Consider the following 54,563-nt stretch of genomic DNA (forward strand, 5'->3'; position numbering starts at 1 on the left):
CCGGTCCTCCCGGCAAACGAGAAAACTGTCACCCATCTAATCAGTCCATTCTGTTACCTATCTATCCGGTTCGGACAAGCTTCTCTTCTCCCCGTCACTATACGGGGAGAAGGTGCCGGCAGGCGGATGAGGGGCAGCGCGACGTTTGAGATGATCCGCCCATCAGTCGCCCCCGCACCTCCACGCGTTACTGACGATCTGGCGCAATCGCGCTGTGTGTTCGCACAGGGCGATTTGTATGGTCTCAGCAATTAGATCCCAAAGTTGGCGTTGCCCCTCATTGCCCTGCCGGGCATTTCTCCCCGTATAGTGACGGGGAGAAAGACGCTGTCATCGCCGATTTCGCCAATCACCTACGCATTTCGTTTCGAAAGCAACGGATTCTCCATTTTCCTATTGCAGATAAAAAATATCCACGATAAAAGATATCCATGAATTGGAGAGCGCATCATGAAACTGGGCGAGGGCGTTGAGGCAGCCATCCACTGCGCGGCGACGCTTGCCAGTGTGGACGGCAACAGCACCATGCCGGGCGCTGCGCTGGCGGAGTGTTTTGGCTTGTCGCCGAGCTATCTCCTGAAGCATCTCAACCAGCTGACGGCGGCGCGTATTCTGGAATCGGTGCCGGGGCCGGCGGGCGGCTACAGGCTGGCGCGGGCGGCGGAACAGATCACGCTGCTCGATATCGTGCTGGCGGTCGAGGGCCGCGAACCTGCTTTTCGTTGCGGCGAGATCCGCCGCAACGGCCCCGTCAAGATCGATGCTTCCGCCTATGTCAAACCCTGCGGCATCAACGCCGCGATGCTGAAGGCCGAGCGCGCCTATCGGGCGGCGCTCGCCGAAGTGAAGCTGTCCGACATCGTGGCGGAGTACGCGGCCGAAGGCGATCCGCGATCCTATGCCGCGAGCTGCGCTTTCGTCGAGCGTCACCAGCGGCCGCAGAAAACCGCTTCAACCAACCAGAATTAACCCGCCAGACAATGTGAAAGGCAAAGACAATGAAACAGAGACTGCAATTTTTCGCCAAGGCGCCGGCAATCATGAAGGCGGTGTCGGCGCTCAACGAAGCGGTCGAGAAGTGCGGACTTGAGGCAGGCCTGATGCACCTCGTCAAGCTCCGGGCATCGCAAATCAATGGCTGCTCCTATTGCGTCGAGATGCACAGCCGCGAGGCGAGGCGCGACGGCGAAACCGAGACCCGGCTCTATCTTGTCGCCGCCTGGAAGGAGTCGCCGCTGTTTTCCGAACGCGAGCGCGCTGCGCTTGCCTGGACCGAGAAGGTGACGAACATTTCCGACAACGGCGTTCCTGACGATCTCTACGCCAGGACGCTCGAGCATTTCTCCGAGGAAGAACTGGTCAAGCTGACCGTCGTGATCGGCATGATCAACACTTGGAACCGGCTTTGCGTGTCGTTCCACGCCCTTCATCCGATGCCGGCGGCGAAGGCTGCTTGAACGGATGGCGGCGCGCGGATTAAAGACCGCGCGCCTTGTTCACGCCGCGAACCTCAGCCCGCCGTCGCAGGTGAGCACCTGGCCGGTCATGAAGCCGTTGGAGACGAGGAAGGCTATTGCCGCGGCGACATCCTCGGCGCGGCCGATGCGGCCGACCGGTGTCTTGCCGGCGTATTCGGCAAAGACCGCCTGCCGCTGCTCATCGGGCATGAAATCCCACCAGGGCGTGTCGATGACGCCGGGTGCCACGACATTGACGCGCAGCGGCTTCAGCTCGACCGCCAGGATCGGCGCGACGGTCAAGAGCATGCCGTTGATGGCGCCTATGCCGGCGACGCCGGGCGTGGCGAGCTGGGCCGAGACCGCCGAGATGAAGGTGACGGAGCCCGATTTGTTCAGCGTCGGCAAGGCGGCCTGCAGGCAGGACAATTGCGGCCGTATCTTTTCGTCGACGCCGCTGCCGATATCGGCAAGGTCGAGGGCGTGGAACGGGCCAAGGCCCTTGCCGCCGCTCGCCGCCAGAACGAGGTGATCGAACGGGCCGAGGCGCTCGAAGAACAGACGCACCTCATCCGGGTTCGCAGCATCAAAGGCCGCCTTGTCGGCGGCGCCGCCAAGGCTTTTCCAGGCACTGACGAGCTTGTCCTGGTTTCGCCCGGTAATGGTCACCTTCATGCCTGGGCCAAGCAGCTTTCGCGCGGTCGCCAGGCCGATCCCGGACGAGCCGCCGATAATGACTGTGTGTTCGATCCTGTCGGTCATGAATGCTGTTCCTTCGATTGTGAGGAAGCCTGGCCGACAAGGTCGAGGCTCAGGCTTCGCAATTGTTGTCGTGCTGCGGCATTGTAGGCCTGGGCGTCGGCGTGCGATTCCCGCTGACCGTCGAAATAGCGGCCACTGCGGCCTTCGAGCGCGGGCGAGGTGGCGAGATTGACGATGGCGTCGGCGCCGGTCTCGACCGAGTTCCACGGCGTGACGCCCGCCTGCCGAACCATGGTGGTGTCCATATAGCTTGCCGGATGCAGGGCATTGACGGTGACGCCGGTGCCGTCGAGCTGCCCGGCCAGATCGACGGTGAACAGGATCTGCGCCAACTTGCTCTGGCAGTAGGCGCGCACGCCGCTATAGCCTTGGGTCAGCATGACATCGTCGAAGTCGATCGCCTGCTGGCCGGCCGAGGCGACGTTGACGATGCGCGCCGGCGCGCTTGCCTTGAGCAGAGGCAAAAGCTCCGACGTCAGCAGGAAGCCGGCGAGATAATTGACGGCGAAGCGCAGTTCATAGCCGTCGGCGCTGACCTGCCGTTTGGCGCCCTGGCCGCCGGTGCCGACGCCGGCATTGTTGATCAAAACATCGAGCCGGTCGGTGCTTGCGCGTACGGCTTCGGCGAGGCGGCGCACTTCGGCAGGCGAAGCGAGGTCGGCGGCGAGAAATTCTGCCTTGCCGCCCTTTGCCTCGATGGCGGCGACTGTCGCCTTGCCGCGGCCTTGGTCGCGGCCATGCACCAGCACGCGCGCGCCGCCGGCGCCGAGCCTCTCGGCGACCACGCGGCCGACGCCATCGGTCGAGCCGGTGACGAGAATGGTTTTGTCTTTGAGTTCCATGTTCAGAGCCTCCTTGCGCTGCTCTGAACGGAAAGATGGGACAGCGCGCGTGTCGTAAACAGTTCAAACTTTATCCTGGTATCAGTACTGCTATAATATGCAGATGGATGCCATTGCCCATTCCCCCGAAGACCACCGCCGGCGCGAGCTTGGCGCCTTCCTGCGTTCTCGCCGCGAGAGGCTTTCGCCTTCGGACACCGGCATCGCGGCCGGGCAGCGGCGGCGCACGCCGGGACTGAGGCGCGAGGAAGTGGCGATGATCGCCGGCGTCGGCACGACCTGGTACACGTGGCTGGAACAGGGCAGGGACGTGCGGCCTTCGGTCGAGGTGCTGTCGGCGCTCGGCCGGGCGCTGCGGCTCGACGACGCCGAGCAGCGGCATTTGTTCACGCTTGCCGGCCGCCAGCAGCCGGAGCGGCGGCGCATCGTGCAGGCAAAGGTCGAGGGACCTCTGCTGCACATGTTGCAGAGCCTTGTCCTGCAGCCCGCCTATGTCGTCGGCCCGCGCTGGGACGTGCTGGCATGGAATGACGCGGCCGTCGCCATTTTCGGCGACTACGGCCTGTTGGAGGGCGATGCCCGCAACATCATCCACGGCGTTTTCACCGATCCGCACCGGCGGCATCTGCTGGTGGACTGGGAACAACTGGCGCGCGCAACGCTTGCCGCGTTCCGCGCCGAGAGCGCGAAATATACCGGCGATCCGGATTTCGAACGGCTGATCGAACTGATGATGCGCTCAAGTCCGGAGTTTCGCGAGTGGTGGCCGCAGCGCGATGTGGTGCACCGCCTGTCCGGTGTGAAGCATCTGCGGCATCCGGTAGCCGGCGCGATGGCTTTCGAGCATATGAGCCTTTCGATCGATGACGGTTCGGATATGAAGCTGATCGTCTACACGCCGCTTGCCGAGCAGAATTCGGTTGCGAAATTGCGGAAGCTACTCGAGGGGCTTCCGGGCGAACGGCGCATCGCGTGAGGCTGGCCGGCGGCCACCCATCAGCTTCGTCATCCACGGGCGAAGCAAGGAGCGTAGCGACGCAGCGCAGACCCGAGGATCCATTCCGTGACCTTTGCGCGCCGCTACCGCCCAGAATTCTGCTCCGCTGCGCTCCACGGCCAAGGTAACGGAATGGATCCTCGGGTCTGCGCGTCCGCTTCGCTCCCGCTCCGCCCGTGGATGACGAAGCTGGGAGGCTTCGGCCAATCTCCAAGGGCAGTGACAGCCAAACGGCTCGCAAGTTGTTCCAGCCCGTTGGGCTGTTATGACGAACCGCTAACCTTTCGGCTTCAGCCCATCGAGAAACAGCTGCTCGAGGAAACGCGCCGCGTCCTCGAAGCGGCCGTCGCCGCCGCGATCGGCGCCAAGCACGGCGCGGACCTGGACGTCGAAATCGGCATAGTGCTGCGTCGTCGCCCAGATCGAGAAGATCAGGTGCCAGGGGTCGGTGCGGACGATCTTGCCGGCGCGCATCCAGCCCTTGATGACGGCGGCCTTCTCGTCGACAAGCGTCTTTAGCTCGCCCTCCAGCATCGGCTTGATGCGCGGCGCGCCCTGCAGGATCTCGTTGGCGAACAGCCGGCTTTCGCGCGGGAAGTCGCGCGCCATTTCGAGCTTTCTGCGGATGTAGCTTCTGAGCTCCGTCAGCGGATCGCCGATGTCATCCAGCTCGCGCAGCGGCGCCAACCAGGTGTCGAGCAGCCGCTGCATCAACGTCTCGTGAATGTCTTCCTTGCGGCGGAAGTAATAGAGAAGGTTCGGCTTCGACATGCCGGCGGCTTCGGCGATCTGGTCGATGGTCGAGCCGCGAAAACCGTTGGTGGAGAAGACTTCGAGCGCGGCTTCGAGGATGAGCTCGCGCTTTTCCTGCTGGATGCGGGTGCGGCGGGGAGCTGAGCTATCCATCGTCGCCGTCATCCTTGCCGGCCGTCTTGACCCGGACTCTCTGGACCAATTCTCTGGACCAGTTTTTCGTCGGGCTGTGGAGCGCGCTTTTTATGCCGCATTTCCGCTAGTAATCCTTTGACCGCCGACGGGCGGTGCCAACGTTTGTCCAACCGGTCAAAAATTTGCGTAGCACGAAAACGCAGCGAAGACCAAGCGTTGGCCGCATCGAAACAGGTTACAAGGGGAAGTCTTGGTCATGTCCAACCGGCTGAAAGTCACGCCGAACGATCTCAGCGCATTCTGGATGCCGTTCACGGCAAACCGGCAGTTCAAGCAGGCGCCGCGCATGTTCGTGTCCGCCAAGGACATGCACTACACGACCAGCGACGGCCGCAAGGTGCTCGACGGCACCGCCGGCCTGTGGTGCGTGAACGCCGGCCACTGCCGGCCGAAGATCACCGAGGCGATCCAGAACCAGGCGGCCGAGCTCGACTACGCGCCGGCCTTCCAGATGGGCCACCCGATCGTGTTCGAGCTGGCGAACCGCCTGGTCGACCTCGCGCCCAAGGGCATGGACCATGTCTTTTTCACCAATTCCGGTTCGGAATCGGTCGAGACCGCGCTGAAGATGGCGATCGCTTATCACCGTGTCAGGGGCGAGGGCTCGCGCACCCGCCTCATTGGCCGCGAGCGCGGCTATCACGGCGTCAATTTCGGCGGCATCTCGGTCGGCGGCATCGTCACCAATCGCAAGATGTTCGGCACGCTGCTCGGCGGCGTCGACCACCTGCCGCACACGCATCTGCCGGAAAAGAACGCCTTCTCGAAAGGCGTGCCGGAGCATGGCGCGGAACTCGCCAACGAGCTTGAGCGCCTCGTCACGCTGCATGATGCCTCGACGATCGCGGCCGTCATCGTCGAGCCGGTCGCCGGCTCCACCGGCGTCATCCTGCCGCCGAAAGGTTATCTGCAGAAGCTTCGGGAAATCTGCACGAAACACGGTATATTGTTGATTTTCGATGAAGTGATCACCGGTTTCGGCCGCCTCGGCGCGCCGTTCGCGGCGGACTATTTCGGCGTCACGCCGGATATCATGACCACCGCCAAGGGCGTCTCCAACGGCGTCATCCCGATGGGCGCGGTGTTCGTGAAGAAGGAAATCCACGACGCCTTCATGACCGGCCCCGAGCATATGATCGAGTTCTTCCACGGCTACACCTATTCGGGCAATCCGATCGCCTGCGCCGCGGCGCTGGGCACGCTCGATACCTACAAGGAAGAGGGCCTGCTGACGCGCGGCGAGGAGCTGGCGCCTTACTGGGAAGATGCGCTGCATTCGCTGAAGGGCGAGCCGCATGTCATCGACATCCGCAACATCGGCCTGATCGGCGCGATCGAGCTGGCGCCGATTGCCGGCAGCCCGACCAAGCGGGCCTTCTCGGCTTTCGTCAAGGCGTTCGAGCGCGGCGCGCTGATCCGCACCACCGGCGACATCATTGCTCTGTCGCCGCCGCTGATCATCACCAAGGGCCAGATCAACGAACTGATCGACCATGTGCGTGAAGTGCTGAGGTCGATCGACTGATAAGCGGGTCGTGGATATCCTTCCCGTCGAGGGGAGGGTGTCCGTGACGCCGCTGAGTGAGGTCGGCGCCCGACGCGCCGACCTTCGGGACAATGCGATTCAGGCGGGCAGCGCGCCGATGCCTGTCAGGATCACCCGTTTGATGTTTTCCTTGGCTTCCCGCCATTGGCGGTCGGATAGCGACTTGCCGCCGTTGAGCGTCTCGATCTGGTGCCCGAAATCGGCGTAATGCTGGGTCGTGGCCCAGAGCATGTAGAGCAGATGACGCGGGTCCACCGGGTCCATCTTGCCTTCCTCGATCCAGCGCTTGATGATTTCGACACGGCCGTCGGTCCATTCGCGCAACGTCGATTCCATATAGTCCTGAAGCACCGGCGCGCCGTGCATCACTTCGGAGGCCCAGACTTTCGAGCCGTCCGGGTGGCGGCGCGATATCTCCATCTTGGCGTCGATATAGGCGCTGATGCCGTCTATCGGCCCGCGCGCTGCGTCGAAGCAATTGGCCGCCTGCAGCCAGATCTCGAAGATGTTCTGGACGACGGACCGGTAGAGCTCTTCCTTGGTGGCGAAATAATAGTGGAGATTTGCCTTTGGCAGCCCCGCCAAGTCGGCGATCAGTTGCATCGTGGCGCCGCCGAACCCCGCCTCCGCGAACACCTTTTCGGCGGCGAGCAGAATGGCTTTTTCATTCTCCCGCCTTATATCCTGTCGTCGCATGGGACGGGTGGATTCGGTCATGTCTCTCCCAAGATTCTCGTTGACCGCTTGGTCAGGTTGTGTAGTCTGAAAGCTGACCATACGGTCAGGATGCAAACCACTCAAGGGGCGACAAGACCCCTGGTGAAAATGGGAACCGCAAATGGCCGCACCCGGCGAAAATCTGCGAATCAATTCAGACCGCTTGTGGGATTCCATCATGGAGATGGCGAAGATCGGCCCCGGCATTGCCGGCGGCAACAATCGCCAGACCGTGACCGATGAGGACGGCGAAGGTCGCCATCTGTTCAAGCGCTGGTGCGAGGCCGCGGGGCTCGAAATGGGCCTCGACGAGATGGGCACGATGTTTGCCCGCCGCGAAGGCACCGATCCCAGCCTGCCGCCGGTCTATGTCGGCAGCCATCTCGACACGCAGCCGACCGGCGGCAAGTATGACGGCGTGCTCGGCGTGCTGGGCGGGCTCGAAGTCGTGCGCTCGCTCAACGATCTGGGCATCAAGACCAGGCACCCGATCGTCGTCACCAATTGGACCAACGAGGAAGGCGCACGCTTCGCGCCGGCCATGATGGCGTCCGGCGTGTTTGCCGGCGTGCTCGACCAGGCCGACGTCTACCAGCATGTCGACAAGGACGGCAAAAAGTTCGGCGAGGAGCTCGAGCGCATCGGTTGGAAAGGCACCGAGAAGGTTGGCGAGCGCAAGATACACGCCTTCTTCGAATTGCATATCGAGCAGGGGCCGATCCTCGAGGACGAGGGTATCGATATCGGCGTCGTCACCCATGGCCAGGGCCTGAAATGGCTGCAGGTGACGCTGACCGGCAAGGAGGCGCATACCGGCTCGACGCCGATGCCAAAGCGCCGCAATGCCGGGCTCGGCATGGCGCGGGTGATCGAGCTTGTGCACGAGATCGCCATGGACTACCAGCCCGACGCCGTCGGCGCGGTCGGCCATATGCAGGCCTATCCGAACTCGCGCAACATCATCGCCGGCCGCACGGTCTTCACCATCGACATCCGCTCGCCCGAGAAGGAAGTGCTCGACGCCATGGATGGCCGCGTCCGCGAAGGCATCGACACGATCTGCGACGCGCTCGACATCAAGTACGAGATCGAGCAGGTCGGCCATTTCGACCCGGTCACCTTCGACAAGAATTGCGTCAAGGCTGTGCGGGATGCGGCTGATCGCTTGGGCTATTCACACCGCAACATCGTCTCCGGCGCCGGCCACGATGCCTGCTGGATCAACCGCGTCGCGCCGACCGCGATGGTCATGTGCCCCTGCGTCGACGGCCTCAGCCACAACGAGGCCGAGGAAATCACCAGGGAATGGGCGGCGGCGGGTGCCGACGTGCTGTTCCACGCAGTGGTGGAGACGGCGGGGATCGTCGAATGACCGGCTAGACCAACCACCTCGCAACGCCGCTCGCAAAGAAGCGCGAAAGAACAGGGGAACAGATATGACCAAAGTCATCCGCAACGGCACTGTCGTCACCGCCGACCGCACCTGGAAGGCCGACGTGCTGATGCAGCACGGCAAGATCGTCGCCATCGGCTCGAACCTGCATGGGGATCACGAGTTCGACGCCACGGGCTGCTACGTCATGCCGGGCGGCATCGATCCGCATACCCATCTCGAAATGCCTTTCATGGGCACTTATTCGGCCGACGATTTTGAGTCCGGCACGCGTGCGGCTCTCTCGGGCGGCACGACGATGGTGGTCGATTTCTGCCTGCCGGCGCCGCAGCAATCACTGCTCGAAGCCTTGCAGATGTGGGACAACAAGACGTCGAAGGCGTCCTGCGATTATTCCTTCCATATGGCGATCACCTGGTGGGGCAAGCAGGTGTTCGACGAGATGGCTGATGTCGTCGACAGGGGCATCACCTCGTTCAAGCACTTCATGGCCTATAAGGGCGCGCTGATGGTCGACGACGACGAGATGTATTCGTCGTTCCAGCGCTGCGCCGACCTCGGCGCGCTGCCGCTGGTCCATGCCGAGAATGGCGACGTGGTTGCAGCGCTTTCGCAAAAACTTCTTGCCGCCGGCAACAACGGCCCCGAAGGCCATGCCTATTCGCGGCCGCCGGAGGTGGAAGGCGAGGCGACCAACCGAGCCATCATGATCGCCGACATGGCCGGCGTGCCGCTCTATGTCGTGCATGTCTCCTGCGAGCAGAGCCATGAAGCGATCCGCCGCGCCCGCCAGAAGGGCATGCGGGTGTTCGGCGAGCCGCTGATCCAGCATCTGACGCTGGACGAGAGCGAATATTTCAACAAGGACTGGGACCACGCGGCGCGCCGGGTGATGAGCCCGCCCTTCCGCAACAAGCTCCACCAGGATTCGCTTTGGGCCGGCCTGCAGGCCGGATCGCTGCAAGTCGTGGCGACCGACCATTGCGCCTTCACCACCAAGCAGAAGCGCAACGGTATCGGCGATTTCACCAAGATCCCGAACGGCACCGGCGGGCTCGAGGACCGCTTGCCGGTGTTGTGGACAAAGGGTGTCAACACCGGCCGGCTGACGATGAACGAGTTCGTCGCGGTGACTTCGACCAACATCGCCAAGATCCTCAACATGTACCCGAAGAAGGGCGCCATCGTCGAAGGCGCCGACGCCGACATCGTCGTCTGGGATCCGAAGCGCAAGAAGACGATCACTTCGAAGAAGCAGCAATCGGTGATCGACTACAACGTCTTCGAAGGCGTCGAGGTGACCGGCCTGCCGCGCTTCGTCTTCTCGCGCGGCGAATTGTCGATCGAGGAAGCGGACGTCAAGGCCAAGGTCGGCCATGGCGAGTTCGTCGCGCGCGAGCCGAATGCCGCGGTCAACCGGGCGCTGTCGACCTGGAAAGAGATTTCCGCGCCGCGCAAGGTGGAACGCACCGGCATTCCGGCGACGGGGGTCTGAGCGTGCGGGCTCTCCATCTTGCGATCGCGGCAGCAGCGATGCTGGCCGCCGGCCAGGCCCACGCGGCGGGCATCGACCTCAGCAAGCCTTATGGCGACAAATATGGCTGCATCAACAAGAACGGCCAGGAGGTCGCTGCCGACAAGATGTTGCTTTTGACCGACAAGGAGCTGATCACGGCGGCCAGCGCCTGCACCTTCAGCGAAAAGCAGGTGCAGGCGGACGGTTCGCTGGTGGCGACGGCAAAGTGCGAGGCGGAAGGTGAAGAGGGACAATCGCCGACCAAGTTCACCATCAAGCGCAGTACCAAGAATGCGAAGAAGCTGGTGGTGGCCGATGAAGACGGCAATGTGATGGGCGAAGTCGCGCGATGCAAATGACGGCGATCCCGTCAGCGTCAGGCGACCAGCGCATCCAATTCCGGCAGCAGGACGACGCTTTCCTGTTCGTTGGGATCGGTGCGCGCGATGACCGCCGAAGACGGGGCGCCGCTCAGATTGGCCGGCAGATGCGGCACGCCGGCCGGAATGTAGAAGAGGTCGCCTGCCTTGACGACGATGTGATGCTCGAGCCGGTCGCCGTACCAGGTATGGACCTCGCCCGAGAGCACGTAGATTGCCGTCTCATGGTTCTCATGCATGTGCGCCTTGGCGCGGGCGCCGGGCGGCATGGTGAGAAGATGCATGCAAATGCCGGAGGAGCCGACGGTCTCGGCGGCGATGCCGGCGAAATAGCTCAAGCCCTGCTTGCCTTGATAGGTGCTTTCAGGGCGGACAAGATGACATGTGGGTTTAGGCGACATCGGCAAAGCTCCGGGCGTCGATCGGATGGGACAGGACGAGTGGAAAGCAACGCTATCATAAAATCAACCGGATTGCGGACGTCGCGGCAGCGGCTGCGAAAGGCAGGCTGCAGCCAATGACCGAACAGCCGCCAGCCGTCGTCTCGGCAAGCAAGCTCGGCCTCACCTTCCAGACCAATGACGGTCCGGTGCAGGCACTGTCCAATGTCGACCTGAGCATCGGCAAGGGTGAATTCGTTTCCTTCATCGGCCCGTCCGGCTGCGGCAAGACGACCTTGCTGCGCGTCATCGCCGACCTGGAGAAGGTGACCTCCGGGGCGATCTCCGTCAACGGCATGACGCCGGAGCAGGCGCGCGCGAAACGCGCCTATGGCTATGTCTTCCAGGCGGCGGCGCTGTTCCCGTGGCGCACGATCGAGCGCAACGTGGCGTTGCCGCTGGAGGTCATCGGCCTCAGCCAGGCCGAGCAGGCAGAGCGCATCAAGCGCACGATGGAACTCGTCAACCTCTCCGGGTTCGAGAAGAAATATCCCTGGCAGCTCTCGGGCGGCATGCAGCAGCGCGCCTCGATCGCGCGCGCTTTAGCCTTCGATGCCGACCTGCTCTTGATGGATGAGCCGTTCGGCGCGCTGGACGAGATCGTGCGCGACCATCTGAACGAACAGCTGCTGGAATTGTGGGAGCGGACCAACAAGACGATCTGCTTCGTCACCCATTCGATCCCCGAGGCGGTGTATCTGTCGACGCGCATCGTGGTGATGTCGCCGCGTCCTGGCCGCGTCACCGACATCATCGAATCGACGCTGCCGAGGAAGCGGCCGCTCGACATCCGCGAAACGCCGGAATTCCTGGCGATCGCCGCGCGCGTGCGCGACGGCCTGAGGGCTGGGCACAGCTATGATGATTGAGGCCGTGAACCAGCGAGCGGCTTATTGTGACTTCGTCATCCTAGGGCGGAGCGACGCGAAGCGGAGCGCAGACCCTGGGATCCATGCCGTGACCTCGGCCGAAGGGTCAAAACGGCGCAGAATGCCCGCTAAACGCCGCAAGGCGCAGGGAGCCCTGTTTTGCACCGTTGCGGAGCGGAGAAGTAACGGCATGGATCCTAGGGTCTGCGCCGCGTCGCTTCGCTCCTTGCTCCGCCCTAGGATGACGAAGAATGGGATACGTCGCGCTTTGCCGTCGAGAAGACGAGGAGGGCGCCGCTAGATGGACTCCTTCCGTTCCAAACTCGTCCCCGTCACTTCCATCCTCTTGGGCGTGGTGGTGCTCTGGTATGTCTTCGCCGTCATCCTCAACGCGCCGTTCCAGCGCGACCTCGACCGCCGCGCCAACGAAACCCCCGGCACGGTCGAGTTCGTCGGCAAGACGCTGTCGCAGCCGAAGCCGACGCTGCCGGCGCCGCACCAGGTGGCGGTGAATTTCTTCGAAAACACCTTCCTGCGGTCCGTCACCTCGAACCGCAGCCTCGTCTACAACGCCTGGGTGACGCTGTCCTCGACGCTGCTCGGCTTTGCCTTCGGCACCGCGCTAGGCATCGTCATCGCGGTGGGCATCGTGCACGTGGCGACGCTCGACCGCAGCCTGATGCCCTGGATCATCGCCTCGCAGACGATACCGATCCTGGCGGTGGCGCCGATGATCATCGTGGTGCTGGCGGCGATAGGCGTCACCGGCCTGATCCCCAAGGCGCTGATCTCGACCTACCTGTCGTTCTTCCCGGTCGCCGTCGGCATGGTGAAGGGCCTGCGCTCGCCCGAGCTCACGCATCTCGACCTGATGCACACCTACAACGCCAGCGCCTCGCAGACCTTCTGGAAGCTCAGGGTGCCGGCCTCGGTGCCGTTCCTGTTCACCTCGATGAAGGTGGCGGTGGCGGCGAGCCTGGTCGGCGCCATCGTCGGCGAGCTGCCGACAGGCGCGGTCGCCGGTATCGGCGCAAAGCTCCTGGCCGGCGCGTACTACAGCCAGACGATCGAGATCTGGTCGGCGCTGGTCGCGGGTTCGATCGTGGCGGCGCTGCTGGTAATGGTGGTGGGTATTGCCGGACGGGTGGTCGACCGCGCCATGGGCGGGAGGCCGGCATGAACTGGCTGAAACCGTCCTGGCAATCGGTGCTGGCGATTGCGCTTTGCCTCATCGCGTTAGCGCTCGGCGCAATGACGAAGCCGGAAGCAGCCGCGCTGGCGCAGCCGGCCGCAGCTTTGACCTATCCCTATATGGGCGCGAAGGGGCTGATGATCGGGCTGTTGCTCATTGCGGCACTGGTTTCGATCGTAAAGCTGACGCCGGTCGTGGAGGCCATCGTGCTTTTCGTCGGCGCTCATGCCGCCGCCTGGCTCTTGATCAAGGACATCGCCGGCTTCGAGGGCACGGCGCTGGCGCCATATTTCCTGCTGCTTGCCGCGGCCTGGCTGCTTGCCTGGCGCTGCGTCGCCCTGCTGTCGTCGCTGCGCCCCACACAGAGCTGGGCGAAGACGGCGCTGCGCCTGATCATTCCGGCGATCTTCGGCGCCTGGATCCTGATCATCTGGGAAGCAGTGACGCGCGGCGCCGGCATTCCCTTCATCCTTTTGCCACCGCCCAGCGCCATCGGCGTGCGCATCGCCAACTCGCTGCCGATCCTGGGATCGGATGTGCGGCAGACGATCTTCAAGGCGGTGCTGATCGGCTACATCGTCGGCAATCTCGCCGGCTTTGTCGTCGCCATCCTCGCCGACCGCGTGCCGTTCCTGCGGCGCGGGCTGCTGCCGATCGGCAATATGGTTTCGGCGCTGCCGATCATCGGCGTCGCGCCGATCATGGTCATGTGGTTCGGCTTCGACTGGCCGTCCAAGGCCGCGGTCGTCATCATCATGACGTTCTTCCCGATGCTGGTGAACACGGTCGCCGGACTGGCCGCATCCGGGCATATGGAGCGCGACCTGATGCGCACCTATGCGTCGGGATATTGGCCGACACTTTTGAAACTCAGGCTGCCGGCGGCAATGCCGTTCATCTTCAATGCGCTGAAGATCAATTCGACGCTGGCGCTGATCGGCGCCATCGTCGCGGAGTTCTTCGGAACGCCGGTGGTCGGCATGGGATTCCGCATCTCGACGGAAGTCGGGCGGATGAACATCGACATGGTTTGGGCCGAAATCGCAGTTGCAGCACTTGCGGGTTCGGTCTTTTATGGCGTGGTCGCTCTCATCGAGAGAGCCGTCACGTTTTGGCATCCCTCTGTCCGAGGTGGATAGGGGCGGTGGGTTTGGGTACTAACTTCAGAGGGTAATAACATGAAAAGACTGCTGATTTCTGCTCTGGCCGGCGCCATGTCGCTGGCCGCCTTCCAGGCGATGGCCGCCGACAAGGTGACACTGCAATTGAAATGGGTCACGCAGGCCCAGTTCGCCGGCTACTATGTCGCCAAGGCCAAGGGCTTCTATGATGCCGAGGGCCTCGACGTCGACATCAAGCCGGGTGGCCCGGACATCGCGCCCGAGCAGGTGATCGCCGGCGGCGGCGCCGACGTCATCGTCGACTGGATGGGCGGGGCGCTCGCAGCCCGCGACAAGGGCGTGATGCTCGTCAACATCGCCCAGCCGTTCAAGAAGGCCGGCATGGAACTGGTCTGCCCCAAGGACGGCCCGATCAAGACGGAAGCCGACTTCAAGGGCCACACGCTCGGCGTCTGGTTCTTCGGCAATGAGTATCCGTTCTACGCCTGGATGAACAAGATCGGCCTCAAGACCGATGGCGGCCCGGACGGCGTCACCGTGCTCAAGCAGAGCTTCGACGTGCAGCCGCTGATCCAGAAGCAGGCCGACTGCATCTCGGTGATGACCTACAACGAATACGGCCAGGTGCTGGACGCCGGCTACAAGCCGGAAGACCTCACCGTGTTCAACTACTCGGCGATGGGCAACGATCTGTTGGAAGACGGGCTCTACGCGCTCGAGGACAAGCTCAAGGATCCGGCCTTCGAGGACAAGATGGTTCGCTTCGTGCGCGCCTCGATGAAGGGTTGGAAATACGCCACCGAGAACACTGACGAGGCGGCTGGGATCGTCGTGGACGCCGGCGGCCAGGACGAGAACCACCAGAAGTTCATGATGAAGGAAGTCGCCAAGCTGGTCGATAATGCCGACGGCAAGCTGATCCCGGCGGCTTACGAGCGCACCGCCAAGGCTCTGCTCGACCAGAAGATCATCAGCAAGGAGCCGAGCGGCGCCTACACGACCGCGATCACCGACAAGGCGATCAAATAAGGTCGAGCCTCGACGGCTGGTATTAAAAGGGGCGGGCGACCGCCCCTTTTTCGTGCTTGCGGTAAAATATGCGTGTGCCGGGATACATCCTGCGGTTCAGCCGTTGATTAGCGCATCCGCGCGTCGGGGGCCGTGGAGGATGCTGCAATCAACGGAGGTTCTTCATGCGCATCCTATCCGTGCCGATGCTTTCGGCTCTGGCCGTTTCGACCGCTTTCCTCATCGCATCGCCGGCCATGGCCGAGACGATGAAGTTCAAGGCGACGCTCGACGGCAGCCAGCAGAGCCCGCCCGTCACCACCAAGGGCAAGGGAACTGCCACGTTCACGTTCAACACCACCAGCAAGAAGCTCACCTGGAACGTAAAATATTCCGGCCTCAGCGGGCCGGCGGCAGCCGGTCACATCCATGGCCCGGCCGCGATGGGCGCGAACGCGGACCCGGTCATCCCGTTCAAGAAGCTGAAGAGCCCGATCAAGGGATCGGCGACGCTGACCGATGCGCAGGCCACCGACCTCGAGGCCGGCAAATACTACGTCAACATCCACACCAAGGCGAATCCGGACGGCGAGATCCGCGGGCAGATCGAGAAGGCGGCGGCGACGATGTAGCAGGTCTTTCCTGCCGGCGGAACGAGGCGGGCAACCGCCTCTTTCCGTGGATCACGACTTGTCGCGGATCTGTGTCAGCGTGCGGGTCGGCGTGATTGCTTCGGGATCGAGCCTGATCTCGACGATCGCCGGCTTGCCGCTGGCGCGCGCGCGCTCGAAGGCCGGCGCGAAGTCGGCGGTCTTTTCCACCGTTTCGCCATGGCCGCCATAGGCGCGGGCCAGCGCGGCGAAGTCGGGATTTTTCAGATCGGTGGCGACAACGCGGCTCGGATATTCCCGCTCCTGATGCATGCGGATGGTGCCGTAGATGCCGTTGTTGACGACGATCACGATGATCGGCAGATCATATTGGACGGCGGTCGCGAACTCCTGGCCGTTCATCAGGAAGCAGCCATCGCCGGCGAAGGCAACGACAGTGCGATCCGGAAACAGCGCCTTGGCTGCGACCGCGGCCGGCGTGCCGTAGCCCATAGAGCCGGAGGTCGGTGCGCCTTGCGTGGCAAAGCGGCGGAAGCGGTGGAAGCGATGCACCCAGGTGGCGTAGTTGCCCGCGCCGTTGGTGAGGATAGCGTCCTCCGGCAGCGCCTTTTCCAGATAGTTCATGATCGGACCCATCTGGACGACGCCGGGGCCGGTCTCAGGCGGCGTCGACCATTCGAGATAGGCGGCGTGCAGTTTTGCCGTCTCCGCCGCCCAACCTGGCGCGGCTGAACCTTTCCGTCTAGCGAAGGCCCGCACGAAGGCGGCTGGTGAGGCGTTGATCGCCAGTGCCGGCCGGTAGACGCGGCCGAGCTCGCCGGCATCGGCGTGTACATGCACAAGTGCCTGGTCGGGGTAGGGGCTTTTCAACAGCGTGTAGTCGGAGGACGGCATCTCGCCCATTCGCCCGCCGATCAGCAACACGAGATCTGCCTGTTTGATCGCGGCAGCCAGCTTCGGATTGATGCCGATTCCGACATCGCCGGCATAGTTTGGATGCAAATGGTCGAACAGCATCTGGCGGCGGAAGGAGCAGCCGACCGGCAGTGACCACGCCTCGGCGATACGGGTGACTTCTTGAACCGCCTGGAAATCCCAGCGCGTGCCGCCCAGGATCGCAATTGGCCGTTTGGCGGCGTTGAGCAGGGCTTCAAGGCGGTCGAGCTCGGCTTCACCTGGGCTTGTCTCAACCAGCGTGTGAGCCAGCGCCGTTGGCGCCTCGACCTTGCTGGTCAGCATGTCTTCCGGCAGCGAGATGACGACCGGGCCTGGACGCCCGGAGGTCGCGACTGCAAAGGCGCGGGTGACGAATTCCGGGATGCGCGAGGCATCGTCGATCTCGACCACCCATTTGGCGATGTCGCCGAAGAAGCGCTTGTAGTCGACCTCCTGAAAGGCCTCGCGCTCCTTGGCGTGGCTGGCGACCTGGCCGATGAACAGGATCAGCGGCACCGAATCCTGCATGGCGATGTGAATTCCGGCAGAGGCGTTGGTGGCGCCGGGGCCGCGGGTGACGAAGCAGATGCCCGGCTTGCCGGTCAAACGCCCCTGGCAGTCGGCCATCATCGCCGCACCGCCTTCCTGGCGGCAGACGATGGTGCGGATCGAGGAATCATGCAGCGCGTCGAGCACCGCGAGATAGGATTCGCCTGGAACGCAGAAGATGCGGTCGGTGCCGTTTGCTTCGAGCGCCTCGACGATCAGTTGTCCGCCGGTCTTCATTTTGCTGCTCTCTCCAGTTCGGCAAGGATTTCCTCGGTGTGCTCGCCAAGACGCGGCGAGGGACGCTCATAGACGAGCGGCGTGCCCGACATCACCATCGGCGCGCGCACGGAAGGCAGGCGATTGCCATGGCCATCGTCGAGGTCGAGGCGCATGCCGCGGGCGATCGTCTGCGGATCGGCGAACATCTGGCCGATCGTGTTGATGGGGCTCGCCGGCACTCCGGCGGCCTCGAGCTTCGCCAGCAGCGGGTCGCGGTCGAGCGTAGCGAGGGTCTCGACGATCCGTTCGCGCAGCTTCACGCGGTTGGCGACGCGGGCCGGGTTGGTGGCGAAATCCGGATCGGCGGGCAGATCGGTCAGGCCGACCGCGGCGCAGAACTTGCCGAACTGGCCGTCATTGCCGATGGCAAGGATGATATGGCCGTCCCTGACCGGCAGGACCTCGTAAGGGGCGATGTTCATATGCGCGTTGCCCATCTGCACCGGTGACTTGCCGGAGACCAGATAGTTGAGGTTCTGGTTGCCGAGCGCCGAGATCTGGCTGTCGTAGAGCGCCATGTCGATGTGCTGGCCCTCGCCGGTCTTTTCGGCGTGGCGCAGCGCTGCCTGGATGGCGATGACGGAATAGAGGCCCGTGAACAGGTCCGAGATGGCGACGCCGGCCTTCTGCGGCTCGCGGCCCGGCTCGCCGGTGATCGACATCATGCCGGCCATGGCCTGGATGATGAAATCGTAGCCGGCACGTGGCGCATACGGTCCGTCCTGGCCGAAGCCGGTGATCGAGCAATAGACGAGCCGCGGATTGATCGCGCTCAGGCTGTCATAGTCGAGGCCGTATTTCTTCAGGCCGCCGAGCTTGAAGTTCTCGATCAGCACATCGGCGGTGGCGACCAGCTTGCGCAGCGTGTCGGCGCCCTCGGGCCTGGAGAAGTCGACGGCGATCGAGCGCTTGCCGCGGTTGCAGGAATGGTAGTAGGCGGCCGAGAGGTTCTCGCCGTCATGGCTCATGACGAAGGGCGGACCCCATTTGCGGGTGTCGTCGCCGCCATCCGGGCTCTCGACCTTGATGACATCGGCACCGAGATCGGCCAGCAACTGCCCGGCCCAGGGGCCGGCCAGGATGCGGGCCAGCTCGATAACGCGGATGCCTTTCAGCGGGGGGTCGGCCATGGATCACCGTGTTCTAACGAAACGCAGCCTCTAGCAACCTGCACCCGCCGTGTCACGAGCCATACGCTGGGCCAAGCCGGATCAGGGTTTCAGCACGCTGTCGGCCCAGGCGGCGAAGTCGTTCATGACGGTGTCGCGATTGACCTCGTTCAGGCTTTCGTGGCGGGTTTCCGGGTAAACCTTTGAAACCAGATTCGAAAAGCCCATCGCCCGCATGCGCTTTGCCAGGTAATGGATGGCCTTGCCGTAGTCCGACGCGGGGTCCTTCTCGCCACCGATGAGGTTGATGGGAAGGTCGCGGCGCACGTCAGTGAAGCTGGAATCCTTGCCGGCGTGCTGCGCCATGTTGACCACATCGCGCCACATCGAGACCGAGGCATCCCAGCCACAGAGCGGATCGGCGAGGTATTTGTCGACCTCGGCCGGGTCGCGCGACAGCCAGTCGAACAAGGTCCGGTGGTTGGGCACGGCCTTGCCCCATGCCTGGAAGGTGAGTTTGGGCAGAAGGCGCGACGGCACGTCGGAGCCCAGCCGCATCCGCTCCCAGCCGAGGATGAGCAGTGCGAGCTGGCCGAGCAGGCCTTGCGAGAAATTGCCGTTCCAGATGGCGGCGGCATGGACGCGCCCGGAATGGCGCAGGACAAAGTTCAGCGCGATCGAGGCGCCCAGCGAATGTCCGAAAGCGATCACCGGCAGTCCCGGATGCTCGGCCGCGATCAGGTCATGAACGGCGTCGACATCGGTGATCACCTTGGCGATGCCGTCGCTGTCGGCGAATTTACCGAGCGGCGCGTCGGCTGCCATCGTCGCGCCATGGCCGCGATGGTCATGGGCATAGACGTGGAATCCGCGCCCGCTCAGGAAATCGGCAAAGCGGGCGTAGCGCGCCGCATGCTCGGCCAGGCCGTGGTTGATCTGGACCACGGCGCTCGGATTTCCCGCGGCTTCCTTCACATAAAGGTTGAGCTCGGCCCCGGTCGGTGAGGCCAGGCTGGTCTTTCTGTCGAATGGCATGTCTCGCTCCCTACGCGACTGATGGGCGAGGGTTTCGGCGGCGTCAAGAGAGCACTGAATTGACAGCATGCTGTCAATCAGTTATATGACAGTATGCTGTCAATTTGGAATCTTGGAGAAAAGCTATGAAGACGTCGTCCATCGATGGCCCGCAGGGCCGGCTTGCGATCTACAGGCTGTGCGGAGGCGACGCGTTGCCGATCCTATTCCTGCACGGCGATTGCAGCCGTGCATCGGCGTGGCAGCAGGTGATGCAAGCCACGGCCGATGGCCGGCAGGCAGTTGCTTTCGACTCTCGCGGTCACGGCGCCTCGGCGCCAGCCCGGGATGGAGACTATGGCTATGACGGGCGTGCCGCCGACGTCGAAGCGGTCACCGATGCGCTCAGCGTAAAAAGGTTTCTCATTGTTGCCCATAGCGGCGCGGCGGGCACGTCGCTCGCCTACGCCGCCAGCCATGCGGGCCGTGTCGCCGGCATCCTGCTGGTTGATCCGGCGACCGATCCGCGTGCTTTGCCTAAGGATGTCCGCGAGGGGTTCATCCGTGATCTGGCCGGCCCCAAAGCATCAGATGTGTTGAAGGCGTACTACACGTCGATTGCCGGCTCCAATCCTGCCGTCCGCGAGCGCGTCCTCGCTGATGCGTCGGTCGTCGATCCGGCGGCGGTGGCGGGTGTCGGCAAGGCATTGGCCGAATGGAACCCGGAACCCGCGCTCGATGCCTATCAAGGGCCGATGCTGGTGCTGCCGACCGGGTCCAACAACAATCCGTCCGCGCTTTATCACCTGCGTGCCGGTATTCCGCATCAAGTCGTGGCAGGCGCCGGCCATTGGGTCATGCTTGACAAGCCCGAGGTGGTGGCGGAAGCCGTCAACACATTCATCGCGACGATCGAGACGGGCCACGAATGACGACGAGGACCGAAGCCGCGGACACGCTTACCGAGCTCGTGCTTGCGGTGTTCAGGCTGAATGGCCGCTTCCTCGAAGCTGCCGATCGGCTGGCTGCCCCGGCGGGACTGACCGCGGCGCGCTGGCAGGTGCTGGGGGCCGTTCTTGGAGAACCGAAATCCGTCGCGGAGATCGGACGCGACATGGGTCTTGCTCGCCAGAGCGTGCAGCGCCTCGCCGACATACTGGCCGAGGAGGGGCTTGCCGCCTATGCCGACAATCCGGCGCATCGCCGCGCCAAGCTTTTGTCGGCAACCAACGCCGGCTGGACGGCAATCCGCCACATCGCCACCCGCCAACATGAATGGGCGAACTCCGTATCCGAGGGCCTCGACCCTCAGGAGCTCAAGGCTGCGCTGGCGCTGTTGCGGGTGCTGGCGCTGCGGGTGGAGCAGGCTGAGAGCTGACAAACGTCCAGGTCAAAGCCTTCATCTGGGGATTATTTTCGCGTGACGAAAAAGATCGCAATTCTGACACGCCGGCTGTTCTAGTGTGCCGAAACCAATACGGTTCAATAATTGCCGGGAGAGCAGGATGCGGGTTTGGGCATTGTGGGGTTCGATGTTGCTGGCTCTGGCCAGCGCCGGCGCGGCTCATGCCGACGTGAAGATGAGCGGCACTTTCGTTGCCGACGGCGCCTGTCCCGCGACGCAAGCCATCAAGAGCGGCAAGAACCCCGGCAACATCTCGACCGAAGCCGGGCAGAGCTATGAGCTTCTCGCCGGCAACAAGGATGAGCCCACCCATTATCTCATCCAGGTGCCGGGTGCCGATCCTGAACGGCGCTGGGTGAAGATCGGCTGCGGCCATGTCACGGGCGGCAGCGCGGCGACGACTCCGGCGCCGGCCAGCGAGACCAAGCCGTCGTCGTCGGCCTCTGGAAAACCCGAATATGTCTTTGCGCTGAGCTGGCAGCCCGCTTTCTGCGAGACCAAGGCAAGCAAGCCCGAATGCAAGGCACAGAACCCGAGCGAGTTCGATGCTTCGCACTTTACGCTGCACGGGCTGTGGCCGCAGCCGAACGGCAATTTCTATTGCCAGGTGCCGGCGGGCGACAAGGCCAATGACAATCCGGCGCATTGGGGAGATCTGCCGCCGGTCGATCTCGACGCCAAGACGCGCGCCGAGCTCGACCAGGTGATGCCGGGCACCGCCTCCAAGCTGGAGCGCCACGAATGGATCAAGCACGGCACCTGCTACGGCAAGAGCCAGCAGGAGTATTTCTCCGACGCGCTCAATTTGATGCGCGCGGTGAACGCCTCGGCGGTGCGCGATCTCTTCAACAAGAACATCGGCAAGCAACTGACCTCGGACGAGATCCGCGGCGCCTTCAACCAGGCCTTCGGCGCCGGCGCCGGGGACCGCGTGCGTGTCTCCTGCCTGATCGATCCGTCGAGCGGCAGGCGCCTGATCGGCGAGATCACGCTTGGCCTGTCAGGTCCGATCGGCCCGGACAGCAAGCTCGCCGATCTCCTGATGGCGTCGGCGCCGACAGGCAAGGCCGGTTGCCCGAAGGGCACGGTCGACGCGATAGGATTCCAGTAGGGCGCCACCTCAGGCTTGGCCGCCGAACCGGACGGTACTCCCGGTTTGGTGAAAGATCGCGATGTGCCGAAAGCGATTGCCGTTCGGCGCTTCATCGCCTACATAGCGCGCAACCCCATCCAACCTGACACCTCAGTTCCAGGGAAAGCACGCGTGGCTCGCCAGTTCATCTATCACATGTCCGGCCTGTCGAAGGCCTATGGCACCAAGAAGGTGCTCGATAACGTTCACCTGTCCTTCTATCCGGACGCCAAGATCGGCATCCTCGGCCCCAACGGCTCAGGCAAGTCGACGATCCTGCGCATCATGGCCGGGCTCGACAAGGAGTTCCAGGGCGAGGCTTGGCTGGCCGAGGGCGCGACCGTCGGCTACTTGGCGCAGGAGCCGCACCTCGACAACTCGAAGACCGTGCGTGAAAACGTCATGGACGGCGTCGCCAGGAAGACCGCCATCATCGAGCGCTACAACGAGCTGATGATGAACTATTCCGACGAGACGGCCGACGAGTCGGCCAAGCTCCAGGACGAGATGGACCGGCTCAACCTTTGGGACCTCGAGCAGCAGGTCGAGATGGCGATGGACGCGCTGCAATGCCCGCCGCCTGACTCCGAAGTGACCAACCTGTCGGGCGGTGAGCGGCGCCGCGTGGCGCTCTGCCGCCTGCTGCTCGAACAGCCCGACCTTCTTTTGCTCGACGAGCCGACCAACCATCTCGACGCCGAGACCACGCAGTGGCTGGAAAAGCACCTGCGCGACTATCCTGGCTCGGTGCTGATCATCACCCACGACCGCTACTTCCTCGACAACGTCACCGGCTGGATCCTCGAACTCGACCGCGGCCGCGGCATCCCCTACGAGGGCAACTACACCAGATATCTCGACGCCAAGGCCAAGCGGCTGATCCAGGAAGGCCGCGAGGACGACGCCCGCCAGAAGTCGATCTGGCGCGAGCGCGAATGGATCCAGTCCTCGCCCAAGGCGCGCCAGACCAAGTCGAAGGCGCGTATCAAGGCCTACGAGGAACTGGTCGAGGCGTCGCAGAACCGCAAGCCGACCGACACGCAGATCGTCATCCCATCGAGCGAGCGTCTCGGCAATGTCGTAATCGAGGTCGAGAACCTCAACAAGGGCTTTGGCGACGAGCTTCTGATCGAGAACCTGTCGTTCAGGCTGCCGCCGGGCGGCATCGTCGGCGTTATCGGCCCGAATGGCGCCGGCAAGACGACGCTGTTCAAGACGTTCACCGGCCAGGAAAAGCCGGATTCGGGCACGGTCCGCATCGGTGAGACGGTCAAGCTCGGCTATGTCGACCAGAGCCGCGATGCTCTGGATGGGAGCAAGACCGTGTGGGAAGAAATCTCCGGCGGCGCCGAAATCATCAAGCTCGGCAAGCACGAGATCAACAGCCGCGCCTACTGCTCGTCCTTCAATTTCCGCGGCGGCGACCAGCAGCAGAAGGTCGGCAACCTCTCGGGCGGCCAGCGCAACCGCGTGCATCTGGCCAAGATGCTGAAGGGCGGCGGCAATGTTCTGCTGCTCGACGAACCGACCAACGACCTCGACACCGAAACGCTGGGCGCGCTGGAAGACGCGCTTGAAGCCTATGCCGGCTGCGCCGTCATCATCAGCCACGACCGCATGTTCCTCGACCGCATGGCGACCCACATGCTCGCCTTCGAGGGCGATGCGCATGTCGAGTGGTTCGAAGGCAATTTCGAGGAATACGAGAAGGACAAGCTGCGCCGCCTCGGCGCTGAAGCGGCGGCCCCGCACCGCATGACGCACAAGCGGCTGACGCGGTAAGCGGCTGGATCCGTTGCGGGTAGCCGGTGTTTGACCTAAATTGATCGGATGGAGCGTTCCGTATGATCACCGTGAAGCTGCCTGGGAAAGCCGAGAAGCTGCTGGCCGTCATGGCCAAGGCCAGCGGCCGCACGACCGATCAGGTCGTGACTGAAGCCGTCCTCGAAGCGATTGAGGATTGGCAGGACGCAAAGATAGCGAACGAACGCCTGAAAGATGACGATGGCGTTCGTATCCCGCTGGAAGAGGTGATGCGGAAGCTTGAGCTTCGTGAGGCGGAGGAACGTCACACGAAGCCCGCCGCTGAATGAACTGGCGCGTCGAGTTCACGCCACGCGCATCGAAAGACATCGAACGGCTGTCGACAAAAGACCAACGACGCATCCTCGAGTTCCTGCATCAAAGAGTTTCGTCGCATCCCAATCCGAAAACCCTTGCCAAGCGGCTCGTCGCGACTGAGGAAGGCGCTTGGCGCTTTCGCATTGGCGATTACAGGATCATCGTTCAATTCCAGGACAGCCGGCTTGTCGTTTTGGTCGTGGAAGTCGGCAATCGTCGCGAGGTCTACCGATGAACACAAACGCTGCTGCGGCACCGAATGGCTGACTGGTCCGCTGCCCAATATCTGAAGTTCGAAGATGAACGCACGCGGCCCGCGCGCGATCTGGTCCAGCAGGTGCCGGTCGATTTTCCGCGCCGCGTCGTCGATATCGGCTGCGGCCCGGGCAACTCGACCGAACTTCTGGTCGAGCGCTGGCCGGATGCCCAGGTCATTGGCTTCGACACCTCGCCCGACATGATCGCGAAGGCGAGGGCGCGGCTGCCGAATGTCAATTTCGAGCTGGCGGACGCTTCCAAATGGCAGCCCGAGCATCCCGTCGACGTCATTTTCGCCAACGCCGTCTTCCAGTGGCTGCCGGAACATCCGGCTGTGTTCCAGCGCCTGATGGGACTTCTGGCGCCAGGAGGCGCCTTGGCCATCCAGATGCCGGACAATCTCGGCGAAGCCTCGCACCAGCTGATGCGGGAGACCGCGGCCGAAGTGCCGTTTGCAGCCAAGCTCGAGGGTGCCGCGCGCGGGCCGCTGCCGCCGGTGTCCTTCTATTACGATCTGTTGTCGCCGCTCGCCGACCGGCTCGACATCTGGCACACCATCTACAACCATCCGCTGGCCGATGCCGAAGCGATCGTCGAATGGGTCAAGGCGACGGGCCTGAAGCCGTTCCTCGATCCGCTCGATGCGGATGAGAAGAAGCTGTTCCTCGACACCTACACGGCAAAGATCGCCAAGGCCTATCCGAAGACAGCGAACGGCAAGGTGCTGCTGCGCTTCCCGCGGATTTTCATCATAGCCAAGCGGGCCTGACGCAGCGGTTTAAGCTGGCATAAACCGGCTGGATGCGACAAGGGTAGCGCCGGGCCGCTCCGGTGCCCACATCAAGGCCCCTGCCTCGGACGGATTGGACATGCATCGCGTCATCATCAGCGGCATCGGCGCCGAAATCCCTGAACCCGTCATCACCAACGAAGAACTGGTCGCCAGCTTCAACAGCTGGGTCGACACCGAGAATGCGCGCCGTGCCTTGACAGGCGAGACGCTGCTGCAGAAATCGGACAGCGACTTCATCGTGCATGCATCGGGCGTGAGGAGCCGCCATGTGATCGAGCGCGAAGGCATCCTCGACCCAACCCGCATGACGCCGCGCATCCCGGCGCGGCCAGACGATGCGCTGTCGTTGGAAGCCGAGTTCGGCATCGCCTCGGCCAGGAAGGCGCTTGCCCATGCCAGATTGGACCCATCCGAGATCGACCTGATCATCTGCTCGGCCTCGCACCATCAGCGGCCCTATCCGGCTATAGCCATAGAGATGCAGGAGGCGCTGGGGACCAAGGGCGCCGGCTTCGACATGGGATTGGGCTGTTCCTCGGCGGCGGCTGCTCTTCACATGGCCGTCAACCTGGTGCGCTCGGGCGCGCATAAGCGCATCCTGGTGTCGACGCCGGAGATCATCACCGGCCATCTCAATTTCCGCGACCGGCAGACGCATTTCATCTTCGGCGACGCCTCGGTGTCAATGGTGGTGGAGGGTCTTGCCCAGGGTGACAAACGACCCGGGCGTTTCGAGGTGCTGGACACCCGCATTTGGACGCAGATGTCGAACAACATACGCACCAATCTCGGCTATCACACGCGCACCGCCCAGGACGATCCCTACATGATCAATCTGGAGGGCAACCTGATCAAGCAGGTGGGCAACAAGGTGTTCAAGGAAGTCACCGTCGCCGGCCAGAAATTCATCGTGGAATTCCTGGCCGAGCATGGGCTGACGCCGCAGGCGATCCGCCGCTTCTGGCTGCATCAGGCCAATGCGCGCATGAATGCGATGATCCTGAAGCTGTCCTTCGGCCATGACGTCGACCATGACCGCGCGCCGATGGTGCTGGAGCGGCTCGGCAACACGGCGGGCGCCGGCGCGATCGTGGCGCTGTCGGAAAACCATGCCGACATGAGGGCCGGCGATTTCGGCCTGATCTGCGCGTTTGGCGCGGGGTATTCGATAGGCGGCGCGCTTATCAGAATGCTGTGAGGCGTCAGGCCGGCGCGAACGGCACCAGCATCGGCACTCGCCCGGCGTAATCGTCATAGGCGGTTCCGAGTTCGGTGCGCAGGAAACGCTCCTCGAGCTTTGCCTTCATGACGATGCCGATGATCAAAAGAATGGCGCCTCCGACGCCCCAGACGGTGCCTTTCGCCGCCATGGTGGCCAGGATTCCCAGGATCAGCCCGGTGTAGATCGGGTGGCGAACGAGGCCGTAAGGCCCGGTGTCGATGACGCGGTGTTCGGCCTTGGCGGTGACCGTTCCCGACCACAGCCGGCCAAGGTGCAGCCGCGCCCACCATGAGAAGGCGAGGCCGATAGCGATTAGCGCGACGCAGATCCAGGCCACGGCAAGGTTGGGAAACCACAGGCGAAAACGGCCGACATAGTCATGCGCCGGAATGAATAAGAGGATTGTGCCGGGTACGAGCATCGCCCGGTACGGTGCCTCCGCCTGAAAGCCGGCGCGCTTCCTTGCCGGGGCGGCCCAGAACGCCGCGGCGGCCCACGACACCGCCCAGATCAACCAGAGCAGCGCGATTGCCGTCCCGGGGCGCATCACGTACCTCCGTCAATTTGTCTGGACGTTATCATGAAGCCGGCTCGGCGCGGCAGCAATGCGGCGCTGGTTCCATTATCAGTAAGAAGATCGTGATCCTCGCCCTCATTAGCCCGAACAGCTGAACATCCACTGCACGCCAAAGGCATCGACCAGCATGCCGAAGAAGGTTCCCCAATATTGCCTTGCCAGGGGCACGGTGATCCGTCCGCTCGCGGCCATGCGGGCGAACAGCTCCCGCATGGCGGCCAAGTCGTCGAACTCCAGCATCATGGCGGAGCCCTTCATCGGCTCCGCATCGTCATTATCTGAGGCATGGAACAGCACGCCTGGACCTTCAAACCGCGCATGCAGGATTTTTCCGCGCATCGCCTCGGTTCGCACCGGCATGTCGTTGTCGCCCCAGCGCAGCAGGATCGTCCCTCGGCCAAGACCGCATTGTTCGTAGAAGGCCAATGCCGGTTCGCAGCTGGTGGTGAAGAACAGCGAAGGGGAGAGCCGCATGCTACCGCTCCTGGCCAGATCAGTGCGCAGCGGTGGCTGCTGCGATGAGCGCCTCGCCGGTATATTGCATGTCACCGATGCCCCAGCCGCCGTCGGGTGCGTTGACGATGTTGATCCAGGTGTTTTCGGGCCTATGTGCCGGCACGCAGAGTTCGGCCACAATCGCGGCGGCCGTGGTGATGAAGGCCTTGCGGGACTCGACCGAGCCAAGGCCGATATTGGGCAATTTCAACTCGACCATGACGACCGGCCGGTTGGTGCCGCCGGCATAGATATGGCGCGGCGGCAAGATATGGACCGTGCCGCCGACAATCCCGGTGAAGAACGAGTTGCCGGTGGCGCCGGAGGCTTCGATCAGGGCGGCGCTGAGGCGCGGCAGGATCTCGCGCTCTCCCGCCTGGGTCAGTACGCCTTCCGGCGCGGTCACGGTAATGGGCATTTGGGTTCTCCTTGGTCCTCGGGTCGCACGGCCTTGTTCGAAGATTTTCTCCGGCTTGCCATGTTTCGTATCAATTGTTACGTTACGCGAAACGAGGAAGTCAACAGGTTTCGTATCAATCACTATGGAAGATTTGGAGAAGCCGCGCGGCGGCCGGCCGCGTGCATTCGATCCCGACCGGGCACTGGACGCGGCCATGCATCTGTTCTGGGACCATGGCTATGAGGCGACGTCGCTCGCCATGCTGCGCGAGGCGATGGGGCTGACGCCGCCGCAGATCTACAATGCCTTCACCGACAAGGAGACTTTGTTCCGCAAGGCGCTGGCGCGCTATCATGAGACGGAGATCGGCTTTGCGCTGGAGGCGCTGAGCGCGCCGGTGTCGACGCGGGCGGCGGTCCGGCGGTTGCTGCTCGGGGCGGCGGAGGCCTATTCCAGGCCCGGCAAGCCGGGCGGATGCCTTTTCGTCAGCGGTGCCCTGGCAGCCTCGCCGCAAGCGCAAGCCATTGCCGGTGAACTCAAGGCCTATCGCAAGGCGAGCGAGGCGGCGATCGCGGAGCGGCTGGCCAAGGGGAGAGCGAAGGGCGATCTGCCGGAGGGCCTCTCCGTCGAAGGCCTGGCCAAATATATTGCAGGCGTCATGAACGGCATGTCGATACAGGCGCGGGATGGCGCATCGGTCGAAGAGTTGCGCATTTTGGCCCAAACCGCTCTTGCGGCCTTGCCGGCCGAAGAGCAAAACCAGGGCGCGTCATCCAAGGACTGAAGCCATGCTGGATCTCTTTCCCGAGGCCGAGAAGCCGGTAGACATCATCCCGGCGAAGAAGCTTTCCGCCCGCGCGGCAGCGCTTTATGTCGCGCCGGCGGATCATTTCCAGACGCGTCCGGTGGACGAGTTGCGGCTCGGCTTCGACGGCATTTCAGGCGACTTCCATGGCGGATCGACGCGCCGCTCGGGCGGACGCGAGCCCTGGTATCCGCGCGGCACCGAGATGCGCAACGAGCGGCAATTGTCGCTTGTCGCCGCGGATGAGCTCGCGATCATTGCCCAACATATGGGTCTCGAGGAGATCAGGCCGGAGTGGATCGGCGCCAATCTTTTGGTCGAAGGCGTGCCGCATCTTTCGACGCTGCCGGCCGGCTCGCTCATGTTCTTCAAGGGTGGCGCGACGATCAAGATCGACGCCCAGAACAAGCCGTGCCGCATCGCCGGGCAATCGATCGCCGAGCATGTCCGCGCCGCAGATCAAGATGCCACCGCGCTGCTCTTTCCGAAGGTGGCGAAGCGCCTGCGCGGCTTGGTTGCCTGGGTCGAAAAGCCGGGTTTCATTCGGGCCGGCGAAGAGATTTCCGTGCGCGTGCCGGAGCAGTGGATCTACCAGGCCTGACGGGCCACGCTGCTGGAAGCGGCGCGGCCCGGCACCTTGGACTAGGCTTTCCGGTTTTTGTTGGCGCCCTGCGCCATCACCGAAACATGGTCCCACTTTTCCCAGGTAGCGATGCGGTTGGCATATTCCTGCTTGATCATCGGCAGGCCGCCATCTCCGAAGAAGACACGAAGCGGCGGCTCGGCGGCGTCGACGATGGCCAGCATCGCCGGCCCGGTCGCTTCCGGATCGCCCGCCACCGCGCGGCCGCGACGCTCGGCCATCGCCGCGCGGATCGGTTCATAGACATCCAACGGCTTCGAGACCTTGGCGGAAGGGCCGGCCCAGTCGGTCGAGAAGCCACCCGGCTCGACCAGGGTGACATGGATGCCGAAACCGGCGACTTCCAGGCTGAGCGACTGGCTGAACGCTTCCAGCGCCCATTTCGAGGCGTGGTAAAGGCCGAGCGAAGTGAAGGCGTTGACGCCACCGATCGACGATATCTGGATGATATGGCCGGACCGCTGGGCCCGCATGATCGGCAATGCGGCCTGCGTCACCCAAAGCGCGCCGAAGACGTTGGTTTCGATCTGGTCGCGCGCTTCCTGCTCGGTGACTTCCTCGATGGCGCCGAAATGGCCGTAGCCTGCGTTGTTGATGACGACGTCGAGCCGGCCGAAACGCTTGTGCGCCTCGGCGATCGCGGCGTCGACCGCCTTCTTGTCGGTGACATCGAGCTTCATGGCGGCGATGTTGTCGCCATATTTTTCGACGAGATCGGCAAGCGTGCCGGCATCGCGCGCGGTGGCAGCGACGCGATCGCCACGGGCGAGCGCGGCCTCGGTCCAGACACGGCCAAAGCCCTTCGACGATCCGGTGATGAACCAAACCTTGTCAGTCATGATCTGCGATCCTTGCTCTTGGGGCGCTTCGGCGTTCCACGGAACCGCCGAACCGCTCTAAGTTTTTGTTTTGCGCAATTCCGGACGGAGGCTGCGGCGAAGTCGCCGAACCTGACCGCTGCGCACTTTTCCTGGAATTGCTCTGGAGGCGATGAATTCCGGGGAGATAAACGGAGGATACTCCGTTTGCCGCATATACGTCGCTTTTGGCGTTTTTCCAGAGGGCCGCCCGAATTATTTGACGGGCAGGGTCAGGGGTAGCTCACAGCGCTCGACCAGGCCGGATCGTCATGTCTTTTCCAATAAAGCGCCATCAGCCGTTCGGTGATTGCGCCGACCTTGCCGTCGGCGACAGGCGCCCCGTCGATCGTCGTGACCGGCATGATGCCGCCTGCGGTCGAGGTGATGAAGACCTCGTCCGCCGTCTTCAGCGCGACGACGCTGACATCCGTCGCCACAGCCAAGAGGCCCTCTTCGGCACAAAGGTCAAGCACGGTGCGGCGCGTGATGCCGGGCAGCACGCCGACGGCGGGCGTCGACAGCTTGCGGTCCTTTACGCAGAAAACGTTGAAGCCCGGACCTTCGGCGACATTGCCGTTGAAGTCGAGGACAAGCGCGGTGTCGGCGCCGCGGTCGTAGGCATCGTAGAGCCCGCGTACCAGGTCCAGCCAATGATAGTTCTTGATCGAGGGATCGATCGAGGCGGGCGGAATACGCACCTTGTCGCTGATCGCCACCTTGAGGCCGGTTCGCAACTGCTCGGCATTGGCGACCGAGCCGAAGGGGACGGCGAAAGCCATGAACCGATTGATCGCCTGGCGCGGGTCGCGGCTGAAGGTCGGCGAGGCGCCGCGTGTGCACAGCATCTCGACATAGGCCGCGCGGTGGCCGGACAGCGCGACGCAATTGTGGAGGATCTCGGCAACGCCGTCGCGATCGAACGGGATCGTCATTCGCAGTTTTTCCAGCCCGCCGAAGAAGCGGTCGAGATGCAGGTCGAGGCGGAAGAAGCGGCCATCCCAGACGTGAACGGTGTCGTAGGTGGCGTCGGAATGCAGGAAGCCCCAATCCAGCACCGAGACCTTGGCCTGCGACATCGGCAGATATTGCCCGTCCAGGAAGGCGACGCCGTCGGGATAGGCATGCGGGTCGAGATGACGATCTGAAAGAATGGGGAGCGACCCGGCTGGCGCGGCAACAGCTTGGCTCATTTTCATTCCTCCCTCGATGTTCCGGCAAGGCAGGCTAACGCCGGGCTCCGGATGAAGTAGAGCCAGGCTACCGGCGCTGCCTGGCCTGCGAAGCGGCTGTTCGGTCCTCGACCTCATTCGTCCTCGTCGTCTTCCTCGAGCAGGCGTGTCGCCCGCCAGCGGGTGAGCACCTCGTTGGTCCGCCCGATGACGAAGAAACGCGCCGAGTCCCGGTCATATCCTTCGGCGAGCAGCTTTTCGTAGTCGGTGTGGGCATGGCGGATATGGGCGATGGTCGCCAGCCACACCGCGATCGTTGGCGGCAAGGTCTTCATGTGCACCGAACCGGCCTCGGCGCGGATCTTTTCCATGTCGGCGTAAGGCGCGAGCGGCAACAGCGCTGTCAGCGCCTTGGCAATCGCGCGCCTTCGGCGGGTGGGGGCGCTCATTTCCCGTCGCGCCCGGCAATGGTCGCTTCGGGAAATGCATCGGTCGAAGCGTAGTAGGGCTTGATGTCGATGACCGGCGTGCCGTCGAGCACATCGATGGCGTCGATCTCGATCCGGCCGGCCTCGATGTCGAGAGCGACGAGCTTCGCCACATGCAGGCCGACAGGGTTCGGCCGGGCAGGAGAGCGTAGCGAGAAAACGCCTTTCGGTTCAGCCGCATGGCGCGGTTTCTGCACGATCAGATTCCGCGGCGCGTGATGGAGCCAGGACAGGATGACGATGTGGCTGGCGCGTTCCAGGTTTTGCAGTCCCGGACGATAGGCCTCATTGATCATGACGGTTGCAGCGCGCCCGGATTCCCGGGCGGCGCGCATATTCTTGGGGCAATCCTCGCGACTCACCCAAGGCGAGACAATGCGACCGACAAAGACAAGGTGGCCGTCCGTCCGCAGTTCCGCCGGATCGACTTCAAGAAGCCTCTCACCTTCGCGTGTCTCAAACATCCTGTTTCATCCCGTGGAAGAACCGCATGTCCGGTGCGGATCACGGCTGCGCCATTTTCTTGTCCGGAAGCGACATAGCGCTTGCCATGGTTTCAAAATCGACATAAACATATCTTTATATCTTTCAATGAGAACCGGCGCATGCATATCCCGCTCGACACAATGGTAGATACATTGAAGGCGGCGGCCGAATCCAGCCGACTTCGCATCCTAGTGCTCCTGTCGCGCGGCGACCTGACCGTCTCCGATCTCACCGAAATCCTCGGCCAGTCGCAGCCGCGCGTCTCGCGTCACCTGAAGCTGCTGCTCGATGCCGGGCTGATCGGCCGCTACCAAGAAGGATCCTGGGCCTTCTTCAGGCTGACGGATACGGATAATTCGCGCGATTTCGTGCAGCGTCTGGTCGCGGGCATCAGCGAGGCCGATCCGCAGGTGGTGCGCGATCTCGAGCGGTTGGCGGCGGTGAAGCGCAAGCGGCAGGACCGTGCCGCCGAATATTTCTCGGAGAATGCTGCGAGCTGGGACCACATCCGCTCGCTGCATGTGCCGGACCGCGCGGTGGAAGCGGCACTCATAAAGCTTGTCGGCAAGCGGCCGTTCCAGTCGATGCTCGACCTTGGCACCGGCACGGGCAGGCTGCTCGAAATCTTTGCGCCGCTCTACCGGCGCGGTGTCGGCATCGACATGTCGCGCGAGATGCTGAGCGTGGCGCGCGCCAATCTCGACAGGGCAGGCGTCGCCAATGCGCAGGTGCGCCAGGGCGACATTTTCTCGCCGCCGGTCGAGCGCAACGCCTTCGACCTCGTCACCATCCACCAGGTGCTGCACTATCTCGACGATCCGGCCCGGGCGATCGCCGAGGCAGCGAGGCTGCTGCGCCCATCGGGCAGGCTGATCGTCGTCGACTTCGCGCCGCACAATCTCGAATTCCTGCGCGACCAGCATGCCCATATGCGGCTCGGCTTCTCCGACCGGCAGATTTCGGAGTGGTTCGCGGAGGCGGGACTCGACCTCGAGGACAGCCAGGAATTCGAGCCGCGCGGCGGCAACGAGGCAAGGCTCACCGTCAAGCTCTGGCTCGGCCGTGACCGCCGCCTGCTGATCGCCGATCCGTCCAATGACCCGCTACCAGCCAAGACATATCCAATGGGGGAAACAGCCTGATGAACCAGTTCCGCTTTTCCCGCCGCCCCGACATTGGCGACAAGGTCAGGGTCTCGTTCGAATTCTTCCCGCCGAAGACCGACGAGATGGAGATAAGGCTCTGGGACACGGTCACCCGGCTGGAGCCGCTCAAGCCGAAATTCGTCTCGGTGACCTATGGCGCCGGCGGCTCGACCCGCGAGCGCACGGCGCGCACGGTGAAGCGCATCCTCAACGAGACGTCGCTGACGCCGGCGGCGCATATGACCTGCGTCGATGCCGCCCGCGATGACGTCGACACGGTCATCCGCGAATTCGCCGACATGGGCGTCAAGCGCTTTGTGGCGTTGCGCGGCGATCCGGCGGCCGGCGTGGGCACAAGCTACCGTCCGCATCCCGACGGCTACGCCAATGGCGCCGAGCTGGTCGGGGCGCTGAAGAGCGCCGGCGATTTCGATATCTCCGTCTCGGCCTATCCGGAAAAACATCCGGAAAGCCCCGACTTCGCCACCGACTTCGACATGCTGAAGCGCAAGGCCGACAATGGCGCGACGCGGGCGATCACTCAGTTCTTCTTCGACAACGATCTCTACGAGCGTTATGTCGAGCGGGCGCGCCGCGCCGGCATCTATATTCCGATCGTGCCGGGCATCCTGCCGGTGCACAATTTCACGCAGGTCGCCAATTTCTCGTCGCGCTGCGGGGCGCTGGTGCCGGCCTGGCTGGCCGAGCGTTTCGAAGGACTGGAGAACGATCCGCAGACGCATGCTCTCGTGGCTTCGGCCGTGGCAGCCGAGCAGGTGCTCGACCTTGTCGAGCGCGGCGTCGGCGATTTCCATTTCTACACGATGAACCGCGCCGATCTCGTCTTTGCCGTCTGCCACATGATCGGCATCCGCTCGCATGAGACGGAGGCGAGGGGATCGGCAGCGGCGTGAACCAAGCGCAACGGAAGCCTGCAATGGAAAAGGCCGGGTAGAACCCGGCCTTCTCGAACTGTTGGACTATTCTCGGTGTTCAGTCTTCCCGGCTTTGGCGGTCAGGGAAGAACGCCTATGATAAGGGCACCGATGAATGCGAATGCGGCACAAATCATCAAAGCGTTGATTGGCCTCGTCAGTCCCATGCCATAGCCTCCTCTTCAGAGCTATGGCAGGAGTCTAGGGTCATTTGTGCCACAGGCAAGCGGAAAACGTGCTGCAATGCGACATGATTGTGGAATTTGCGACCCGGGTTTTGCCGTTAGCCGTTGAAACTCTTTGGCAAAATCCGGCTCCGAGGTTGTGAATAAATTGTGGCGGCGGTGTGGCATGACACCGCTACCATCGCCCGAACAGACGCCCGTCGATGGTGATCAGGCCGAGTCCGATCAGTGTCATGCCGCCGACCTCGAACAGCGCCAGCCGCTCGCCGAGGAAGAGGAAGCCGAGCAGCACCGCGCTGACTGGGACGACCAGCGTCACCAATGAGGCATTGGTGGCGCCTGCCGAGGCGACGAGGTTGAAATAGAGGATGTAGGCGAAGGCGGTGGAGAGCAGCGCCAGCGCCAGCACGGCTGCCCAGACCGGCGGCGAGGCGGCAAGAAGGCCGGCCGGGCCGTAAGCGATCAGCACGACCGGGATCATGATGACGGTCGAAGCGGTCAGTTGCCCGGTGGCGATGACCGGCGAAGGCACGCCCTTGAAGCGGCGAGCGATCATCAGCGCGACGGCGTAGGAGAGCGAAGCACCGATCAGCGCGAACTTGGCCCAGACCGGCCCGCCGAGGCCGGCAAGCAGGCCGGGACCGATCATGACCGCTGTGCCGGCAACACCGAGCGCGATGCCGGCCAGCTTGTTCCAGGACAGCTTCTCATCGGTGGTGAGGGCGTTGGCGAGAATCAGCGTCCAGAATGGCGTCGTCGCATTGAGTACCGAGGCGACGCCGGCACCGAGCTCAACCTGGCCGGCGAAGATCAACGAGAAGGGGATCACGTTGTTGGTGAGAGCCAGCAGCAAGAACAGCCCAGCGCGGGGAAAGGCAAGGCGAAAAGAGGGACCGCGCATAGCCAGATAGAGCTGAAGCGCGATCGCGGCGATGGCGACACGAAACAGCACCAGCGCCAGCGGATGGATCTCGGACACGGCGATGCGGGCAAAGAAGAACGAACCGCCCCAGATCGCGCCGAGCAAGAGAAGCTGCGCCCAATCCTTGAGCGTCATCGGTCCGCGCATCGGCGCGGCGCCGGCCGTAATGGACATGTTTTTCCTCCCAGGGGCCGATCGCAACCTCGGCCCGTCAAACACCTCACCAACCGATATCGAGTTCGGAGGCAAGGGCCACCCGAAACCTGACCGCTGGTTTAGCGTTGGCAAAATGTGCGGCCGGCCGGCCGGGATAGCGAGACACAGAACTGTTTTCTTTGGCGGTTAGCTAGGATTAATTGTGCGCGCTCCAGATCGAGGGATTCGTCCATGCAGCGATTCGAAAATGCCCGTGAGGCGGCACTGGCGCTTCGTCCCGACGACCCGGTCTATTGTTTCCGCCCGCAGGTGCTGAGGGCCGATGCGCTGCAGTTCATGGGCATGTTTCCCGGCAAGACCGCCTACGCGGTCAAGACCAATGGCGAGCAGATCGTTCTGAAGGCGCTGGTCGAGGCCGGCGTCAGCGCCTTCGACGTCGCCTCGCCCGGCGAGTTCGCCGCCGTGCGCGCCGTCTCGCCGGACGCCGAGATGCTCTACATGCATCCGGTCAAGGCGCAGTCGGACATCAAGCTGGCGCTGGAGAAATACGGCATCCGGGTGATCTCGCTCGACCATGAGGACGAGATCACCAAGCTGACGCGGGTGGTGCGGGCGCTCGACATCGATCCCGGCGCTCTCACCGTCTTCGTGCGCATCCAGACCAAGGGCCACGCGGCTTACGAACTGTCGAAGAAATTCGGCGCCGGGCCGGCCAATGCGGTCGAGCTCGCCGAGCGGCTGAACCGCACCGGCTACAAGGTCGGCCTCTGCTTCCATGTCGGCAGCCAGATCGAGGATCCCGACACCTATGAGCGCGCGCTGGCTTCGGCCGACTGGGTGCGCAACCGCCTGACCTTCGACATTGCCGGGCTCGATGTCGGCGGCGGCTTTCCGGCCGAGTACGGCCACGATCCCAACCGCAGGCACATCGAGATGCCGTCGCTGGGACAGCTCATGTCGCGGCTGGCCGGCGACCTCAAGGAATACCAGTTCGACGACATGCCGCTGGTGGCGGAGCCCGGCCGCGTGATCGTGGCGCGCTGCCTGTCGTTGATCGTGCGCGTGCTGCTGCGCAAGGGCAAGCGGCTCTACATCAATGACGGCATCTGGGCCTCGCTGTCGGATTCATGGACCGGCAAGATCACGCTGCCGGCGCGCTTCATCCCCGACCCCGCGATCCGCACGCGCAACGGCGCCGAGAAAAACATCGTACCCTTCAAGGTGTGCGGCGCGACCTGCGATTCCGTCGACATCCTGTCCAGGCCGTTCTGGCTGCCGGAAACGGTCGACACCGGCGACTGGATCGAGATCGGCCATATCGGCGCCTACTCGCTGTCGCTGAGGACACGCTTCAACGGCTTTTATCCCGACACTTTCGTCGAGGTGACGACGCCGTTCGACGAAGGGGACGCGCCGCAGGGGTTTGCGAGTTTGGAGACGATGGGGAGTTAAGCTCCACCTTCTCCCCTTGTGGGAGAAGGTGGATCGGCGCGTAGCGCCGAGACGGATGAGGGGTGTTCCAGCGGAGTGAGACGTTGGTATTCCCTGGAGCACCCCTCATCCGACCGAGCTTCGCTCGGCCACCTTCTCCCACAAGGGGAGAAGGGAAGGGCGCTACAATTTCGCCAGCAGTTCCGGCGTCGGCCAGCCATCCACGGGAAGGCCGAGCCGCATCTGTTCCTTGCGGATCGCCTCGCGCGTGTTGGTTCCCAGGATACCGTCGACGGTGCCGACGTCGTAGCCCTTGGCTTCGAGCTTGGTCTGCAGCGCCTTCATCTGGTCGCCATCGAGGCCTTGCTCGGGCGTGCGCGGATCGAATTGCGGCGCGCCGGCGAGCCGAGTCGCAAGCACCGCCGCGGTCAGCGCGTAGGTGAAGGACTGGTTCCACTCGAGGTAGACATCGAAATTGTCGTAGGTCAGGAAAGCAGGGCCCTTGCGGCCCATGGGCAGCGCCAGGCCGGCCTTGAGGCCGTTGTCGATGAGCGGGTTGCCATTGGGTTCGGTAACGCCCCACTGAGCCCACTGCGACAGCGGCAGCTTGTTGGTGCGGCCTGTCTGGTCCCATGGCATCTCATCGGGGACGCGCACTTCCTGGACCCAGGGCTGGTCGCGCTTCCAGCCGCGCGACATGATCTTGTCGGCCGTGGTCATGATGACATCCGGCACGCTGTTCCTGAGATCGACCTTGCCGTCGCCGTCGCCGTCGACGCCGCGCCCTAGATAGTCGGTCGGCAGGATCTGCGTCTGGCCGATCTCGCCCGCCCAGGCGCCCTTGACGTCGGCCGGCAGCACGCCGCGGTCGATCAGGGTCAGCAGCGGCACCAATTGCGGCCGGAACAGTTGCGGGCGGCGGCAATCATGCGAAAGCGTCACCAGCGCGTTGAGGGTATGGAAGTCGCCCTGCACAGCGCCGAAGTCGGTTTCCAGTCCCCAGAAGGCGGCGATGATCGCCGGCTGGACGCCGAACTGCTTGTCGGCGCGGTCGAAGACATCGGCATATTTCTTCAGATTGGCCGTGCCCTGCTTCAGGCGATAGCCCGAAATCATGCGGGTGGCGAATTCGGTGAAAGTCTGCGTAAAGACGCCCTGGGCGCGGTCGCGCGCCAACGCACGCTCGTCAAGGGTGGCGTCTTCCAGCGCGTCGAGGCCGACGGCACCGACGCCGGCCGCCTTGGCTTCCGCTGCCACACCCTGCTTCCAGGCCTCGAAATCGCCGCCGCATTCCTGTGCCGCTGCGGGCAGTGCAAACGCACAGACAAAGAGCGCCGCCAGGATTTCAACGCGCAATCGCATCGCTTTCCTTTCGAGACCGGCGCATGACCCCATCGCAACCCGGAGCGGGCTTTGACAGGCGCATGCGAGGATTTCAAAGTTCAGGAGCCGCGTTAGGCATCCGCACGAGTGCGCCGCTCCAGATTACCAGCGGTTGCATGTTTCGCCGCCTGCCATGTCGAAAAGCAGGCGGGACGGCCGATGTCAACGGGTGTTCTGCCGCAGCCACTTCTTCCAGGCGGCTTCCGAGCCGTTGAAAACATTGATGTCCGACTTGCCGGTCATGCCGGGCACGATGCCGGTGCCGGTGTACTGCCAGAAGGTGAAGGGGTGGCTGCCGTATTTCTCGCGCGGGTGACCGGCGACCGAGCGCAGCCAATAGGGATAGCTGCGGAATGTCGCCAACTGGTTGTCGTCGAAGAAGTCGAGCGAGGTGTAGATGATCGGCTTCTTGCCGTAGTGACGCTCGACCATTTCGAGGAAGACGGTCATTTCGCTGCGCACGGTGGCCGGATCGGGGCGCAGGCGGCAAGTCGGCGACTTCGGGTTCCATTCCATGTCGAGCACCGGCGGCATCGCCGACGGGTCTCGCGGAACATTGGCGATGAACCAGCGCGCCTGGGTCTCGGCCGGCGTGCAGAAATAGAAGAAATGATAGGCGGCGCGCGGCATGCCGGCGGCCTTGGTGCGCGCCCAGTGCTCGTTGAAATACTCGTCGAAGCGGTCGCCGCCTTCCGTCGCCTTGATGAAGGCGAAGGAGATGCCGCTGGCCCTGGCCGTCGGCCAGTCGACCGAGGTCTGGTATTTGGAAACATCGGTGCCGTGGATGGCGTAATTCCACGGCGTGCCGCTGTCCCATTCATGCGGCTTGGAATCGTCGAACTTGGGCGCGCGCACAGTCTGCGAGGACGGCGACAGCGGAGCAAGGTCGTCGACGGTCGAGCAGGCGCCCAGCAGCGTCAGCATCAGTATGGCCGCGAGACGGCGCATGGTATTTCCCAGGCCGGGTTCAGCCGGCTGCTGATGGGTCTTTGCAGATGGCCGTTGCTCGCGCAGGCCCCCTCGGACGGTCTCCCCACAGGACCGCCCTAGTTGCTCAGTTGATCGCCGAACATGGTTGATAATCCATTGACGGCGCTCGACAACACCGACGATTTTGCGGAAGCAATGGCGGCAAATCGATGACATAAATCGAGCCGTAGAATCCAAAGGGCGGGAAAAGATGCGGGCTGTCGTGAAGTTCGTCAAATGGCTGCTGGGTCTTATTGTGCTGGCGGTGGTCGCGCTCTTCGCCTGGCTCTATTTCGCGCCGCCTGAACTGATCCGCGTCGGCTCCGGCTACTCGGCCAAGATCGTATGCTCGAACGTCTTCATCGCCGGCCGCGACGCCAACGAGGTTCTGGCTGTCGACGTGCAGGCGCCCGGCCATCCGCTGCTCAAGCTGATGAAGGTCTCCGTCGACAAGGAGCGGGGACTGGTTTCGGCGGGGTTGCTCTGGGTTTTCGGCAAGAGCGTTGCTGTCGAGCGTGACGGTGTCGGCTGCGCGTCGGTTCCCGACGGCGACACCGGCAAGGCGCGGCAGACGTCGTTGCGCGCGGCGGCACCGCCGGCGACGCAGCCCGACGCACTCTGGCCCGACGGCGAGCGGGTGGACGCCTCGCAGAATCCCGAGGTCGCGAAAATCGTCGATGACGCCGCGATGGCCGGCACCGGCATGCGCGCCATCGTGGTGGTGAAGAACGGCCGCGTCGTCGCGGAGCGCTATGGCGCGGGTTTTTCGGCCAAGACGCCGCTGCTCGGCTGGTCGATGACCAAGACGGTGAATGCCGCGATCGTCGGCACGCTGGTCAAGGACGGCAAGATGGTGCTCGACAAGAAGGGCCTGTTCGCGCCGTGGGAGGCGGATGGGCGCGCCGCCATCAGCCTTGCCGACATGATGGCGATGTCGAGCGGGCTCGAATTCAACGAGGACTATGGCGACGTCGCCGATGTGACGCGAATGCTCTATCTTGAGCCGAACATGGCGGGCTTCGCCGCGGCCAAGTCGCTGACCGGCGGGGTCGGCAAGGTGTTTTCCTATTCGAGCGGCACTGCGGTGATGCTGTCGCGGCTGTGGCAGGATGCGATCGGCGACAAGGCGAAGGCGCTGGCCTGGCCGCGCACGGCGCTGTTCGAGCCGCTCGGCATGAAGAGCGCGGTGCTCGAAACCGACGAGCAGGGCACCTTCGTCGGCTCGTCCTATCTCTACGCCACTGCGCATGACTGGGCGCGCTTTGGCCAGTTCCTGCTGCAGGGCGGCGTGTGGAACGGAAACCAGGTGCTTTCCGCCGGCTTTGTCGACTGGATGCGCGCGCCGGCGCCGGCTTCGAAGGTCTACGGCAAGGGCCAGGTCTGGATCGAAGGGCCGGGCGACGAGGAAAAGCCCGGCGCTGGTGCTGCCGCCGGCCTGCCCAAGGACACCTACTGGATGGAAGGCCATGACGGCCAGACGGTGGCGATCGTTCCGTCGGAGCAACTGGTGGTGGTGCGTTTGGGGTTGACGCCCGCAAAGTTCGGCTATCGGCCGCAGACGATGGTGGCGGCGCTGGTCAAGGCGCTGCATTGATAGCGTCTGCTATTTGCCAGGTCCGATCACGCCCAGCCAAGCGTAACCGCGATAAAGCGTTCTGAACCGGAAGGTTGCACCGGTCCGCTCGGATTCCGATTCAAGCACGTCACGCAGCGAAGCACGCGGTGTGACATGGAATTTCCGCAACCAGCCGCGCAGCAGGGCGCGGAACCAGCGCGGCAGGCCTTCCTGCTGGCCGAAGTCGACGACGTGCAGCGAGCCGCCGGGGGCGAGCGCGGCAAGGGCGGCTGAAACCGTTTTTTCCCAACCAGGGATCATCGACAGCGAATAGGAGACGAAGACGCGGTCGAAGCGCTCGATGCCGAAAAGCGCCTTGGCGTCGAAATCGGTGGCATCGCCGCGCGCCAGGCTGACCTTGCCGGACAGACCCTCGCGGGCGATGGCCGCGCTCGCCGTCTCCAGCATCTCTGTGGAGATGTCGAGGCCGAAGAAACGGGCGTTGGGATAGCGGCGGGCGGCAAGCGCGATGTTGCGGCCGGTGCCGCAGCCGAGCTCAAGCACGGTACCGCCTTGCGGCACATCGAGCCCATCGATCAGCCAATCGCGGCCGAGCAAATAATATTTGCGGGTGAGGTCATAGATGTGGCGCTGCCAGCGGTAGACGCCGTCCATCAGTTCGGCATGGCTGGCCGGCAGCTCCGTCGTGCTCATGGCGCGCACTTCACGTAAAGGTGGAAGCCGCCATAGATCGCCGAGCGGTCCCTGGCGGAGAATTCGCGCGAAGCCTCGCTCTCATATGTCCACTGGTCGAGCAGCGAGCTGGAAACGCGGCCCGGCAGCAGGCTGGGTTCGGCCGCGGTGCGGAAGATGACGCGGGCACCGACCGAAGCCGTGCGGGTGATCTCGGTCCACAGCGCGTTGAGCAGGTCGTCGGTCATCCAGTCCTGGGCGTCGAGCAGGACGAAGCGGTCGACGGTGCCGGCATCCTTGGCGGCCAGGAACTTGATCAGGTTGGCGTGATGGATGGCGACGCGGTCGATGTTGCCGCGGATTGTCTTGTAGTTCGCCTGTTCCAGATAGGCGGGAAGGGCTGCCTCGCCGGGCTGTGGATAGCGGCGGGCAAAGGCCTGCCAGGCGAAGTAATTGTCCTTGAGCGGGAAATCGCAGGCGAGCTTTTCAAGCCGCGCCTTCAACACGCTCGCCATCGAACCGTCGCCGGACGTGATCAGCGAGTCATACTGTGCCGGCGGGATACCGAGGCCGAACAGCGAAGCCTTGCGCGACGTCGCCCAGCGCAGCAGCTTCTTGTCGAAGATCGGCGCCAGCTCCTCGTTGAAGAAGCGGCGCTGCTCGTCGACATTCTCGGCCTTCATGATGCCGGCCGGGTCGACACCGAACAGCTTGCCGACGCGATGACCCATGGCGATGAACAGGCCGAGCAGGCCGGTCTGGTAGAAGTTGCGATCGAAGACCGAGATCCGCCGGCGGCCGCGCCAGTTGCGGCGTTCCCAGTAGTGGCGGCTGACCGGATCGAGATGCGGTGCGATGAAACGGTCATAGGCATCGGAATTATGGCTGGTGCCGGCGGCGCCGAAGAAGCGGAACAGGTCGCCCTGCGACGGCAGATGCCGGACCGCTTCCAGCTTCATGCGGTTCAGCGCGACATGCGCGGCGTTGAGATCGACGGCATCGATCCTGGCCGGCGAACGGGTCAGATAGGCCAGGATGTTGCAGCCGCCCGATGCGATTGTGACGATCCGGTGGCCGGCGCCGAGCTGCATGGCCTCCATGTCGACATCCGGGTCTTCCCAAATCTGTGGGTAGACTAGGCCGGAGAACAGGAAAGCGAACAACCGTTCGGAAATGCCGTCCTTCGACAATGCCCGGTTCTGGTAGACGGCCTTTCCGACTTCCTTGCCTCGGCGATAAACGAGTTCTGCGGAAACATCCGACATGGAAAGGTGATTCCCCATTTGCATTGGCGCAAGCGGGTAGCGCAGCGTCATGACAGGCCGGTGACAGCCTGTTGACGGGGAATTCTACGCTTTGCCGAACGCTCCCGGTGTCGGCGTGGTGAGGATGACGGCCTCGCCGGCTTCGAGCGTGGTCTGGTCGCAGGCCTTCAAGAGGTCGACCGAGCCGTCATTGCGCCTGACTTTTGTCGAGCCCGCCTCGCCATCGCCGCCGCCGTCGAGGCCCTGAGGTGGGCGATTTCGATGCGAGGACAGGATTGCGCATTCCATCTTTTCGAGGAAGCGGATGGTGCGCCTGGTGCCGTCGCCGGCATTCCACTTGCCTTTGCCGCCGGAGCCTTCGCGGATGTGGAAGTCTTCCAGCACGACGGGGAAGCGCAGTTCCAGCACCTCCGGGTCGGTGAGCCGCGAATTGGTCATGTGGGTATGGACGCCGGACGTGCCGGCAAAGCCGCGGCCCGAATTCATGTGCCCGGCCGGCGAGCCGGAGCAGATCGTCTCATAATACTGGTATTTCTTGTTGCCGAAGGTGAGGTTGTTCATCGTGCCTTGCGCGTTGGCTATGGCGCCCATCGCGCCGAACAGCGCATTGGTGACATGTTGCGAGGTCTCGACATTGCCGGCGACGACGGCTGCTGGGTAAGCGGGCTTCAGCATCGAGCCGTCGGGGATGACGATGTTGATCGGCCTCAGGCAGCCGGCGTTCATCGGGATCATGTCCTCGACCATGACGCGGAAGGCGTAGAGCACTGCGGCGCGGGCGACCGGCTCAGGCGCGTTGAAATTGTTCTTCATCACCGGCGAGGTGCCGGTGAAGTCGACGGTCGCCTCGCGCTTTTGCCGGTCGACGGTGATCTTGACCTTGATCATCTGGCCGGTGTCGGTGGGGTATTCGTAAGCCGCGCTGTCGGGAAGCCGCTCGATCACGCGGCGCACGCTCTCGGCGGCATTGTCCTGGACGTGGCCCATATAGGCTTCGACGACATCGAGGCCGAAATGCACGACCATTTTGCGCAATTCCGCCACGCCCTTTTCATTGGCGGCGATCTGCGCCTTGAGGTCGGCGATGTTCTGGGCGGGATTGCGCGCCGGGTAGGGGTGGTCGGTGAGCAGGGTTTCCAGTTCCTTCTCGCGGAAGCGGCCGCGATCGACAATGCGGAAATTGTCGAACAGCACGCCTTCCTCGTCGACGGTTGTGGCCAAAGGCGTCATCGAGCCGGGCGCGGTGCCGCCGACATCGGCGTGATGGCCGCGCGAGGCCGCCCAGAACAGGATTTCCCTGCGCGCATCGTCGAAGACGGGTGTCACCACGGTGATGTCGGGCAGATGCGTGCCGCCATTATACGGCGCATTGAGCGCGAAGACGTCGCCGGGGTGGATGTCGCCGGAATTCAGGCGGATGATGGTTTCGACGGAGCGGTCCATGGAACCGAGATGCACCGGCATATGCGGCGCGTTGGCGACCAGCGCGCCATGGCGGTCGAACACGGCGCAGGAAAAATCGAGCCGTTCCTTGATGTTGACCGAATAGGCGGTGTTCTGCAGCGTCACGCCCATCTGTTCGGCGATCGACATGAAGAGGTTGTTGAAGACCTCCAGCATCACCGGATCGGCCTCGGTGCCGAGCGCTGCGGCGCGCGCTTTTCTTTCCGCGCGGCGTATCAAGACATGGTCGAGATTGGTGATTTCGGCGCGCCAGCCCGGCTCGACGACGATGGTCTGGTTCGGCTCGATGATCAGCGCGGGCCCGGCGACCGTGTGGGACGGCCGCAGGTTCTCGCGGCGGTAGACGCCGGCCTCGTGCCAGCGGCCTTCGGTGTAGAAGCGCCGGTTTTCCAAAGGCTTGGCTTCGATCCTTGCCAGCCCGGCAGGCGCGTAGGCTTCAGCCTTGTCCTGTCGAGCGGCTTCCGTGCCTTCGACGGCGACGGTCTCGACTACGATGGGTTTGTCGTCATAGACGAATCCGAACTGCGCCTTGTGCGCGGCCTCGAAATCGCTTCTGGCGCGGAAGATCGAGCCATGCTCGAAATTCACCGGCAGCGCCGTATCGGTGCCGTCATAGCGGATGTGCAGGACAGGCTTCGTTGAAAGCGCATCGTCGGCAATGCCCTGTTCGCCAAGCTCGGCGACGACGTCGCTGCGCAAGGCTGCGATGAGAGCCTCGATCGCCAAGCGGGATTCCTCGGCAAGCGGCTGCAGCAAAGCCTGCTGGCGCGAGGCGAAGACCGACGAAAGGCCGATGCCGTAAGCTGAAAGCAGGCCGGAGAAGGGGTGGATGAGCACCGCTTCCATGCCAAGCGCGTCGGCGACCAGGCAGGCGTGCTGACCGCCGGCGCCGCCGAAGCAGTTGAGGAGATACTCGGTGACATCGTAGCCGCGCTGCACCGAGATTTTCTTGATGGCGTTGGCCATGTTCTCGACGGCGATGGTGACGAAACCCTCGGCGACCGCCTCGGGCGTTCGGCCGTCGCCGATTTCGGCGGCAAGCGCCGTGAATTTTTCGCCGACCGTGCCGATGTCGAGCGGCTGGTCCTGGCCCGCGCCGAAAATCGCCGGGAAGAAATCGGGCTGCAATTTGCCGAGCATGACGTTGGCATCGGTGACGGCGAGCGGGCCGCCGCGCCGGTAAGCGGCGGGGCCGGGATTGGCGCCGGCGGAATCCGGGCCGACGCGGAAGCGGCCGGCTTCATAGTGAAGGATCGAACCTCCGCCGGCTGCAACCGTGTGGATGCGCATCATCGGCGCGCGTATGCGCACGCCGGCGACCTCGGTGTCGAAGGCGCGCTCATATTCGCCGTCATAATGGGCGACGTCGGTCGAGGTGCCGCCCATATCGAAGCCGATGACCTTTTCGAAGCCGGCGAGCTTCGCCGTCTCGACCATGCCGACAACCCCGCCCGCCGGTCCCGAAAGCAGCGCGTCCTTGCCCTGGAACATGTCGGCGGCGGTGAGGCCGCCCGATGACATCATGAACATCAGGCGCGGACCTGCACCCAGTTCGCCGGCCACACGTTGCACATAGCGCGACAGGATCGGCGACAGATAGGCGTCGACCACGGTGGTGTCGCCGCGGCCGACCAGCTTGATCAGCGGCGAGACCTCGTGGCTGACCGAGATCTGGCTGAAGCCGATCTTGCGGCAGACCTTGGCCACGGCCTTTTCGTGGTCCGGATATTTCCAGGCATGCATGAAGACGATGGCGACCGCGTCGATCCCGTCGGCCTTGGCCTGTTCGATCGCCGGGCGACAGGCCGCGATGTCGAGCAGGCGCTCGACGCAGCCGTCGGCGCGCACGCGCTCGTCGATCTCGATGACGCGCTCGTAGAGCTGCTCCGGCAGGATGATCTCCTTGGCGAAGATGTCCGGCCTCGCCTGGTAGGCGATGCGCAATGCGTCGCGAAAACCCCTGCTGATGAGCAGGAGCACGCGGTCGCCCTTGCGCTCGAGCAGCGCGTTGGTGGCAACGGTCGTGCCCATTTTGACGTCGCCGATGGTGTCCGCGGAAATGGCGGAGCCGCCTTTCAAACCCAACAGGTCGCGGATGCCTTGGATGGCAGCGTCCGCATAGGCCTCGGGATTTTCGGACAGGAGCTTTCGAGGGTGCAGGCGGCCTTGCGGATCACGGCCGATGACGTCGGTGAACGTGCCGCCGCGGTCGATCCAGAAGTCCCATTTCCCTGTCCCCTCGGCTGCCGGCATTCTGCTAATCCATTTATGTCTTCGAGCGTATGTTCTGTTAGTTCGGGATTTCGGCGCCAGCAATCGCAAGTTGATGTTACAGGTAGAAATGCAACGTTACGAAACCGGCAGCCCTACCAATGCATTTCCTTTGTGACCGCTCACCGAAATGTGAGCGTCTGTTGAAGGAGAGATACCATGAAGAAGCTCATCCTGGCGTCTGTTTCGGCGCTCGCCCTGCTGGGGGTCGCGGCTTGTAGCGACAGTGGCACCGGTACCGACAATACCACCACCCAGAGCACCAATCCGCCGGCCAACGAGCAACCGATGAAGCCGGCTTCGCCCGACGCTTCGAAGCCCGCTGAACCGGCTCCGGCAACAAATCCGGCTCCTGCCGCGCCTGCGCAGTAAGAGCCGACCGATAATTCCGAGGAGGCCGGCATTGCCGGCCTCCTTTTTGCGCCGTCGCGCCCGTAGATCGCCGATACCTGCGGCATTGTCCAGGCTTGATAGAACCGCCCGGTTCGCACTATGAAGCGGCATGTCGATTTGGGACCGCCTTGGCGACTTCATCGCTCGTGTTTCGTCGTCGGCGTCCTCGGGCGTCGCGGATGTCGTCGAAGCCGTGCGCACCGTGTTTTCCGGCGATCCGGATCTGCGCCGGCGCGTCGCCTTCTCGGTGGCCATGATTGCGCTCTCGGCCAAGATGGCCAAGGCCGACGGCATCGTCACGCAAGACGAAGTGCGCGCCTTCCAGGAAATCTTCGAGGTGCCGCCAAGCGAGACACGCAATGTGGCGCGGCTTTACGACATCGCCAAGCGCGACATTGCCGGATTTGAGATCTATGCCCAGCGCATGGCGCAGCTCTGCGGTTCGGGCCATGCAAACTGCATGATGCTGGAAGACATCCTCGACGGCTTGTTCCACATAGCCAAGGCGGACGGCCTCATCCATGAGCGGGAAGGGCAATTCCTGCATCGGATCGCGGAGATTTTTCGAATCGACGAGGCGCATTACGAGACGATCCTGTCGCGGCACGTCAATCTTGGCGCGGCCGATCCCTATGTCGTTCTGGGCATCGAGCGCGGCAAGCCATTCGAGGAAATCAGGAAACGCTATCGCAAGCTGATCTCCGACAATCATCCCGACAGGTTGATCGCGCGCGGCCTGCCACAGGAATTCATCAAGATCGCCACGACCAGGGTGGCGGCGATCAATGCCGCCTATGAGATGATCGAGCGGGGCCTCAGGCACGTATGAGCGGCTTTCTGCCCGACCAGCCAGGTGCCGAGGTCCGGGTGTCGCCGAATTTCGGTCCGCGCCGCGAGACGCTCCGGCCCGACATGATCGTGTTGCACTATACCGGCATGGCAAGCGGCGCCGGCGCCGAGGCGTGGTTATGCGATCCTGCAAGCGAAGTGTCCTCGCATTATCTTGTTCATGAGGACGGCCGCATCATCCAGATGGTGCGCGAGAGCGATCGCGCCTGGCATGCCGGCACGAGTTCCTGGCTCGGACGCACCGATATCAATTCCTGTTCGGTCGGCATCGAGATCGTCAATCCCGGGCATTCACTGGGTTATAAAGCCTTCCCCCGGCGGCAGGTCGGTGCAGTGATCGAGTTGTGCGCCGGCATCGTGGGCCGTTATTCCATTCCTGCGGCAAGAGTGCTCGCGCACTCGGACGTGGCTCCTGGCCGCAAGGTCGATCCCGGCGAGAAATTCCCCTGGAAGGCGCTGTTTGGAGCCGGGGTCGGTCACCTCGTGCCGGCGGCGCCGATAAAGCCGGGCGCCGCGCTGAAGGCCGGCGACACCGGCTCCGATGTCGAGGCGCTGCAGTCGATGCTGGCGCTCTATGGCTATGGTGTCGAGATATCGGGTGTCTACGACCAGCAGACGGAAATCGTGGTGGCGGCGTTCCAGCGGCATTTCCGGCGGCGGCTGGTCGATGGCGTGGCGGACAATTCGACGATCCGTACCCTGCATAGGCTCCTGGCTTCCGTAAAGTCAGCCTCCGTCAAATAACCCACGCCAGGTTCCTTAAATTACAATCTGTCACTTAAAGTGAATTGCGCCGCCTTCATTGCCGCTAATTCCACCTCCAAATGCCTCTCCCGCAAGTTATTGGACGTCTATCCCCCGGATGATCCGATGTTGAATTTGAACAACTGCGTGAATTTCTTCGCGCGGTTCTAAGAGAACAGGACTACATGCAAAAATTGACCGTTGTAGCGGCAGCTGTTGCTGCCGGAGTGATAAGTTTTGCCTTCAATCCGGCAAGCGCCGCCCCTTTGAGCCTTCGGGCAGGTGGCCTTGTCGTCGCCCCCACGACGACCAAGGCTGCCCCAGGCGGCAAGGCGCCAAAAATCAAGAGAGCTCCGGCAAAGGTGCAGAAGGTTGCCGCGACCAGGGCAACCAAATCGACGGCCAAGCGTGCCAAGCGCGGCAGAAAGAGGATTGATCTCACCACGACGGCCTCGATCGATAATACCGGCAAGGCCGCCCTGGCGACGCCCGCCGCGGCGGGCAGCGGCCAGTATTCGACGATCATTGCCCGCTATGCCGCGAGCTATGGCGTGCCGGTGTCGCTGGCCAATGCCGTCATCAAGATCGAAAGCAACTACCGGCCGAACTTGGTCGGCGGCGCGGGCGAGATCGGCCTGATGCAGATCAAGCCGGCGACAGCGCGGATGATGGGCTATACCGGTTCGGCCAAGGGATTGTTCGATCCCGACACCAACATCAAATACGGCATGAAGTATCTCGCCATGGCGCGGGACCTCGGCGGCGGGACCACCTGTGGCACGATCCTCAAATACAATGCGGGTCACGGCGCGACGCGGATGAATCCGGTTTCGGCCGCCTATTGCAGCAAGGTGAAGGTGCAGTTGGTGGCGCTGGGTTCGCCGGCCTAAAGCTCGTCCGTCAAGGTGGATTTGGGCAAGGTGTAGCCCCTCGTGCATGTCCTTGTCCAAAATCGCCGGGCACCTTCAGACTGAGGCCGAGAACTTTTTGGGCCACACGGATCGGCTTTTTCGTTTGCCTTTTCAGGTGGAAATCCCTTTATACGCGCTTGCCAGCTGGCCGGGCGGCCGCACCCGCGAGAGCCGAAAGGCTGCGGGTGAGGAAAGTCCGGGCTCCATGGAAACACGGTGCCGGCTAACGGCCGGCGGGGGCGACCCCAGGGAAAGTGCCACAGAAAGCAAACCGCCGCGGCTTCTGCCGCGGCAAGGGTGAAAGGGTGGGGTAAGAGCCCACCGCGCGACTGGCAACAGGAGCGGCAGGGCAAACCCCACCGGGAGCAAAACCGAATAGGGGCGGTGCGAAGGGAAACCTTCGAGGGCTGTTTCCGGCCCACCGTCCGGGTAGGTTGCGTGAGGCGCATGGCAACATGCGCCCAAGATGAATGGCCGCCACGTTCTCGCTCCAGGGCGAGGGCCATACAAAACCCGGCTTACAGGCCAGCTGGCAGTTTTTCGAACTTGCGATAGTTCCCCGAAATCAGAAGGTTACGCCGAAAGGCGTGCCTTTTGATTCAGCGCCTTGGGCAGGTGGGGCTTTGAGCGTCATTATCGGTTCCTTGAAGCTGGTGCGATTAAATCGTACCTTGCTGGGAAAGAGCAGGAGCGCGTCATGGGCCAGGTCGATAAACGCAGCATCACGCTTTCGCCGGAGCTGGCGGCGGCGGTGGACGATGTCGTCGCAGCAGGCGAATACGCCTCGGCCAGCGAAGTGATCCGCGATGCGCTCAGACAATGGAAGGAGCGGCGCGACCTGCTCGGCTACACAGTCGAAGAACTGCGGGAGCTGGTGCAGGAGGGCATCGACAGCGGGCCGGCTCTGGAAGGGCCGCCTGTGATTCAGCGCGCCCGGGCCAGATATCTCGAAATGATGAAAACCAAAGGGGCGGCGAAAATCGAGGTGTGACTGGGCGCCGTATTTGCTCAGGCGATCTTGTCCAGCGACGCTTCGATCGCCCGCCAGAGTTCTTCCACCGGCTCGCAGCCGATCGCCAGGCGGACGAAGCCCGGCGGCACGGCATCGCCGCGTTTCGAACGCCGCTCGGCCGATGTGTGCACGCCGCCGAAGGACGTCGCCGATTCAATCAGCGTGCAATTGTCGATAAATTGCTCGGCCTGTTCTTCGGAGGCCAGTTCGAAGGAAATCAAAAAGCCGAAGCGCTCCATCTGGGCGCGCGCCAGATTGTGCGAGGCATCGCCCTCGAGCCCGGGAAAGCGTAGGCCGCTTACGGCGCGGTGGTGTTTCAGCCGCCGCGCGATCGTTTCGGCCGACGAGCACATGCGGTCGAAGCGCACTTCCAGCGTTTCGAGGCCGCGATGCACCAGCCAGGCCTCGAACGGACCGGGGATGCCGCCGGCAGTCTCGCGCCAATCCTTCACCCTGGCGACAATGTCGGGATCGCGGCTGGCGACATGGCCGAAGAGCACGTCCGAGTGGCCGTTGATCGCCTTGGTGTCGGCCGAGACCACGATGTCGGCGCCAAGATCGAGCGGGCGCTGGCCGAAGGGCGTCATCGTCGTGTTGTCGACGATCAAGATCCCTCCTTGCGCATGGACGGCCTTGGCGACGGCGGTGATGTCACAGATGTCCAGCCGGGGGTTCGACGGACTTTCGACAAAAACCGCCCGGTAGCCGGCGAAACCGCCATCGAGAATGGTTGCCGTCGGCCTCACGTCATAGGCGACGCCGAGCGATTTCAGGAAGCGCTCGGCCAGCGCCCGCGTCGTGTGATAGCCGTCCGACGGCAAAAGGATACGGTCGCCCGATTTAAGGAGCGAGAAAAAAGCCGCTGAAATCGCGCCCATTCCCGACGGAAAGGCAACACATTGCGCATCTTCCAGATGGCCGAGCGCATGCTCGACCGCATGCCAGGTCGGGTTGCTGAAGCGGCCATATTGATCGAAGCCCGTCGCGTCGCCCGGCGCGTGAAAGATCGAGGCCATGGTCAGCGGCAACGGGATCGGATCGCCCTTGGCGAAATCGGCGCTGCGCAGATGGGCAAGTGTCGCGGCGCGTGATTTCGCATTGTCGGGCATCAACTCGATCCTTGTTTTGGGCAGAAAGGCGTCAACCGACGCTATGCGCGAGGACTGTTCGCAGCAAGCAGCGTCTTTTTGGGCCAGAGGGCTCTAAACGCTTCGTTAGGCTTAATAGACGATAAAGACGAGACGTGCCTTCAGCCTGCGCTTTCTGGTTGTGGCGCGCGTGTTTGTGATGCCTGCTCCCGTTGACGCCCATAGTGCCCCATGATATCCCATTTAAATCAAGCTTTCGTTCCGCGTCAGGGTGAAGCGTACGCCAATCGGGCAGTCGCGGCGGCTGCGCGTTTGCCGGTTTTCGCCCCGGTGAATGAAGCGATTTGCCGCGGGTGCGGCAGGGGCGCGGAGAACAACATGGGAAGGGGGGCGGCGGCGGAAGCGGCTGTAGCGTTCATTGGACCGATTTCTGTCAAATGCGGTGAACAGGATAGACGCGAAGGGACGAGTCTCCGTTCCGGCGCATTTCCGCGCGGTGGTGCAGAAGCGCGGTTACTCGGAACTCTACGCGCTGCGCTGCCTGGACCTTCCGGCCATGGATGTCGGCGGGCTCGACCTGCTCGACCGTTACGAGCAGCGGATCGCGCTGGAAGACCCGTTCTTGCAGACGGCGGACGATATGTCATTCTTCTGCCATGGCGACGGGACGTTTCTGAAGCTCGACCAGGACGGCCGCATCACCATGACCGATTTCATCCGCGAGCATACGGGCATCTCGAACGAGGTGGTCTTTGTCGGCCGCGGCAATTTCTTTCAGGTTTGGGAGCCGGGACGGCTTGCTGCCTATGGGGCGCAGGCGCGGGCCAGGCTTTTGCAGCTTCGGCAGGGGACGAAGCCCGGGGAGCGATCGGAATGATGGCTGGCCACGGCGATGATCCTCACGCCGTTGGCGGACCGGCCCGCCACATTCCGGTCCTCCTTGCCGAAGTGCTTGAAGCTCTGGAGCCAAAGCCAGGCGAGACGATCGTTGACGGGACATTCGGCGCCGGCGGCTATACAAGCGCCATTCTCGATCGCGGCGCCTCAGTCGTCGCCATCGACCGCGACCCGGACGCAATCGCGGCGGGCAGGGCGCTCGAACGGCAGGCCGGCGGCCGGCTGAGGCTTGTCCAGGCGCCGTTCTCCACGTTGGACGAGCATGTCGAGGGCGCCGATGGCGTCGTGCTCGACATCGGTGTTTCGTCCATGCAACTCGACCAGGCGGAGCGCGGCTTTTCCTTTCGCGCCGACGGACCGCTCGACATGCGCATGGCGCAGGCGGGTCTGAGCGCCGCCGACGTCGTCAACACCTTCAAGGCCGGCGACCTTGCCCGCATCTTCGGCTTTCTCGGCGAGGAGCGTCATGCCGGCCGCATCGCGCGCATGATTGAGAGCCGGCGTGAGAAGAAGCCTTTCGAACGCACGCTCGATCTCGCCGACGCGATCGAGACGCATATCGGACGAGGGCCGAAGGACAAGATCCATCCGGCCACGCGCGTCTTCCAGGCGCTGCGCATCTTCGTCAATGACGAGCTTGGCGAGCTTGCAAGAGCGCTGCTGGCCGCCGAGCGCGTGCTGAAACCTGGCGGACGGCTTGCCGTCGTGACGTTCCATTCGCTGGAAGACCGCATCGTCAAGCGCTTCATCGCCGACCGTTCCGAAGCCGCCAGCGGCTCACGCCACATGCCCGATGCACCCGTTCGTGTCGCGACCTTCCGCAAGGCCGGCGGCGGGGTGACGGCTGGAGAGGCCGAGATAGCGGCCAATCCTCGGGCGCGCTCGGCCAGGCTGCGCGCGGCAATGCGCACCGAGGCGCCGGCGCGCGCAGGCGATTTTTCGATTTTCGGCCTTCCAAAGCTTCCCGCCGTCGAACGGCCGGGAGAGAGGTGAGCACGTGTTTCGTACCAGCGACATAGTCCTGATCGCCGTCATGGTCTCGGCTGCGGCCCTGACCTACAAGACCAAGCGCGAGGCAGAGGAGCAAATGGCGGCCGTGCAGAAGATACAGGCGCAAATCCGCTACGAGGAAGACACGATCGATCTCCTCAAGGCGGACTGGAGCCTGCTTACCCAGCCGTCGCGGCTGCAGAAGCTTGCCGATGTCTACAAGACCCAACTCGGCCTCGAACCGGTTGGCGCCCGCCAGATCGGCGGCCTTGACGACATTCCCGTAAAGCCCGTGACCATCGAGGACCTCTCCTCGCAGCGGCTTGGCGGCATGGCCGACAATTCCGGTGATGGAGCTGCGGGCGACAAGGACCCGATAGTCACCGGGAGCACGGTGCAATGATCAGCAGGCTTCCAAGGATCGGCGACCTGCTGAAGCGACGGAAGAAGACCGCCGAGGACGGCTCGATCGTCGTCGACGCGGCGCGCAAGGCGACGGGCGGCAAGGCCAGGACCCGCATCGTCATGACGATGGCGGTGTTCTTCACCATCTATTCGACGATTGCCGGCCGGCTTGTCTATCTCGGCCTGCAGAACCCGGACCTGTCGGACGGTCCGCAGAGCAGGGTCACCGCGTCGCGCCCCGATATCGTCGACCGCAATGGCGAAGTGCTGGCGACCGATATCAAGACGGCGTCGCTGTTTGCCGAGCCGCGCCGCATCGTCGATGCCGACGAGGCGATCGAGAGGCTGTCGACCGTGCTG

57 protein-coding genes and 1 other RNA gene (1 of these 58 running past the window's edge) are annotated in these 54,563 nt (G+C 63.5%); 36 read left to right on the plus strand and 22 right to left on the minus strand.

Annotation, left to right across the window (positions count from 1 at the left end):
* Positions 1-450 precede the first annotated feature (450 nt).
* Positions 451-969, plus strand: a complete 519-nt coding sequence (locus AC0L2L_RS29815; protein WP_473583446.1) for an RrF2 family transcriptional regulator — start codon at positions 451-453, stop codon at positions 967-969.
* A gap of 29 nt (positions 970-998) precedes the next feature.
* The gene (locus AC0L2L_RS29820) at positions 999-1,457 is read left to right on the plus strand and encodes a carboxymuconolactone decarboxylase family protein (protein ID WP_473583447.1); all 459 of its coding nucleotides are present in this window, start codon (positions 999-1,001) and stop codon (positions 1,455-1,457) included.
* Between the two features lie 39 nt (positions 1,458-1,496).
* Here the strand turns inward: AC0L2L_RS29820 and AC0L2L_RS29825 are convergent, their stop codons facing one another.
* Both AC0L2L_RS29825 and AC0L2L_RS29830 read right to left on the minus strand, forming a co-directional pair.
* Complete coding sequence (locus AC0L2L_RS29825) at positions 1,497-2,219, minus strand: SDR family oxidoreductase (protein WP_473583448.1); 723 nt, start codon at positions 2,217-2,219, stop codon at positions 1,497-1,499.
* Complete coding sequence (locus tag AC0L2L_RS29830; protein WP_473583449.1) at positions 2,216-3,061, minus strand: SDR family NAD(P)-dependent oxidoreductase; 846 nt, start codon at positions 3,059-3,061, stop codon at positions 2,216-2,218. The genes AC0L2L_RS29825 and AC0L2L_RS29830 overlap by 4 nt, the downstream gene beginning before the upstream one ends.
* A 103-nt stretch (positions 3,062-3,164) precedes the next feature.
* On the opposite strand from AC0L2L_RS29830, the gene AC0L2L_RS29835 reads away from it, so the two are divergent.
* A complete protein-coding gene (locus AC0L2L_RS29835) occupies positions 3,165-4,037 on the plus strand; it encodes a helix-turn-helix transcriptional regulator (protein ID WP_473583450.1) in 873 nt (290 codons plus the stop codon).
* 297 nt (positions 4,038-4,334) lie between these two features.
* Here the strand turns inward: AC0L2L_RS29835 and AC0L2L_RS29840 are convergent, their stop codons facing one another.
* Positions 4,335-4,964, minus strand: coding sequence for a TetR family transcriptional regulator C-terminal domain-containing protein (locus AC0L2L_RS29840; protein WP_473583451.1), 630 nt, complete (start codon positions 4,962-4,964; stop codon positions 4,335-4,337).
* Positions 4,965-5,202: 238 nt separating this feature from the next.
* On the opposite strand from AC0L2L_RS29840, the gene aptA reads away from it, so the two are divergent.
* Positions 5,203-6,531, plus strand: coding sequence for an omega-aminotransferase AptA (gene aptA, locus AC0L2L_RS29845; RefSeq protein WP_473583452.1), 1,329 nt, complete (start codon positions 5,203-5,205; stop codon positions 6,529-6,531).
* Positions 6,532-6,630: 99 nt separating this feature from the next.
* Here the strand turns inward: aptA and AC0L2L_RS29850 are convergent, their stop codons facing one another.
* The gene (locus tag AC0L2L_RS29850; protein ID WP_473583453.1) at positions 6,631-7,269 is read right to left on the minus strand and encodes a TetR family transcriptional regulator C-terminal domain-containing protein; all 639 of its coding nucleotides are present in this window, start codon (positions 7,267-7,269) and stop codon (positions 6,631-6,633) included.
* A 121-nt stretch (positions 7,270-7,390) separates the two neighbouring features.
* Between AC0L2L_RS29850 and AC0L2L_RS29855 the strand changes: the two genes are divergently transcribed.
* From AC0L2L_RS29855 to AC0L2L_RS29865, 3 genes are all read left to right on the plus strand, one after another.
* Positions 7,391-8,641: a Zn-dependent hydrolase gene (locus AC0L2L_RS29855; protein WP_473583454.1), complete on the plus strand. Its 1,251-nt coding sequence runs from the start codon at positions 7,391-7,393 to the stop codon at positions 8,639-8,641.
* Positions 8,642-8,705: 64 nt separating this feature from the next.
* On the plus strand, positions 8,706-10,157 hold the full coding sequence (gene hydA / locus AC0L2L_RS29860) for a dihydropyrimidinase (protein ID WP_473583455.1): 1,452 nt from the start codon (positions 8,706-8,708) through the stop codon (positions 10,155-10,157).
* 38 nt (positions 10,158-10,195) lie between these two features.
* The gene (locus tag AC0L2L_RS29865) at positions 10,196-10,537 is read left to right on the plus strand and encodes a hypothetical protein (protein WP_473583456.1); all 342 of its coding nucleotides are present in this window, start codon (positions 10,196-10,198) and stop codon (positions 10,535-10,537) included.
* 17 nt (positions 10,538-10,554) lie between these two features.
* Here AC0L2L_RS29865 and AC0L2L_RS29870 read toward each other — a convergent pair whose 3' ends face one another.
* On the minus strand, positions 10,555-10,959 hold the full coding sequence (locus AC0L2L_RS29870; RefSeq protein ID WP_036259447.1) for a cupin domain-containing protein: 405 nt from the start codon (positions 10,957-10,959) through the stop codon (positions 10,555-10,557).
* 116 nt (positions 10,960-11,075) lie between these two features.
* Between AC0L2L_RS29870 and AC0L2L_RS29875 the strand changes: the two genes are divergently transcribed.
* The 5 genes from AC0L2L_RS29875 to AC0L2L_RS29895 all read left to right on the plus strand — a co-directional run bounded on the left by AC0L2L_RS29875 (position 11,076) and on the right by AC0L2L_RS29895 (position 15,820).
* Positions 11,076-11,867, plus strand: a complete 792-nt coding sequence (locus AC0L2L_RS29875; protein WP_473583457.1) for an ABC transporter ATP-binding protein — start codon at positions 11,076-11,078, stop codon at positions 11,865-11,867.
* A 301-nt stretch (positions 11,868-12,168) separates the two neighbouring features.
* Entirely contained in the window at positions 12,169-13,047 is an 879-nt protein-coding gene (locus tag AC0L2L_RS29880) for an ABC transporter permease (RefSeq protein WP_473583458.1), read from the plus strand.
* Positions 13,044-14,198, plus strand: coding sequence for an ABC transporter permease (locus tag AC0L2L_RS29885; protein ID WP_473583459.1), 1,155 nt, complete (start codon positions 13,044-13,046; stop codon positions 14,196-14,198). The genes AC0L2L_RS29880 and AC0L2L_RS29885 overlap by 4 nt, the downstream gene beginning before the upstream one ends.
* Before the next feature lie 39 nt (positions 14,199-14,237).
* Entirely contained in the window at positions 14,238-15,209 is a 972-nt protein-coding gene (locus tag AC0L2L_RS29890; RefSeq protein WP_473583460.1) for an ABC transporter substrate-binding protein, read from the plus strand.
* Between the two features lie 164 nt (positions 15,210-15,373).
* Positions 15,374-15,820 carry a CHRD domain-containing protein gene (locus tag AC0L2L_RS29895; protein ID WP_027168671.1) on the plus strand — a complete coding sequence of 149 codons (447 nt, stop codon included), beginning with the start codon at positions 15,374-15,376 and terminating at the stop codon, positions 15,818-15,820.
* A gap of 51 nt (positions 15,821-15,871) precedes the next feature.
* On the opposite strand, the gene AC0L2L_RS29900 is transcribed toward AC0L2L_RS29895, so the two are convergent.
* From AC0L2L_RS29900 to AC0L2L_RS29910, 3 genes are all read right to left on the minus strand, one after another.
* Entirely contained in the window at positions 15,872-17,521 is a 1,650-nt protein-coding gene (locus AC0L2L_RS29900; protein WP_473583461.1) for a thiamine pyrophosphate-binding protein, read from the minus strand.
* Positions 17,518-18,693, minus strand: a complete 1,176-nt coding sequence (locus AC0L2L_RS29905) for a CaiB/BaiF CoA transferase family protein (RefSeq protein ID WP_473583462.1) — start codon at positions 18,691-18,693, stop codon at positions 17,518-17,520. Before AC0L2L_RS29905 ends, AC0L2L_RS29900 begins: the two co-directional genes overlap by 4 nt.
* Positions 18,694-18,774: 81 nt before the next feature.
* Positions 18,775-19,707: an alpha/beta fold hydrolase gene (locus AC0L2L_RS29910; RefSeq protein WP_473583463.1), complete on the minus strand. Its 933-nt coding sequence runs from the start codon at positions 19,705-19,707 to the stop codon at positions 18,775-18,777.
* A 125-nt stretch (positions 19,708-19,832) separates the two neighbouring features.
* Between AC0L2L_RS29910 and AC0L2L_RS29915 the strand changes: the two genes are divergently transcribed.
* The 8 genes from AC0L2L_RS29915 (at position 19,833) to AC0L2L_RS29950 (ending at position 26,593) form a co-directional block, all read left to right on the plus strand.
* Positions 19,833-20,618, plus strand: a complete 786-nt coding sequence (locus AC0L2L_RS29915; RefSeq protein WP_473583464.1) for an alpha/beta fold hydrolase — start codon at positions 19,833-19,835, stop codon at positions 20,616-20,618.
* Positions 20,615-21,064, plus strand: a complete 450-nt coding sequence (locus AC0L2L_RS29920; protein WP_473583465.1) for a MarR family winged helix-turn-helix transcriptional regulator — start codon at positions 20,615-20,617, stop codon at positions 21,062-21,064. The genes AC0L2L_RS29915 and AC0L2L_RS29920 overlap by 4 nt, the downstream gene beginning before the upstream one ends.
* Positions 21,065-21,191: 127 nt before the next feature.
* Positions 21,192-22,202: a ribonuclease T2 family protein gene (locus AC0L2L_RS29925; protein ID WP_473583466.1), complete on the plus strand. Its 1,011-nt coding sequence runs from the start codon at positions 21,192-21,194 to the stop codon at positions 22,200-22,202.
* Between the two features lie 153 nt (positions 22,203-22,355).
* Positions 22,356-24,005: an energy-dependent translational throttle protein EttA gene (gene ettA / locus AC0L2L_RS29930; RefSeq protein WP_473583467.1), complete on the plus strand. Its 1,650-nt coding sequence runs from the start codon at positions 22,356-22,358 to the stop codon at positions 24,003-24,005.
* Positions 24,006-24,067: 62 nt separating this feature from the next.
* On the plus strand, positions 24,068-24,316 hold the full coding sequence (locus AC0L2L_RS29935) for a DUF6290 family protein (protein WP_473583468.1): 249 nt from the start codon (positions 24,068-24,070) through the stop codon (positions 24,314-24,316).
* A complete protein-coding gene (locus AC0L2L_RS29940; RefSeq protein ID WP_473583469.1) occupies positions 24,313-24,579 on the plus strand; it encodes a type II toxin-antitoxin system RelE family toxin in 267 nt (88 codons plus the stop codon). Before AC0L2L_RS29935 ends, AC0L2L_RS29940 begins: the two co-directional genes overlap by 4 nt.
* Before the next feature lie 24 nt (positions 24,580-24,603).
* Positions 24,604-25,371 (plus strand): trans-aconitate 2-methyltransferase, encoded by a 768-nt coding sequence (gene tam / locus AC0L2L_RS29945; RefSeq protein WP_473583470.1) that lies wholly within the window; start codon positions 24,604-24,606, stop codon positions 25,369-25,371.
* A 100-nt stretch (positions 25,372-25,471) separates the two neighbouring features.
* Entirely contained in the window at positions 25,472-26,593 is a 1,122-nt protein-coding gene (locus AC0L2L_RS29950; protein ID WP_473583471.1) for a beta-ketoacyl-ACP synthase III, read from the plus strand.
* A 4-nt stretch (positions 26,594-26,597) separates the two neighbouring features.
* Here the strand turns inward: AC0L2L_RS29950 and AC0L2L_RS29955 are convergent, their stop codons facing one another.
* From AC0L2L_RS29955 to AC0L2L_RS29965, 3 genes are all read right to left on the minus strand, one after another.
* Entirely contained in the window at positions 26,598-27,164 is a 567-nt protein-coding gene (locus tag AC0L2L_RS29955) for a methyltransferase family protein (protein WP_473583472.1), read from the minus strand.
* Between the two features lie 108 nt (positions 27,165-27,272).
* Positions 27,273-27,668, minus strand: coding sequence for a VOC family protein (locus AC0L2L_RS29960; RefSeq protein WP_473583473.1), 396 nt, complete (start codon positions 27,666-27,668; stop codon positions 27,273-27,275).
* A gap of 19 nt (positions 27,669-27,687) precedes the next feature.
* Positions 27,688-28,107 carry a tautomerase family protein gene (locus AC0L2L_RS29965; protein ID WP_473583474.1) on the minus strand — a complete coding sequence of 140 codons (420 nt, stop codon included), beginning with the start codon at positions 28,105-28,107 and terminating at the stop codon, positions 27,688-27,690.
* Between the two features lie 196 nt (positions 28,108-28,303).
* Between AC0L2L_RS29965 and AC0L2L_RS29970 the strand changes: the two genes are divergently transcribed.
* The gene (locus AC0L2L_RS29970; RefSeq protein ID WP_473583475.1) at positions 28,304-28,873 is read left to right on the plus strand and encodes a TetR/AcrR family transcriptional regulator; all 570 of its coding nucleotides are present in this window, start codon (positions 28,304-28,306) and stop codon (positions 28,871-28,873) included.
* A 4-nt stretch (positions 28,874-28,877) separates the two neighbouring features.
* A complete protein-coding gene (locus AC0L2L_RS29975; RefSeq protein ID WP_473583476.1) occupies positions 28,878-29,495 on the plus strand; it encodes an MOSC domain-containing protein in 618 nt (205 codons plus the stop codon).
* Positions 29,496-29,536: 41 nt separating this feature from the next.
* Here the strand turns inward: AC0L2L_RS29975 and AC0L2L_RS29980 are convergent, their stop codons facing one another.
* From AC0L2L_RS29980 to tsaA, 4 genes are all read right to left on the minus strand, one after another.
* Positions 29,537-30,376 (minus strand): SDR family oxidoreductase, encoded by an 840-nt coding sequence (locus AC0L2L_RS29980; protein ID WP_473583477.1) that lies wholly within the window; start codon positions 30,374-30,376, stop codon positions 29,537-29,539.
* A gap of 251 nt (positions 30,377-30,627) precedes the next feature.
* Positions 30,628-31,587, minus strand: coding sequence for a D-amino acid aminotransferase (locus AC0L2L_RS29985; RefSeq protein WP_473583478.1), 960 nt, complete (start codon positions 31,585-31,587; stop codon positions 30,628-30,630).
* 113 nt (positions 31,588-31,700) lie between these two features.
* Positions 31,701-32,015, minus strand: coding sequence for a DUF2293 domain-containing protein (locus AC0L2L_RS29990; RefSeq protein WP_473583479.1), 315 nt, complete (start codon positions 32,013-32,015; stop codon positions 31,701-31,703).
* Entirely contained in the window at positions 32,012-32,518 is a 507-nt protein-coding gene (tsaA, locus tag AC0L2L_RS29995) for a tRNA (N6-threonylcarbamoyladenosine(37)-N6)-methyltransferase TrmO (RefSeq protein WP_473583480.1), read from the minus strand. Before tsaA ends, AC0L2L_RS29990 begins: the two co-directional genes overlap by 4 nt.
* Before the next feature lie 141 nt (positions 32,519-32,659).
* Here tsaA and AC0L2L_RS30000 point away from each other — a divergent pair, with 141 nt between their 5' ends.
* Positions 32,660-33,682: an ArsR/SmtB family transcription factor gene (locus tag AC0L2L_RS30000; RefSeq protein ID WP_473583481.1), complete on the plus strand. Its 1,023-nt coding sequence runs from the start codon at positions 32,660-32,662 to the stop codon at positions 33,680-33,682.
* Positions 33,682-34,599 (plus strand): methylenetetrahydrofolate reductase [NAD(P)H], encoded by a 918-nt coding sequence (gene metF / locus AC0L2L_RS30005; protein ID WP_473583482.1) that lies wholly within the window; start codon positions 33,682-33,684, stop codon positions 34,597-34,599. The genes AC0L2L_RS30000 and metF overlap by 1 nt, the downstream gene beginning before the upstream one ends.
* Positions 34,600-34,980: 381 nt before the next feature.
* Here the strand turns inward: metF and AC0L2L_RS30010 are convergent, their stop codons facing one another.
* On the minus strand, positions 34,981-35,901 hold the full coding sequence (locus AC0L2L_RS30010; RefSeq protein ID WP_473583483.1) for a DMT family transporter: 921 nt from the start codon (positions 35,899-35,901) through the stop codon (positions 34,981-34,983).
* Between the two features lie 213 nt (positions 35,902-36,114).
* Here AC0L2L_RS30010 and AC0L2L_RS30015 point away from each other — a divergent pair, with 213 nt between their 5' ends.
* Positions 36,115-37,335, plus strand: coding sequence for an alanine racemase (locus tag AC0L2L_RS30015; protein WP_473583484.1), 1,221 nt, complete (start codon positions 36,115-36,117; stop codon positions 37,333-37,335).
* 162 nt (positions 37,336-37,497) lie between these two features.
* On the opposite strand, the gene AC0L2L_RS30020 is transcribed toward AC0L2L_RS30015, so the two are convergent.
* A complete protein-coding gene (locus AC0L2L_RS30020) occupies positions 37,498-38,676 on the minus strand; it encodes a lytic murein transglycosylase (protein ID WP_473583485.1) in 1,179 nt (392 codons plus the stop codon).
* 183 nt (positions 38,677-38,859) lie between these two features.
* Positions 38,860-39,645, minus strand: a complete 786-nt coding sequence (locus tag AC0L2L_RS30025; protein ID WP_473583486.1) for a glycoside hydrolase family 25 protein — start codon at positions 39,643-39,645, stop codon at positions 38,860-38,862.
* Between the two features lie 232 nt (positions 39,646-39,877).
* Here AC0L2L_RS30025 and AC0L2L_RS30030 point away from each other — a divergent pair, with 232 nt between their 5' ends.
* A complete protein-coding gene (locus AC0L2L_RS30030; protein ID WP_473583487.1) occupies positions 39,878-41,260 on the plus strand; it encodes a serine hydrolase domain-containing protein in 1,383 nt (460 codons plus the stop codon).
* A gap of 9 nt (positions 41,261-41,269) precedes the next feature.
* Here AC0L2L_RS30030 and AC0L2L_RS30035 read toward each other — a convergent pair whose 3' ends face one another.
* The 3 genes from AC0L2L_RS30035 to AC0L2L_RS30045 are packed head-to-tail and all read right to left on the minus strand — an operon-like array spanning position 41,270 to position 46,896.
* Positions 41,270-41,935, minus strand: coding sequence for a class I SAM-dependent methyltransferase (locus tag AC0L2L_RS30035; RefSeq protein ID WP_473583488.1), 666 nt, complete (start codon positions 41,933-41,935; stop codon positions 41,270-41,272).
* A complete protein-coding gene (locus AC0L2L_RS30040; protein ID WP_473583489.1) occupies positions 41,932-43,230 on the minus strand; it encodes a BtaA family protein in 1,299 nt (432 codons plus the stop codon). The genes AC0L2L_RS30035 and AC0L2L_RS30040 overlap by 4 nt, the downstream gene beginning before the upstream one ends.
* Before the next feature lie 33 nt (positions 43,231-43,263).
* Positions 43,264-46,896 (minus strand): hydantoinase B/oxoprolinase family protein, encoded by a 3,633-nt coding sequence (locus AC0L2L_RS30045; RefSeq protein ID WP_473583490.1) that lies wholly within the window; start codon positions 46,894-46,896, stop codon positions 43,264-43,266.
* A 177-nt stretch (positions 46,897-47,073) separates the two neighbouring features.
* On the opposite strand from AC0L2L_RS30045, the gene AC0L2L_RS30050 reads away from it, so the two are divergent.
* The 6 genes from AC0L2L_RS30050 to AC0L2L_RS30075 all read left to right on the plus strand — a co-directional run bounded on the left by AC0L2L_RS30050 (position 47,074) and on the right by AC0L2L_RS30075 (position 50,802).
* Positions 47,074-47,286 carry a hypothetical protein gene (locus tag AC0L2L_RS30050; protein WP_027168700.1) on the plus strand — a complete coding sequence of 71 codons (213 nt, stop codon included), beginning with the start codon at positions 47,074-47,076 and terminating at the stop codon, positions 47,284-47,286.
* Positions 47,287-47,416: 130 nt separating this feature from the next.
* Positions 47,417-48,136, plus strand: a complete 720-nt coding sequence (locus tag AC0L2L_RS30055) for a TerB family tellurite resistance protein (protein WP_473583491.1) — start codon at positions 47,417-47,419, stop codon at positions 48,134-48,136.
* On the plus strand, positions 48,133-48,900 hold the full coding sequence (locus tag AC0L2L_RS30060) for an N-acetylmuramoyl-L-alanine amidase (RefSeq protein WP_473583492.1): 768 nt from the start codon (positions 48,133-48,135) through the stop codon (positions 48,898-48,900). The genes AC0L2L_RS30055 and AC0L2L_RS30060 overlap by 4 nt, the downstream gene beginning before the upstream one ends.
* Positions 48,901-49,085: 185 nt before the next feature.
* Entirely contained in the window at positions 49,086-49,790 is a 705-nt protein-coding gene (locus AC0L2L_RS30065) for a lytic transglycosylase domain-containing protein (RefSeq protein WP_473583493.1), read from the plus strand.
* Between the two features lie 161 nt (positions 49,791-49,951).
* An RNA gene (rnpB, locus tag AC0L2L_RS30070) (RNase P RNA component class A) lies at positions 49,952-50,348 on the plus strand.
* 160 nt (positions 50,349-50,508) lie between these two features.
* A complete protein-coding gene (locus AC0L2L_RS30075) occupies positions 50,509-50,802 on the plus strand; it encodes a type II toxin-antitoxin system ParD family antitoxin (RefSeq protein ID WP_473583494.1) in 294 nt (97 codons plus the stop codon).
* Between the two features lie 17 nt (positions 50,803-50,819).
* On the opposite strand, the gene AC0L2L_RS30080 is transcribed toward AC0L2L_RS30075, so the two are convergent.
* Positions 50,820-51,932 (minus strand): cystathionine gamma-lyase, encoded by a 1,113-nt coding sequence (locus AC0L2L_RS30080; RefSeq protein ID WP_473583495.1) that lies wholly within the window; start codon positions 51,930-51,932, stop codon positions 50,820-50,822.
* Between the two features lie 397 nt (positions 51,933-52,329).
* Between AC0L2L_RS30080 and mraZ the strand changes: the two genes are divergently transcribed.
* The 4 genes in view from mraZ to AC0L2L_RS30100 are tightly spaced (at most 4 nt apart) and all read left to right on the plus strand, a layout consistent with a single transcriptional unit that may run on beyond the window.
* Positions 52,330-52,788, plus strand: a complete 459-nt coding sequence (mraZ, locus tag AC0L2L_RS30085; RefSeq protein WP_473583496.1) for a division/cell wall cluster transcriptional repressor MraZ — start codon at positions 52,330-52,332, stop codon at positions 52,786-52,788.
* Entirely contained in the window at positions 52,785-53,801 is a 1,017-nt protein-coding gene (rsmH, locus tag AC0L2L_RS30090) for a 16S rRNA (cytosine(1402)-N(4))-methyltransferase RsmH (protein ID WP_473583497.1), read from the plus strand. The genes mraZ and rsmH overlap by 4 nt, the downstream gene beginning before the upstream one ends.
* A gap of 4 nt (positions 53,802-53,805) precedes the next feature.
* On the plus strand, positions 53,806-54,201 hold the full coding sequence (gene ftsL / locus AC0L2L_RS30095) for a cell division protein FtsL (RefSeq protein ID WP_473583498.1): 396 nt from the start codon (positions 53,806-53,808) through the stop codon (positions 54,199-54,201).
* Positions 54,198-54,563, plus strand: the 5' end (the start) of a protein-coding gene (locus AC0L2L_RS30100; RefSeq protein WP_473583499.1) for a peptidoglycan D,D-transpeptidase FtsI family protein. Its footprint extends 1,362 nt past the window's final position; 366 of the gene's 1,728 nt are visible here — the first part of the coding sequence; its start codon is at positions 54,198-54,200; its stop codon lies off the right edge, out of view. Before ftsL ends, AC0L2L_RS30100 begins: the two co-directional genes overlap by 4 nt.

Source organism: Mesorhizobium sp. WSM4832, from assembly GCF_055811115.1.

Excerpts from the sequence above, each read along its gene's own strand:
- AC0L2L_RS29815 (WP_473583446.1), top strand. The coding sequence starts at position 451 with ATGAAACTGGGCGAGGGCGTTGAGGCAGCCATCCACTGCGCGGCGACG.
- AC0L2L_RS29820 (WP_473583447.1), top strand. The coding sequence starts at position 999 with ATGAAACAGAGACTGCAATTTTTCGCCAAGGCGCCGGCAATCATGAAG.
- AC0L2L_RS29825 (WP_473583448.1), bottom strand. The coding sequence starts at position 2,219 with ATGACCGACAGGATCGAACACACAGTCATTATCGGCGGCTCGTCCGGG.
- AC0L2L_RS29830 (WP_473583449.1), bottom strand. The coding sequence starts at position 3,061 with ATGGAACTCAAAGACAAAACCATTCTCGTCACCGGCTCGACCGATGGC.
- AC0L2L_RS29835 (WP_473583450.1), top strand. The coding sequence starts at position 3,165 with ATGGATGCCATTGCCCATTCCCCCGAAGACCACCGCCGGCGCGAGCTT.
- AC0L2L_RS29840 (WP_473583451.1), bottom strand. The coding sequence starts at position 4,964 with ATGGATAGCTCAGCTCCCCGCCGCACCCGCATCCAGCAGGAAAAGCGC.
- aptA (WP_473583452.1), top strand. The coding sequence starts at position 5,203 with ATGTCCAACCGGCTGAAAGTCACGCCGAACGATCTCAGCGCATTCTGG.
- AC0L2L_RS29850 (WP_473583453.1), bottom strand. The coding sequence starts at position 7,269 with ATGACCGAATCCACCCGTCCCATGCGACGACAGGATATAAGGCGGGAG.
- AC0L2L_RS29855 (WP_473583454.1), top strand. The coding sequence starts at position 7,391 with ATGGCCGCACCCGGCGAAAATCTGCGAATCAATTCAGACCGCTTGTGG.
- hydA (WP_473583455.1), top strand. The coding sequence starts at position 8,706 with ATGACCAAAGTCATCCGCAACGGCACTGTCGTCACCGCCGACCGCACC.
- AC0L2L_RS29865 (WP_473583456.1), top strand. The coding sequence starts at position 10,196 with ATGCTGGCCGCCGGCCAGGCCCACGCGGCGGGCATCGACCTCAGCAAG.
- AC0L2L_RS29870 (WP_036259447.1), bottom strand. The coding sequence starts at position 10,959 with ATGTCGCCTAAACCCACATGTCATCTTGTCCGCCCTGAAAGCACCTAT.
- AC0L2L_RS29875 (WP_473583457.1), top strand. The coding sequence starts at position 11,076 with ATGACCGAACAGCCGCCAGCCGTCGTCTCGGCAAGCAAGCTCGGCCTC.
- AC0L2L_RS29880 (WP_473583458.1), top strand. The coding sequence starts at position 12,169 with ATGGACTCCTTCCGTTCCAAACTCGTCCCCGTCACTTCCATCCTCTTG.
- AC0L2L_RS29885 (WP_473583459.1), top strand. The coding sequence starts at position 13,044 with ATGAACTGGCTGAAACCGTCCTGGCAATCGGTGCTGGCGATTGCGCTT.
- AC0L2L_RS29890 (WP_473583460.1), top strand. The coding sequence starts at position 14,238 with ATGAAAAGACTGCTGATTTCTGCTCTGGCCGGCGCCATGTCGCTGGCC.
- AC0L2L_RS29895 (WP_027168671.1), top strand. The coding sequence starts at position 15,374 with ATGCGCATCCTATCCGTGCCGATGCTTTCGGCTCTGGCCGTTTCGACC.
- AC0L2L_RS29900 (WP_473583461.1), bottom strand. The coding sequence starts at position 17,521 with ATGAAGACCGGCGGACAACTGATCGTCGAGGCGCTCGAAGCAAACGGC.
- AC0L2L_RS29905 (WP_473583462.1), bottom strand. The coding sequence starts at position 18,693 with ATGGCCGACCCCCCGCTGAAAGGCATCCGCGTTATCGAGCTGGCCCGC.
- AC0L2L_RS29910 (WP_473583463.1), bottom strand. The coding sequence starts at position 19,707 with ATGCCATTCGACAGAAAGACCAGCCTGGCCTCACCGACCGGGGCCGAG.
- AC0L2L_RS29915 (WP_473583464.1), top strand. The coding sequence starts at position 19,833 with ATGAAGACGTCGTCCATCGATGGCCCGCAGGGCCGGCTTGCGATCTAC.
- AC0L2L_RS29920 (WP_473583465.1), top strand. The coding sequence starts at position 20,615 with ATGACGACGAGGACCGAAGCCGCGGACACGCTTACCGAGCTCGTGCTT.
- AC0L2L_RS29925 (WP_473583466.1), top strand. The coding sequence starts at position 21,192 with ATGCGGGTTTGGGCATTGTGGGGTTCGATGTTGCTGGCTCTGGCCAGC.
- AC0L2L_RS29935 (WP_473583468.1), top strand. The coding sequence starts at position 24,068 with ATGATCACCGTGAAGCTGCCTGGGAAAGCCGAGAAGCTGCTGGCCGTC.
- AC0L2L_RS29940 (WP_473583469.1), top strand. The coding sequence starts at position 24,313 with ATGAACTGGCGCGTCGAGTTCACGCCACGCGCATCGAAAGACATCGAA.
- tam (WP_473583470.1), top strand. The coding sequence starts at position 24,604 with ATGGCTGACTGGTCCGCTGCCCAATATCTGAAGTTCGAAGATGAACGC.
- AC0L2L_RS29950 (WP_473583471.1), top strand. The coding sequence starts at position 25,472 with ATGCATCGCGTCATCATCAGCGGCATCGGCGCCGAAATCCCTGAACCC.
- AC0L2L_RS29955 (WP_473583472.1), bottom strand. The coding sequence starts at position 27,164 with ATGCGCCCCGGGACGGCAATCGCGCTGCTCTGGTTGATCTGGGCGGTG.
- AC0L2L_RS29960 (WP_473583473.1), bottom strand. The coding sequence starts at position 27,668 with ATGCGGCTCTCCCCTTCGCTGTTCTTCACCACCAGCTGCGAACCGGCA.
- AC0L2L_RS29965 (WP_473583474.1), bottom strand. The coding sequence starts at position 28,107 with ATGCCCATTACCGTGACCGCGCCGGAAGGCGTACTGACCCAGGCGGGA.
- AC0L2L_RS29970 (WP_473583475.1), top strand. The coding sequence starts at position 28,304 with ATGCATCTGTTCTGGGACCATGGCTATGAGGCGACGTCGCTCGCCATG.
- AC0L2L_RS29975 (WP_473583476.1), top strand. The coding sequence starts at position 28,878 with ATGCTGGATCTCTTTCCCGAGGCCGAGAAGCCGGTAGACATCATCCCG.
- AC0L2L_RS29980 (WP_473583477.1), bottom strand. The coding sequence starts at position 30,376 with ATGACTGACAAGGTTTGGTTCATCACCGGATCGTCGAAGGGCTTTGGC.
- AC0L2L_RS29985 (WP_473583478.1), bottom strand. The coding sequence starts at position 31,587 with ATGAGCCAAGCTGTTGCCGCGCCAGCCGGGTCGCTCCCCATTCTTTCA.
- AC0L2L_RS29990 (WP_473583479.1), bottom strand. The coding sequence starts at position 32,015 with ATGAGCGCCCCCACCCGCCGAAGGCGCGCGATTGCCAAGGCGCTGACA.
- tsaA (WP_473583480.1), bottom strand. The coding sequence starts at position 32,518 with ATGTTTGAGACACGCGAAGGTGAGAGGCTTCTTGAAGTCGATCCGGCG.
- AC0L2L_RS30000 (WP_473583481.1), top strand. The coding sequence starts at position 32,660 with ATGCATATCCCGCTCGACACAATGGTAGATACATTGAAGGCGGCGGCC.
- metF (WP_473583482.1), top strand. The coding sequence starts at position 33,682 with ATGAACCAGTTCCGCTTTTCCCGCCGCCCCGACATTGGCGACAAGGTC.
- AC0L2L_RS30010 (WP_473583483.1), bottom strand. The coding sequence starts at position 35,901 with ATGTCCATTACGGCCGGCGCCGCGCCGATGCGCGGACCGATGACGCTC.
- AC0L2L_RS30015 (WP_473583484.1), top strand. The coding sequence starts at position 36,115 with ATGCAGCGATTCGAAAATGCCCGTGAGGCGGCACTGGCGCTTCGTCCC.
- AC0L2L_RS30020 (WP_473583485.1), bottom strand. The coding sequence starts at position 38,676 with ATGCGATTGCGCGTTGAAATCCTGGCGGCGCTCTTTGTCTGTGCGTTT.
- AC0L2L_RS30025 (WP_473583486.1), bottom strand. The coding sequence starts at position 39,645 with ATGCGCCGTCTCGCGGCCATACTGATGCTGACGCTGCTGGGCGCCTGC.
- AC0L2L_RS30030 (WP_473583487.1), top strand. The coding sequence starts at position 39,878 with ATGCGGGCTGTCGTGAAGTTCGTCAAATGGCTGCTGGGTCTTATTGTG.
- AC0L2L_RS30035 (WP_473583488.1), bottom strand. The coding sequence starts at position 41,935 with ATGAGCACGACGGAGCTGCCGGCCAGCCATGCCGAACTGATGGACGGC.
- AC0L2L_RS30040 (WP_473583489.1), bottom strand. The coding sequence starts at position 43,230 with ATGACGCTGCGCTACCCGCTTGCGCCAATGCAAATGGGGAATCACCTT.
- AC0L2L_RS30045 (WP_473583490.1), bottom strand. The coding sequence starts at position 46,896 with ATGCCGGCAGCCGAGGGGACAGGGAAATGGGACTTCTGGATCGACCGC.
- AC0L2L_RS30050 (WP_027168700.1), top strand. The coding sequence starts at position 47,074 with ATGAAGAAGCTCATCCTGGCGTCTGTTTCGGCGCTCGCCCTGCTGGGG.
- AC0L2L_RS30055 (WP_473583491.1), top strand. The coding sequence starts at position 47,417 with ATGTCGATTTGGGACCGCCTTGGCGACTTCATCGCTCGTGTTTCGTCG.
- AC0L2L_RS30060 (WP_473583492.1), top strand. The coding sequence starts at position 48,133 with ATGAGCGGCTTTCTGCCCGACCAGCCAGGTGCCGAGGTCCGGGTGTCG.
- AC0L2L_RS30065 (WP_473583493.1), top strand. The coding sequence starts at position 49,086 with ATGCAAAAATTGACCGTTGTAGCGGCAGCTGTTGCTGCCGGAGTGATA.
- AC0L2L_RS30075 (WP_473583494.1), top strand. The coding sequence starts at position 50,509 with ATGGGCCAGGTCGATAAACGCAGCATCACGCTTTCGCCGGAGCTGGCG.
- AC0L2L_RS30080 (WP_473583495.1), bottom strand. The coding sequence starts at position 51,932 with ATGCCCGACAATGCGAAATCACGCGCCGCGACACTTGCCCATCTGCGC.
- rsmH (WP_473583497.1), top strand. The coding sequence starts at position 52,785 with ATGATGGCTGGCCACGGCGATGATCCTCACGCCGTTGGCGGACCGGCC.